The sequence below is a fragment of the Microbulbifer variabilis ATCC 700307 genome, from assembly GCF_000380565.1.
GTDB classification, from domain to species: Bacteria; Pseudomonadota; Gammaproteobacteria; order Pseudomonadales; family Cellvibrionaceae; genus Microbulbifer; species Microbulbifer variabilis.
The window spans coordinates 229,438-287,108 of sequence record NZ_AQYJ01000026.1 but is presented as its reverse complement, the minus strand read 5'-3'; the positions used below and the strand labels follow the sequence as shown (position 1 = coordinate 287,108).

51 protein-coding genes, 4 tRNA genes and 1 pseudogene (1 of these 56 running past the window's edge) are annotated in these 57,671 nt (G+C 51.6%); 40 read left to right on the top strand and 16 right to left on the bottom strand.

Annotation, left to right across the window (positions count from 1 at the left end; translation table 11 throughout):
* The 3 genes from G367_RS0112100 to G367_RS0112085 all read right to left on the bottom strand — a co-directional run.
* Window positions 1-140, bottom strand: the 5' end (the start) of a protein-coding gene (locus G367_RS0112100; protein ID WP_020413393.1) for an SIMPL domain-containing protein. It extends 571 nt beyond the left edge of the window; only the first 140 of its 711 coding nucleotides appear in the window; the start codon lies at window positions 138-140; its stop codon lies beyond the left edge, outside the window.
* Between the two features lie 403 nt (window positions 141-543).
* Window positions 544-1,290 (bottom strand): aspartate/glutamate racemase family protein, encoded by a 747-nt coding sequence (locus G367_RS0112090; RefSeq protein ID WP_020413391.1) that lies wholly within the window; start codon window positions 1,288-1,290, stop codon window positions 544-546.
* A gap of 135 nt (window positions 1,291-1,425) precedes the next feature.
* Complete coding sequence (locus G367_RS0112085; protein WP_020413390.1) at window positions 1,426-2,595, bottom strand: hypothetical protein; 1,170 nt, start codon at window positions 2,593-2,595, stop codon at window positions 1,426-1,428.
* 75 nt (window positions 2,596-2,670) lie between these two features.
* On the opposite strand from G367_RS0112085, the gene G367_RS0112080 reads away from it, so the two are divergent.
* The 8 genes from G367_RS0112080 to G367_RS0112045 all read left to right on the top strand — a co-directional run bounded on the left by G367_RS0112080 (window position 2,671) and on the right by G367_RS0112045 (window position 11,927).
* Complete coding sequence (locus G367_RS0112080; RefSeq protein WP_026305087.1) at window positions 2,671-3,111, top strand: VOC family protein; 441 nt, start codon at window positions 2,671-2,673, stop codon at window positions 3,109-3,111.
* A 60-nt stretch (window positions 3,112-3,171) separates the two neighbouring features.
* Complete coding sequence (locus G367_RS0112075; protein ID WP_020413388.1) at window positions 3,172-4,278, top strand: hypothetical protein; 1,107 nt, start codon at window positions 3,172-3,174, stop codon at window positions 4,276-4,278.
* Window positions 4,275-4,946 (top strand): GntR family transcriptional regulator, encoded by a 672-nt coding sequence (locus G367_RS0112070; protein WP_020413387.1) that lies wholly within the window; start codon window positions 4,275-4,277, stop codon window positions 4,944-4,946. The genes G367_RS0112075 and G367_RS0112070 overlap by 4 nt, the downstream gene beginning before the upstream one ends.
* Window positions 4,947-5,283: 337 nt before the next feature.
* On the top strand, window positions 5,284-6,633 hold the full coding sequence (locus G367_RS0112065; protein ID WP_026305086.1) for an aspartate aminotransferase family protein: 1,350 nt from the start codon (window positions 5,284-5,286) through the stop codon (window positions 6,631-6,633).
* A gap of 124 nt (window positions 6,634-6,757) precedes the next feature.
* Window positions 6,758-8,143, top strand: coding sequence for a glutamine synthetase family protein (locus G367_RS0112060; RefSeq protein ID WP_020413385.1), 1,386 nt, complete (start codon window positions 6,758-6,760; stop codon window positions 8,141-8,143).
* Between the two features lie 576 nt (window positions 8,144-8,719).
* Complete coding sequence (locus G367_RS23765; RefSeq protein ID WP_020413384.1) at window positions 8,720-10,063, top strand: glycosyltransferase family 4 protein; 1,344 nt, start codon at window positions 8,720-8,722, stop codon at window positions 10,061-10,063.
* The gene (locus G367_RS0112050; protein WP_020413383.1) at window positions 10,063-10,815 is read left to right on the top strand and encodes a class I SAM-dependent methyltransferase; all 753 of its coding nucleotides are present in this window, start codon (window positions 10,063-10,065) and stop codon (window positions 10,813-10,815) included. Before G367_RS23765 ends, G367_RS0112050 begins: the two co-directional genes overlap by 1 nt.
* Before the next feature lie 5 nt (window positions 10,816-10,820).
* Entirely contained in the window at window positions 10,821-11,927 is a 1,107-nt protein-coding gene (locus G367_RS0112045; RefSeq protein WP_040628851.1) for a prenyltransferase/squalene oxidase repeat-containing protein, read from the top strand.
* On the opposite strand, the gene G367_RS0112040 is transcribed toward G367_RS0112045, so the two are convergent.
* Entirely contained in the window at window positions 11,856-12,473 is a 618-nt protein-coding gene (locus G367_RS0112040; protein WP_020413381.1) for a class I SAM-dependent methyltransferase, read from the bottom strand. The two genes, G367_RS0112045 and G367_RS0112040, sit on opposite strands and share 72 nt — an antisense overlap.
* Window positions 12,474-12,580: 107 nt before the next feature.
* Between G367_RS0112040 and G367_RS0112035 the strand changes: the two genes are divergently transcribed.
* Window positions 12,581-13,303, top strand: a complete 723-nt coding sequence (locus tag G367_RS0112035) for an acyltransferase (protein WP_020413380.1) — start codon at window positions 12,581-12,583, stop codon at window positions 13,301-13,303.
* 37 nt (window positions 13,304-13,340) lie between these two features.
* Window positions 13,341-13,847, top strand: coding sequence for a shikimate kinase (locus G367_RS0112030; RefSeq protein ID WP_020413379.1), 507 nt, complete (start codon window positions 13,341-13,343; stop codon window positions 13,845-13,847).
* Window positions 13,848-13,902: 55 nt separating this feature from the next.
* On the opposite strand, the gene G367_RS0112025 is transcribed toward G367_RS0112030, so the two are convergent.
* Entirely contained in the window at window positions 13,903-14,373 is a 471-nt protein-coding gene (locus tag G367_RS0112025; protein ID WP_020413378.1) for an Lrp/AsnC family transcriptional regulator, read from the bottom strand.
* Window positions 14,374-14,650: 277 nt separating this feature from the next.
* Here G367_RS0112025 and G367_RS0112020 point away from each other — a divergent pair, with 277 nt between their 5' ends.
* Entirely contained in the window at window positions 14,651-18,208 is a 3,558-nt protein-coding gene (locus tag G367_RS0112020) for an indolepyruvate ferredoxin oxidoreductase family protein (RefSeq protein ID WP_020413377.1), read from the top strand.
* A 57-nt stretch (window positions 18,209-18,265) separates the two neighbouring features.
* Here G367_RS0112020 and G367_RS0112015 read toward each other — a convergent pair whose 3' ends face one another.
* Both G367_RS0112015 and G367_RS0112010 read right to left on the bottom strand, forming a co-directional pair.
* Window positions 18,266-19,576, bottom strand: coding sequence for an OprO/OprP family phosphate-selective porin (locus tag G367_RS0112015; RefSeq protein ID WP_020413376.1), 1,311 nt, complete (start codon window positions 19,574-19,576; stop codon window positions 18,266-18,268).
* Between the two features lie 266 nt (window positions 19,577-19,842).
* Window positions 19,843-20,733 carry a TraB/GumN family protein gene (locus G367_RS0112010; protein WP_020413375.1) on the bottom strand — a complete coding sequence of 297 codons (891 nt, stop codon included), beginning with the start codon at window positions 20,731-20,733 and terminating at the stop codon, window positions 19,843-19,845.
* Between the two features lie 189 nt (window positions 20,734-20,922).
* On the opposite strand from G367_RS0112010, the gene G367_RS0112005 reads away from it, so the two are divergent.
* Window positions 20,923-22,026 carry a glycosyltransferase gene (locus G367_RS0112005; RefSeq protein ID WP_020413374.1) on the top strand — a complete coding sequence of 368 codons (1,104 nt, stop codon included), beginning with the start codon at window positions 20,923-20,925 and terminating at the stop codon, window positions 22,024-22,026.
* Between the two features lie 19 nt (window positions 22,027-22,045).
* Here the strand turns inward: G367_RS0112005 and G367_RS25160 are convergent, their stop codons facing one another.
* From G367_RS25160 to G367_RS25155, 3 genes are all read right to left on the bottom strand, one after another.
* The gene (locus G367_RS25160; protein ID WP_157533489.1) at window positions 22,046-22,630 is read right to left on the bottom strand and encodes an acyloxyacyl hydrolase; all 585 of its coding nucleotides are present in this window, start codon (window positions 22,628-22,630) and stop codon (window positions 22,046-22,048) included.
* Window positions 22,631-22,730: 100 nt separating this feature from the next.
* On the bottom strand, window positions 22,731-23,879 hold the full coding sequence (locus G367_RS0111995; RefSeq protein ID WP_040628847.1) for a sigma-70 family RNA polymerase sigma factor: 1,149 nt from the start codon (window positions 23,877-23,879) through the stop codon (window positions 22,731-22,733).
* 208 nt (window positions 23,880-24,087) lie between these two features.
* Window positions 24,088-24,507: a hypothetical protein gene (locus G367_RS25155; protein WP_020413371.1), complete on the bottom strand. Its 420-nt coding sequence runs from the start codon at window positions 24,505-24,507 to the stop codon at window positions 24,088-24,090.
* A 249-nt stretch (window positions 24,508-24,756) separates the two neighbouring features.
* Between G367_RS25155 and G367_RS0111985 the strand changes: the two genes are divergently transcribed.
* Window positions 24,757-25,071, top strand: a complete 315-nt coding sequence (locus G367_RS0111985) for a hypothetical protein (protein ID WP_020413370.1) — start codon at window positions 24,757-24,759, stop codon at window positions 25,069-25,071.
* A gap of 62 nt (window positions 25,072-25,133) precedes the next feature.
* On the opposite strand, the gene G367_RS0111980 is transcribed toward G367_RS0111985, so the two are convergent.
* The 4 genes from G367_RS0111980 to G367_RS0111965 form a co-directional block, all read right to left on the bottom strand.
* Window positions 25,134-25,892 (bottom strand): YciK family oxidoreductase, encoded by a 759-nt coding sequence (locus tag G367_RS0111980; RefSeq protein ID WP_020413369.1) that lies wholly within the window; start codon window positions 25,890-25,892, stop codon window positions 25,134-25,136.
* Between the two features lie 60 nt (window positions 25,893-25,952).
* Window positions 25,953-26,612 (bottom strand): HAD family hydrolase, encoded by a 660-nt coding sequence (locus G367_RS0111975; protein WP_020413368.1) that lies wholly within the window; start codon window positions 26,610-26,612, stop codon window positions 25,953-25,955.
* 12 nt (window positions 26,613-26,624) lie between these two features.
* Complete coding sequence (gene ubiG / locus G367_RS0111970; protein ID WP_020413367.1) at window positions 26,625-27,326, bottom strand: bifunctional 2-polyprenyl-6-hydroxyphenol methylase/3-demethylubiquinol 3-O-methyltransferase UbiG; 702 nt, start codon at window positions 27,324-27,326, stop codon at window positions 26,625-26,627.
* Window positions 27,327-27,399: 73 nt separating this feature from the next.
* The gene (locus tag G367_RS0111965; RefSeq protein ID WP_020413366.1) at window positions 27,400-28,725 is read right to left on the bottom strand and encodes a TRZ/ATZ family hydrolase; all 1,326 of its coding nucleotides are present in this window, start codon (window positions 28,723-28,725) and stop codon (window positions 27,400-27,402) included.
* A 189-nt stretch (window positions 28,726-28,914) separates the two neighbouring features.
* On the opposite strand from G367_RS0111965, the gene gyrA reads away from it, so the two are divergent.
* The 11 genes from gyrA (at window position 28,915) to G367_RS0111910 (ending at window position 41,992) form a co-directional block, all read left to right on the top strand.
* Window positions 28,915-31,476, top strand: coding sequence for a DNA gyrase subunit A (gyrA, locus tag G367_RS0111960; protein ID WP_020413365.1), 2,562 nt, complete (start codon window positions 28,915-28,917; stop codon window positions 31,474-31,476).
* Between the two features lie 167 nt (window positions 31,477-31,643).
* Window positions 31,644-32,723: a 3-phosphoserine/phosphohydroxythreonine transaminase gene (gene serC, locus G367_RS0111955; RefSeq protein ID WP_020413364.1), complete on the top strand. Its 1,080-nt coding sequence runs from the start codon at window positions 31,644-31,646 to the stop codon at window positions 32,721-32,723.
* Between the two features lie 53 nt (window positions 32,724-32,776).
* Entirely contained in the window at window positions 32,777-33,880 is a 1,104-nt protein-coding gene (pheA, locus tag G367_RS0111950; protein ID WP_020413363.1) for a prephenate dehydratase, read from the top strand.
* Window positions 33,880-36,111, top strand: a complete 2,232-nt coding sequence (locus G367_RS0111945; RefSeq protein WP_020413362.1) for a bifunctional prephenate dehydrogenase/3-phosphoshikimate 1-carboxyvinyltransferase — start codon at window positions 33,880-33,882, stop codon at window positions 36,109-36,111. The genes pheA and G367_RS0111945 overlap by 1 nt, the downstream gene beginning before the upstream one ends.
* Before the next feature lie 62 nt (window positions 36,112-36,173).
* Window positions 36,174-36,863: a (d)CMP kinase gene (gene cmk, locus G367_RS0111940; RefSeq protein WP_020413361.1), complete on the top strand. Its 690-nt coding sequence runs from the start codon at window positions 36,174-36,176 to the stop codon at window positions 36,861-36,863.
* 168 nt (window positions 36,864-37,031) lie between these two features.
* Window positions 37,032-38,711 (top strand): 30S ribosomal protein S1, encoded by a 1,680-nt coding sequence (gene rpsA, locus G367_RS0111935; protein ID WP_020413360.1) that lies wholly within the window; start codon window positions 37,032-37,034, stop codon window positions 38,709-38,711.
* A gap of 141 nt (window positions 38,712-38,852) precedes the next feature.
* Window positions 38,853-39,161, top strand: a complete 309-nt coding sequence (gene ihfB / locus G367_RS0111930) for an integration host factor subunit beta (protein ID WP_020413359.1) — start codon at window positions 38,853-38,855, stop codon at window positions 39,159-39,161.
* 107 nt (window positions 39,162-39,268) lie between these two features.
* A complete protein-coding gene (locus G367_RS0111925) occupies window positions 39,269-39,577 on the top strand; it encodes a lipopolysaccharide assembly protein LapA domain-containing protein (RefSeq protein ID WP_245556689.1) in 309 nt (102 codons plus the stop codon).
* 1 nt (window position 39,578) lies between these two features.
* Entirely contained in the window at window positions 39,579-40,769 is a 1,191-nt protein-coding gene (gene lapB / locus G367_RS0111920; RefSeq protein WP_020413357.1) for a lipopolysaccharide assembly protein LapB, read from the top strand.
* Window positions 40,770-40,829: 60 nt separating this feature from the next.
* Window positions 40,830-41,540 carry an orotidine-5'-phosphate decarboxylase gene (gene pyrF / locus G367_RS0111915; RefSeq protein ID WP_020413356.1) on the top strand — a complete coding sequence of 237 codons (711 nt, stop codon included), beginning with the start codon at window positions 40,830-40,832 and terminating at the stop codon, window positions 41,538-41,540.
* Between the two features lie 143 nt (window positions 41,541-41,683).
* Window positions 41,684-41,992, top strand: a complete 309-nt coding sequence (locus G367_RS0111910; RefSeq protein ID WP_020413355.1) for a ComEA family DNA-binding protein — start codon at window positions 41,684-41,686, stop codon at window positions 41,990-41,992.
* A gap of 790 nt (window positions 41,993-42,782) precedes the next feature.
* Here the strand turns inward: G367_RS0111910 and G367_RS0111905 are convergent.
* Both G367_RS0111905 and G367_RS0111900 read right to left on the bottom strand, forming a co-directional pair.
* A tRNA-Asn gene (locus G367_RS0111905) sits at window positions 42,783-42,858 on the bottom strand.
* Between the two features lie 46 nt (window positions 42,859-42,904).
* Window positions 42,905-42,980: transfer RNA gene (locus G367_RS0111900), tRNA-Asn, on the bottom strand.
* Between the two features lie 241 nt (window positions 42,981-43,221).
* Between G367_RS0111900 and uvrB the strand changes: the two genes are divergently transcribed.
* The 16 genes and pseudogenes from uvrB to G367_RS26800 form a co-directional block, all read left to right on the top strand.
* Window positions 43,222-45,228: an excinuclease ABC subunit UvrB gene (gene uvrB / locus G367_RS0111895; RefSeq protein WP_040628769.1), complete on the top strand. Its 2,007-nt coding sequence runs from the start codon at window positions 43,222-43,224 to the stop codon at window positions 45,226-45,228.
* A gap of 161 nt (window positions 45,229-45,389) precedes the next feature.
* Window positions 45,390-45,466 (top strand) — tRNA-Val (locus G367_RS0111885).
* Window positions 45,467-45,573: 107 nt separating this feature from the next.
* The gene (gene thrS / locus G367_RS0111880; protein ID WP_020413353.1) at window positions 45,574-47,502 is read left to right on the top strand and encodes a threonine--tRNA ligase; all 1,929 of its coding nucleotides are present in this window, start codon (window positions 45,574-45,576) and stop codon (window positions 47,500-47,502) included.
* 21 nt (window positions 47,503-47,523) lie between these two features.
* On the top strand, window positions 47,524-48,069 hold the full coding sequence (gene infC / locus G367_RS0111875; RefSeq protein WP_083922723.1) for a translation initiation factor IF-3: 546 nt from the start codon (window positions 47,524-47,526) through the stop codon (window positions 48,067-48,069).
* A gap of 147 nt (window positions 48,070-48,216) precedes the next feature.
* Entirely contained in the window at window positions 48,217-48,411 is a 195-nt protein-coding gene (rpmI, locus tag G367_RS0111870) for a 50S ribosomal protein L35 (RefSeq protein WP_020413351.1), read from the top strand.
* A gap of 36 nt (window positions 48,412-48,447) precedes the next feature.
* The gene (gene rplT / locus G367_RS0111865) at window positions 48,448-48,807 is read left to right on the top strand and encodes a 50S ribosomal protein L20 (protein ID WP_020413350.1); all 360 of its coding nucleotides are present in this window, start codon (window positions 48,448-48,450) and stop codon (window positions 48,805-48,807) included.
* A 193-nt stretch (window positions 48,808-49,000) separates the two neighbouring features.
* Window positions 49,001-50,014, top strand: a complete 1,014-nt coding sequence (pheS, locus tag G367_RS0111860) for a phenylalanine--tRNA ligase subunit alpha (RefSeq protein ID WP_020413349.1) — start codon at window positions 49,001-49,003, stop codon at window positions 50,012-50,014.
* A gap of 129 nt (window positions 50,015-50,143) precedes the next feature.
* Window positions 50,144-52,519 (top strand): phenylalanine--tRNA ligase subunit beta, encoded by a 2,376-nt coding sequence (gene pheT / locus G367_RS0111855; RefSeq protein ID WP_020413348.1) that lies wholly within the window; start codon window positions 50,144-50,146, stop codon window positions 52,517-52,519.
* 128 nt (window positions 52,520-52,647) lie between these two features.
* Window positions 52,648-52,953 (top strand): integration host factor subunit alpha, encoded by a 306-nt coding sequence (ihfA, locus tag G367_RS0111850; protein WP_020413347.1) that lies wholly within the window; start codon window positions 52,648-52,650, stop codon window positions 52,951-52,953.
* Entirely contained in the window at window positions 52,934-53,302 is a 369-nt protein-coding gene (locus tag G367_RS0111845) for a MerR family transcriptional regulator (protein ID WP_020413346.1), read from the top strand. Before ihfA ends, G367_RS0111845 begins: the two co-directional genes overlap by 20 nt.
* 112 nt (window positions 53,303-53,414) lie before the next feature.
* Window positions 53,415-53,491, top strand: a tRNA-Pro gene (locus tag G367_RS0111840).
* Window positions 53,492-54,264: 773 nt separating this feature from the next.
* A complete protein-coding gene (locus G367_RS0111830; RefSeq protein ID WP_020413344.1) occupies window positions 54,265-54,600 on the top strand; it encodes a hypothetical protein in 336 nt (111 codons plus the stop codon).
* 779 nt (window positions 54,601-55,379) lie between these two features.
* Window positions 55,380-55,709: a hypothetical protein gene (locus tag G367_RS0111825; RefSeq protein ID WP_157533487.1), complete on the top strand. Its 330-nt coding sequence runs from the start codon at window positions 55,380-55,382 to the stop codon at window positions 55,707-55,709.
* A gap of 506 nt (window positions 55,710-56,215) precedes the next feature.
* Window positions 56,216-56,551, top strand: a complete 336-nt coding sequence (locus G367_RS0111815) for a hypothetical protein (protein WP_020413341.1) — start codon at window positions 56,216-56,218, stop codon at window positions 56,549-56,551.
* Between the two features lie 256 nt (window positions 56,552-56,807).
* Window positions 56,808-57,140: a hypothetical protein gene (locus G367_RS0111810; RefSeq protein ID WP_020413340.1), complete on the top strand. Its 333-nt coding sequence runs from the start codon at window positions 56,808-56,810 to the stop codon at window positions 57,138-57,140.
* Window positions 57,141-57,309: 169 nt separating this feature from the next.
* Window positions 57,310-57,549, top strand: a pseudogene (locus tag G367_RS26800) (hypothetical protein); the annotation flags it as partial.
* Window positions 57,550-57,671: the final 122 nt, after the last annotated feature.

Below are 57,671 nucleotides of genomic sequence, written 5' to 3'. Positions count from 1 at the left end.
GCTACATCTGGTATCTGGCTGGCTTCACCGTGAGCCGCAATAGAGACCAGGGTTCCCCGTTCGGAGGGAGCCTGCCCATTTCCGCAAGCGGCGATAAGCAGAGTAAGCACTGTGATTGTCGAGAATTTTACTAACTTCATGATTTTTCCTTATCAATCGCTATGGATTTGGCATCACTCCGATGCATTAGGCGCCAAATACTATCAGTGCCTTTCTGAACCGCAGCTGAGCAAGAAGGTCAGCATAACGGATCATCGGGGAGCTGTAGACAAGCTGCTTGGCAATATTGGCTTGCCACTTGGCCGGGAAAGTGCTGCCAACTTAATCAGAGCTAAATTGCTTCTGATAAGTTTCATCTTTCTTGGTAGATAACAAACCCCAGGAGAAGAAGGTATCGACATCTGTTGGAAACACGTGGCTGCATGTGTTTTTAGGATGCTCAATCGCAGGCTGTACCTGGCAGGCTAAATCCAGCCGCCGTAACTCTATGAGTCAGAGCTGTCGGGAGAGTAGAGATTATTATAAGGAGGGCTTGGAAGAAGCTCAGTCAGTGTGCTCTATTCGCCTGGCGAGGCTATCGGGGAGGCCCAATGTGTCTTTCGCGGGCGGACGGGCGAAACCACCTGCGCGGGCAATGCCTGGGTTGAGCCGTACAAGACCCTCTGCTAGCACGACAGCGGCAGGGACTGGATCGACTACAGGAATCGGCAGTCTGCCAGAAACCTTTGTGGCAAGACCGGCGAGCGGCCCTCCAGCGAGGATGGCGACATCTGCCCGGTCAGTATATGCGGCTTCTTCTACGAGCTGAACCAAGCTTTCGCTAAGCTCTTCCTGTACGGTTTCGATCGATTGGAAACGCTCGCTAGGTAGGCGAATGCCGGTGAAGCGATTTTCGAGACCGGCACGCAGCACACCATCGCGAAACCAGTCCGCCAAACTATCGCTAAATGTGATTATCGAGAAGCGCTGGCCAAGCGCACAAGCGGTCAGCATTGCCGCCTCGGCAACACCGATCACGGGAATGTCGAATAACTGACGCGCACCAATAAGACCTGGATCCCCGAATGCAGAGATAATGACTGCGTCTACCTGTGTGTGGTGTTCAGCAATTGTCTCGAGGATATCACTAGCAATAATTTCGGCTTCGACCCGGCTTGAAATATAAGGAAAGCCGATCTTGGCGGTGGTCGCTACGATTTTGGTGCGCGGAGATGCAACCCTTTGTGCGGCGCCCGCCATTAGTGACGTCATAGATTCTGTGGTATTTGGGTTGAGGAGAAGCAGCTTCATGATCAGGTCCAGACTCTCTTATTTCTAGATTATATCGCCCGCTAAAGTATGGATTAGAGTATGGATCAATAGAGGCTGAGCGGGCCGCTGGCTAGCTTGGTATGTTAATCAGCAGAACGGTGCCCGCGAATTTATTTAGGGAGAGTCAAAAACCTGCTGATAAGTTTCATTTTCGTCATGGTAGATAGCAAAGCCCAGGCGCAGCAGATGTTGGCGCCTGTCGCAAAGGACTGCTCGGGCTTTCAGCTCTTTTTGTAGCTTTTCTGAGTTTTCTGTTGTGCCGCAATCGAACGTGAAAAAGTGGCCATGGCCCTCCTTCAGGTCGTGGTGAATCAGGCGCTCCCGGTTGAGTAGCGGGTGGCTGTTTTTGTCCATTGTGTTCAGGAAGCGGCTTTGGGCATTGAGGACATAGCGGTGGATTTTATCTACGGTGATACCTTCGCGTCGGAATAGATCGAAAATGGCAAGACCCTTGTACAGGCAGGAATAGTCCATAGTGGCGCCGGCAAAACGCAGCCAGTTATCCCCGTAATTGACACTTCCAGGGCGATTTTCAAGTTCTGCCATTTCGGCAAACCAGCCAGTGTTGAGCGGGCGCAAGCGACACCGGGATGGAATACTCATAAAGCACAGACCTTCACCGGCACCTAGGTATTTATAGGAGCCTGCAGTAAAGAAGGCCTTATCTGCGACCTTGCTCAGGTCAATGGGGCGAGCAAAAAAACCATGGTAGCCATCAATAACAAACTCGGTTTCCTCGGGTTTTTGCTCAGTAATACGTAGCAGCTCGGGGAATACCACGCCAGAATCAAAAAATACCAGGCTGGCATAAGCCAGCTGGTAGTTCCGGGTATGCAGCTCTCTCTCAAAGCGCTCGGCTAGTGTCGCATAGGGGGTCTTTGGAATACGCGTTACTTCCACATGGGGCAATTCTTCGAGTCGCTGTAATTGGCGTGCAAAGCTGTAGAATTCGCTATCGGTGGTGAGTATGCGCAGTGGCTTGGCGGGATCCAGGGCGCTGATCAAGCGGTAAACCAATTCGTGGGTGTTTGGGGCAATAGCGATTTGCCCGGCATCTGGAATTTGTAGTGTGCGCGCGACAGCATTTTGCCAGGCGGGTATTTTCTCGTGAAAAATGGGTCCCCATTTATCGTCGGCAAGCAGTGCCGCATCGTGCCAATATTGTTGCACCGCCTCCAGAGTGATATCCGGCCAATAATGATGGGAGTGGCAGGCCATATGCAACATGGCAGAGGGGCTGCCGCTAGGGGCTTGTGAAAAGGCTCGATAGAATTTCTTATACATTTGCTTTTCGCCACGCGAGGCTGAATTATTTATTATTCCGCGATTTTAGATCCTGATAGCAGGAAGGAGTAGAGGGTGAGGTATCTGCATACAATGGTCCGCGTGGCCGACTTGGAAGAATCTTTAAAATTTTACTGTGAAAAGTTAGGGCTACAGCTTGTAACGCGTAACGATTACGACAAAGGTCGCTTTACTTTGGTGTATCTGGCTGCACCGGAAGATGTAGATGCCGCAAGGGAAAATAAGGCCCCTATGCTGGAGCTTACCTACAACTGGGATCCGGAATCCTATGGTGGCGGGCGCAATTTTGGCCATTTGGCTTACGGAGTTAATGATATCTATGCCGTTTGCCAGCGGATGATGGATGCGGGCGTGACTATCAACCGGCCTCCCCGTGATGGACATATGGCATTTTTTCGCTCTCCAGATGGTATCTCGATAGAGCTACTACAAAATGGAGAGCCGTTGGCGCCTCAGGAACCCTGGCAATCAATGGAGAATACCGGAGAGTGGTGATCCCCTCAGGATTCAAACCCGGTACACTTCCGCCTGAATGGATACCTTAAGAGACGCTTTGTGAAGAATACCAGTTGCATATTATTGGCCGGCGCAAATGCGGCGCACCAGATTCGTGAGGAGGGCTTACGCCAGGAACAGTTTTCCACCCTGGTGGGGGCCTCAGGAGGCCCCAAGTGGCTGGTCATCAGCCAGTTGGACCGGGTACTGATGGGGGAATTTTTTAAGGGGCGTCGTGATCCTATCGCGACACTGGGGTCTTCAATCGGTAGCTTTCGCAATATGTGTTACGCCATGGCGGAGCCATTGGAGGCCCTGGAGTGCTTGGAATATGGTTATATCCATCAGAGTTATGCCTCAGACAAACCGACACCGGCGGAGATCACTGCTGCCGGGGAGCAAATCCTGCTCAATGTTTTGGGTGAAAATGGTGCAGGCGAAGTAGCAGGCAACCCGCTGTGGCACAGCCATTTTGTCACTGTGCGTGGCCGCGGTCCCCTGGCTAGTGAAAAGCGCGCCTTCCTGGCCCCGGCGTTGTTTGCATCGGCCATGGCCAACGCGCTCTCCAGGCACAGCCTGAGCGCTTTTTGGGAACGGGTGGTTTTTCACTCTGGCAGTGATGCCGCAGTACGGTTTGGCAACCTGAGTACGGTGGATACGGCGCTATCCGCGGACAATGTTTGTGCAGCGGTCCTGGCGAGTGGTTCTATTCCATTGGTGATGGCGGGAGTTCGCAACCCCGCTGGTGCTCCACAGGGAAATTATCGTGATGGTGGTATCACCGACTACCATTTTGATTTACGTTTCAGTCACCCCCAGGGTTTGGTGCTCTACCCGCACTTTTTCCCGTTTATGGTGCCGGGCTGGTTTGATAAAGGGCTTTCCTGGCGTCGTGTGCGAGGTGATGCTATGTCATCGACACTGTTGGTGGCACCTTCTCCTGCATTCGTGGCGAAGCTGCCCTATGGCAAAATCCCTGATCGTAATGATTTTTATAAGATGGGCCGCGAGGAACGGATTCGCTATTGGAAGAAGGTTGTGGAACTGAGCAAATGGGTTGCCGATGATTTCCATGAAGTCTGGCAGAGTGGCCGTGCAGCGGACCACCTCATAGAGGTTGGCTTCGATGATATTCCGCACAAGTTACATCAGGTCAGGGCCGCATGAACATGGCGCTGGAGTTTAATCATCCGCAGGAAGAGTTTCGCACCACTCAGGAGAGAGTCTATTTCCAGGTGCGAGATGCTATTTTACGTGGCAAATTTTTGCCGGGGCATGCGATTACCATTCGCGGCTTGGCTGCGGAGCTGGATTGCAGCCCTATGCCGGTGCGTGAAGCCTTACGGCGCCTGACTTCTGAGCGGGCCTTGGAGTTATCCGATACCCGTCGTGTCACGGTACCGACAATGACTCCTGAGAAGCTCGATGAGATCTGTGCGGCGCGTGTTGCGCTTGAGTGCCAGGCTGCGGAGCAGGCCCTGCCGTTTGTACAGGAGGAAGAACTGCAGCAGCTACGAGCCCTGGACGCGCGGGTGACGGCTGCCCTCGAACAAAAGGATATTGAGCAGTATGTCACTGCTAATCTCGATTTTCACTTTACTCTCTATCGTATGGGGCGGCCGCATATCATTCTCTCGTTGATCGAGAGTTTGTGGCTGCAGACAGCGCCTCTTCAGCATCTTGTATTTCAGCGCTTTGGTGTTCAGGAGCTGCCGGATCGCCACGAGGATTTGTTGGATGCCATTGCAGACAGAAGTGTAGAGAGGGTTCGCCGCGCCATTCGCCAGGATATAGAAGAGGGGCTCGGCTCAATCTCCGCTGAGGAGCTGCTCTAGCAAGCAGTCGTAACTGTTAACCCGCTGTACATCAAACCGCGCGTGGCAGGAGACGTCGCCCAAACAAACTGACCGTCTGGTTTTGCCTTCCCACCAGTTTGCCCACTTGGCCTCATTCGACCTTAAGGTTGCTGTGAGGCATAGATAGATCTTGCGCTTCTGTGAGTCTCGCTACTAAAATGTGATCACAAATTTGGTAGTAATAATTCGCCTTGTGATACCCATTGAGCAGTAGAGCAGGGCGGATGACAGATTGCGGGAAAACCTCCGCCCGACAAGCAGAGGCTGATTGTCCGGAGCGGCGGGAAAGCCCCAGAGCAAAAGCCAGGAGCGAAATATGAACAAGAGTGAGCTGCAACAACACGACCGCGAGCACCTGCTGCACCCCTTTACGGACTTCAACGATCTGGGCCAGCAGGGTACCCGAGTGATTACCAGCGCTGAAGGTGCTTACATCACTGATATCGATGGCAATCGTATGTTGGACGGTATGTCTGGATTGTGGTGTTGTAACCTGGGTTACAGCCGTAAAGAAATTAGCGATGCCATCTATGAGCAGTTGAATACCCTGCCGTTCTATAACAGCTTCTTCCAGTGCACCACTGTGCCTTCTATTGAGCTGGCTGATGCTCTGTCAGAGGTGACCCCGGCCAATATGAGTAACGTTTTCTTTACCGGCTCCGGCTCCGAAGCAAACGATACGAACTTGCGTCTGATTCGCCGTTTCTGGGATCTTCAGGATAAACCTGAGAAGCGTATCGTGATCTCCCGTAAGAATGGTTATCACGGCTCTACCATTGCCGGTGCTAGCCTCGGTGGTATGAGTGGTATGCATAAGCAGTTTCAGCCGCTGGACTACATTGAGCATGTGCAACAGCCTTACTGGTTTGCCGAGGGTGGCGATATGTCCCCGGAAGAGTTCGGCATTCATGCTGCGCGCAGCCTTGATGAAAAGATCCAGGAACTCGGACCTGAGAAAGTTGCCGCTTTTATTGCAGAGCCTATACAGGGTGCTGGTGGTGTAGTAATCCCACCGGAAACCTACTGGCCTGAAGTGAAGAAGGTGCTGGATCAGTACGATATCTTGCTGGTGATGGACGAAGTGATTTTTGGCTTTGGTCGCACCGGTGAGTGGTTTGGCGCAGATTTTTACGGCCTCAAGCCCGATCTGATGACTTTTGCCAAAGCAGTAACCAATGGTTACTTCCCGCTGGGCGGCACCATGGTGGGTGATCGTGTTGCTGACGTGATTAAAAGTAAGGGTGGTGAATTTACTCACGGTTACACCTACTCAGCGCACCCGGCAGCTTGTATGGCAGGATTGGCGACAATTAACATCCTGCGCAATGAAAAAATTATTGAGAATGTGCGCGATGTGACAGGCCCTTACCTGGCCAAGCGCTGGGCTGAGCTGGCAGAGCATCCGATTGTCGGTGAAGCCCGAAGTCTGGGTATGGTTGGAGCACTGGAGCTTGTAAAAGATAAATCGAGCCGTGCCCGCTTCGATGACGACTGTACCGCAGGCGCAGTGTGTCGTGATCTCAGTATCAAGCACGGTTTGGTAATGCGTGCTGTGGGCGATGCAATGGTTATCGCGCCGCCGCTGATTATTACCACTGAGCAGGTCGATGAGTTGGTGGAGAAGGCGCATCGCGCCCTGGACGATACCGCTAAAGCACTGGCGTAAACTCGCGGTATCGCATCTATTTATGAGAGCGGCCCTAGGTCGCCCCTCATCGTCTGTCGGTGGCGGATGTGAGTGGTGGCTCAAGGCCGCTTTTGCGGTTTGACTGGATTACCTCAGGCAACTTATGTCTCAAGAAAAAGAATTCACTGCCCAGCCAGAGCTGCTGGAGCAGTCGCGTAAATTCCTGGCAGAGCACCCGGACCTAAAGTGGATTGAAGGCTTTATGTTCGATATTAACGGTGTGCCCCGTGGCAAATGGCTGCCTGCCGAGGCGGCAGAAAAACTGCTTAAAGGTAGTCTGCAGATGCCGCGCAGCGCTGTCAGCCTGGACATCTGGGGGCGGGATATCGAAGACAGTCCCCTGGTCTTCGCCAGTGGAGACAGCGACGGTGTCTGCTTGCCGGTTTCGCCGATCAGCCTGGCGCCATGGCACAGAGAAGAGACGGCCCAATTGCATATGCAACTGCATGAGGCGGATGGAAGCGCACTGTACGCAGATCCACGCGCCCAGTTGCAGCGAGTGATGGATCGATTAAAAAAACTTGGTTACACCGCAGTTTGTGCCACCGAGCTGGAGTTTTACCTGTTACGTGATGAGGTGGATCACCTGGCACGACCACGCCCGGTTAGTGATAACGATGCTGAGTTGGTGCCTTCCACAGACGTATACGATTTGTCTGAGCTGAATGCACAGCGCCACTTCTTTGCTGATGTTCGTGCTGCTTGTGAAGAGCAGGGGATCCCGGCTGATTCTGTACTGTCCGAGTGCGCGCCAGGTCAGTTTGAAATTAACTTGTTGCACAGTGCTGATCCGGTGAAGGTTGCCGATCAGACCCTACTGTTCAAGCGACTGTTGAAAGGTGTGGCCCGCAGCCATGGTTTCCGGGTGAGCACTATGGCCAAGCCGTTTGGGGATCAGGCCGGTAACGGTATGCATGTGCATATGAGCTTGATCGACAGTTCGGGAAAAAATGTTTTTGACGACGGCAGTGAGATGGGGTCAGATCTGCTGCGCCAAGCGGCGGCTGGTATGTTGGCAACCGCAAACGATGCGATGGCATTTTTCGCGCCGCATAGCAATTCTTATCGTCGCTTCCAGGAGGGCTCACATGCGCCGCTAAATCTTTGCTGGGGCTATGATAACCGAACGACGACCTTGCGGATTCCGGCAAGTAACCCCGAAGCTCGGCGTATTGAGCACCGCATTGCCGGAGCAGACGTAAACCCCTATCTGGTTCTGGCGGGAATTCTTGTTGGCGTCTGTCATGGCCTGGAAAACCAGCTGCAACCGCCAGCTCCAGTGGAAGGCGACGCCTATCAAGTTGAAAGTGAGCAATTGGTTAATACCTGGAGTGGCGCACTCAAGCGTTTTGAGCAGAGCCAGCTATGGCGTGAGTACCTTGATCCACGCTTTATTGAATTATTCCTGTTACTTAAGCGTCAGGAACAGGTGGAAATTGGTTCACGGGTTACAGATGTGGAGTACCAGAGCTATTTGCACCGCGTTTAGCGATGACTTAAGAGGTGATACAGCACCGATTGTATGAATACTGAACGGCTTTTACGACAGGGCAGATGGAGAGCTGTAATACTCTGCTATACCTAAATTTAAGTGCGTAACGCGCTTGAAACTCTCCTCCTGAAAGTGTGTTCGAGAAACCTGGCCCGCCTCTGGCGGGCATTTTTTTATCCCCGCAAAACGTTTCTTCAGTTATCCAGTACACCATCGCAGATGCTTAGGATTTCCTTCGGTTCTTTTTCCCAATGATCAGTGAGTGACTGTCAATACATAGATTGGGTCGATATGGAATAGGCTCTCCTGAATCCAGTCGTGTTTGTTTTCACTCTTTGGGGGGAAAGCATTGCTGTATGTGGCTTTCAGTTTGGCTCGTCAATCTACATGGCAGTCGGGTTAGCCAATAGTGTGGACAGCTTCTGCCTAGCAGTCATTTCCACGCCAGTGTATTCTTCCGCTTTACTAGCGTAAGGCCCCCGATTTATCAGTCGACGTAACATAGCTCCACGACGCGGTGTTACCGGATTGGTGAAAGATAGGTGGGCCTCAGAACAAGCAGATGGGGAATCTATGACCGCCTTGGGAAATTGTGCAGACGGTCCAATGGCTGGCAAGACGCGGCCGCTAAAAATATGTTTATTAGGTTATCGCAGCAATCCACATAGCGGTGGCCAGGGAATCTACCTTCGCTACCTGAGTAAGGCATTGGTTGATGCTGGCCACTCTGTGGATGTTATCTCAGGCCAACCCTATCCAGAGTTGGATGAGCGGGTAAATTTGATAAAGATGCCGGGACTGAACCTGTATGAGGTTGAGAACCCGGTGCGAGCTCTTAAGGCTAAACACCTGCTTTCCTGGGCGGACTTTTTTGAGTGGTGGAGCAAACTCACCGGCGGTTTTGCCGAGCCTTACACCTTTGGTCGCCGCGTGGCCAAATACTTGCGTAAACACGGCCGTGACTATGACATAGTGCACGATAATCAGTCTCTTTGTTATGGATTGTTGGATATTGAAAAAAGTGGGCTGCCTGTCGTAGCTACTATCCATCACCCCATTACCCGTGATCGCCAGTTGGCGTTGGATGCGGCGCCGGATTGGCGTTTTCGCCTGCTGGTGCGTCGCTGGCATAACTTCCTGAAAATGCAGATCAAGGTTTCACGTAAGCTGCGCCATATTGTGACGGTATCACGCCAGTCAGAGCGGGATATCATCGAGCAGTTTGGCGTGAAGCCAGAACAGATAAACCTGATCTATAACGGCATCGACACAGAAATATTCAGCCCCAGCGAAAGTGTTGAGCGCCTGCCACTTAGAATTATGACAACTGCCTCAGCAGATCAGCCACTCAAAGGACTGGGGGTGTTATTGCTGGCACTTGCCAGCTTGCGCCAGAGGTTTAACGGTCTCGAGTTGTTGGTGGTGGGGAAGCTACGGGAGGGGGGGGCAACGGAGGAGCTGCTTCATCGGCTCGATTTGCAGAATGCAGTGCAGTTTGTCTCTGGCATTTCCAATGCTGAATTAGTGGGGTATTACCGCAGTGCCACAGTGGTAGCCTGCCCATCTTTATATGAAGGATTTGGACTGCCTGCTGGTGAAGCCATGGCCTGTGGGGCACCGGTAGTTTCCAGCGACGGTGGCGCGCTACCAGAGGTGGTAGGGGATGCTGGCATAGTGGTGCCGGCTGGTAACAGCCAGGCATTGGGTGAAGCCCTTGGTCGGGTTTTGTCGGACATATCTCTTCAAGCTGAGCTGAGCGCTAAGGGTAGGGCACGAATAGAGGATAAGTTCTCATGGGGGCTGGCAGCTGCGAGCCTCGTGGCTTATTACCGTGAAATACTGGGTGAATCCGCAGTGCAGCGTCGACATGAAGATGAGATAGTTGGCGCAGATGTCAGCGGTGCGGAGGCGGCTTGATGATTACTGTAGATCCGAAGCACCTGAGTCTTCGCCCAGGACAAAAAGTTCTGGATCTCGGGTGTGGCGAAGGTCGCCACTCCATTCACCTGATGATTACTGATGAAGTGGATATCTTCGGCATAGATTTATGCCTTGATGATGTGCGTACAGCCAGTAAGCGGGCTGAACCTTTTAAAAGCCCGGAGCATGCCAAAGGGCGCCTGTTACTTGGGGTTGCCAATGGCCTGCGGCTACCTTTTGCCGATGCCACTTTCGATGTGGTGATTTGTTCAGAGGTATTGGAGCATATTGAGGATTACAAAGCAGTCCTAGCAGAAATCGATCGGGTTTTGAAACCCTCCGGTATTTTTGCTGCCACGGTACCATCTTACTTCCCCGAGTGGGTCTGCTGGAAACTGAGCGATGAATACCATGAGGTGGAGGGTGGCCATATTCGTATATTCCGTGAGAAAGAGCTGAGGGGAAGTATTGAGTCCTTGGGGCATCGCTATTTTGCACGCCATAAGGCTCATGCTTTGCACTCCCCGTATTGGTGGCTGAAGTGTCTGTTCTGGAATCAGCCGGACTCCCGCTTAGTTGCAGCCTATCATCGCTTGTTGGTTTGGGACTTGATGAAGCAGCCAATGCTTACTCGTGCCGCGGAAAAGATACTGAATCCGCTGTTAGGTAAAAGTATCGCGCTGTATTTTGTCAAAGCTGAGCAGGAAGCGCCGGAGACTTTGCGCTTGGTGGGGGAGGCGAGTTCGTGAGTGAGATGGTTATTCCTCCGGTAAAAAACACAAACCTCTTTCCCGATGGGTTTGTCCGTGACAGTGCTGCCTATATTCTCTCCCAGCAACTGCCCGATGGCTCTATTCCCTGGTTTAAGGGACATTATGCCGATCCCTGGGATCACGTTGAGGCGGCCATGGGCTTGGCAATCGCAGGTGAATTTGCCGCCGCAGAAAAAGCTTATCGCTGGTTGGCAGATATTCAGTTGGCCGATGGCAGCTGGTGGGCGGCATACAAAAACGGTGCTGTTGATAATCGTGAGCGCCGCGAGACAAATTTTGTTGCCTATGTGGCCACCGGCATTTGGCACTTTTATCTGATTAGCGGAGACAAAGGCTTTTTGCGTCGCTACTGGCAGATGGTTGAGCGTGCAATTGATTTTGTTTTGGCACTGCAGACGGAGCACGGGGAAATTCACTGGGCGGTGGATGCAGAGGGAGAGCCAAAGAAAGATGCCCTGATAACTGGCTGTTCTTCGGTTTTTAAGAGCCTCGAATGTGCCATCAACATTGCCAGAGAGCTGCGTGTTGACCGCCCCAATTGGGAGCAGGGGCGCCAGGCTTTGGGGTACGCTTTGCGGCACAAGCCGGAACGTTTCGATCGAACCTGGGAAAGTAAGGCACGCTTTTCCATGGATTGGTTTTATCCTGTGTTAACAGGGGCCTTTTCTGGAGAAGCTGCTCGCACTCGCCTGCATCAGCGTTGGGATGAGTTTGTCGTGGCGGGACTGGGTTGTCGCTGTGTTAATGATGAGCCCTGGGTAACTGTGGCGGAATCTTGCGAGCTGACAATGGCACTATTGGCTGCAGGGCAGCGTTCCCGTGCTGAGATTATATTTCGGGGGCTTCACCGCTGGCAGGACAGTGATGGCGGTTACTGGACTGGTTATGTCTATCGGGATGAGGCAGTTTGGCCGGAAGAGAAAACTACTTGGACTGTGGGTGCTATGTTGTTGGCGGCGGATGCACTCGCCGACCTGACGCCGGCGAGTAGTTTGTTTACATCGGTACAACTGTCTTCAAATACGTCTCAGGATACCCAGGGTGTCTACAGTTTCGACGAGCTCGAACTGAGCGGAAGCCAGGGCTAGCTTGTAAATATCGTAAGGGGCCTGGCCGCCGTCGGCCGGGTCCGGGAATATATCGTGGATGGCGAGGTAGCCACCGGGAACAATATGGCGGGACCAGCTGCGGTAGTCGGTCATCGCAGCTTCCAAAGAGTGGCCTCCGTCAATAAACACCAAGCCGAGAGGTGTATTCCAGTGGCGTGCAGCGATAGCAGAGGGGGCCACGACAGGAACTACCCAGTCCTCGAGCTCAGCTGCACGGATATTTGCGCGAAAATTGCGAAAGCTGTCCATTAATTGGGCTCTTTCATCAAAAAGGTCCGGGTCGTGGTACTCCTCGCCGGGTTGATGCTCCTCCGAGCCGCGGTGGTGGTCCACAGCGAAGACCACATTGTCTGTGAGTTTGCAGGCGGTAGCTAGGTACACTGTCGATTTTCCGCAGTAGCTGCCGACCTCCAGGCAGGGGCCCAGGCCGCTGGCCTCCGCGGCCAGATGGTAAAGTGCTTCACCTTCATGGGCAGCAAGAAATCCTTTGATAGCTCGAATATCGATAGATAATTTAATGGACATGGGTAACCGCTTGCTATTTTTTGTGGACCAAACACTAAACCGCTGCTTATACAAAAGCAATTGCGATTTGTTTTATATGTAGTGCTAAATCAAACAGAATTTAATGTATGCGCAAGGACCATAGGCCCTATTGGATGAAGCGTTTACAGTTGCGTTGGCGCAACTGGCGCACTGAGTACTTTCTGCTGCCACAATTTGATGCCATGGGGGTCGAGCCTGAAGTGATGGATCCCTCTTCGGTCTATGTTTTTGGCAGTAATGTCCGTATTGGTAATTATCCCCATTTAATTTCCAATGCAGAAAAATGTATTCGCTTTACGACATTTGGCCATAAGGGTGGCGAGGCATTTATCACCATCGGTGATTATGTGCTGATTTCCCCGGGTGTGCGTATTTCCGCTGCACAGTCCATAGAAATTGGCAACGCCTGTATGATTGCCGCGAATGTATATATTTCGGATTCGGATTGGCATGGACTCTATAATCGCACCAGGCCTTTTCGCTGCACTGCACCAGTCCGCTTGGGAAATAATGTCTGGATTGGTGATAGTGCGACGATTTGTAAGGGGGTGAGTATTGGGGATAATTCGGTGGTTGGAGCAGGCAGTGTGGTTACCAAGGATGTTCCGGCAAATACTGTAGTTGCTGGTAATCCTGCAAAGCCTGTAAAAAGTATTAATCCCAAACGCCGAATGATTACTCGTGAGGCATTATTTGCCGATGCTTTTCGCCAGGCCCATAATCTGGATGAGCTTGACAAGATGATGCTCAAGGGCAACGGCGTCTTAGGTTGGTTGCGTTCGGTAGTTTTCCCTCGCCGTGGGGATTAAAAAGGTATGCACGATTTATTCTCGAACATTTGAACTGATGAAAAAAAGAAAAAGTATTGTTCTGATTGGTATGCCTGGTGCAGGCAAGAGCACCCTGGGTGTGTTGCTGGCAAAGGAGTTGGCTCTGGACTTTGTCGATACCGATGTACTGATCCAAGCCAGGGAGGGGAAAACCCTGCAGGAGATCATGGCAGAAAGCGACTATTTGAATTTGAGGGCTATTGAGGGAGAAGTGATCGCGGCTTCCCATCTGCCCAGCCATGTCATTGCTACGGGTGGCAGCGCTGTCTATAGCGACGAAGGTATGGCCAATTTAAAAGAGCTCGGCACAATCGTGTTCTTGGAGTGCTCTGCTGAAGAGTTGCGCCGCCGTATTCACAATTATGAAAGTCGCGGGATTGCCAAGGCTCCGGGGCAGACTTTTGAAGCCCTGTTTACTGAACGCCAAGCTCTGTACCGGGAATATGCGGACATTACGGTAGACTGCGACGGTCTGACCATGCAGCAGGCTTTGGATCGGTTGTTAAGTCAACTGCCACGATAACCCTAGAGCGGCAGTAGAGCCCCTTGATTGTTGGGGCTCTGACTTATATCTTTCCTCAGAGGGGAAGCTGGGTAGTGTACTTCACTTGCTTTAAGGCAAAAGTAGAGTTCACCGAGGCCACGTTGGGCAGGTGCACCAGAGAGCGCTTTAGAAGTTGCTCATAATGCTCCACGCTGTCCACGACAACACGTAGAACATAGTCTTTGTCACCACTGGTTGAATAACACTCTACAACTTCCTGGACATCCTGGACCGCAGACTCAAAATTGTTCAGGGATTCTTCGTCATGGTTGTGGATAGTGACATAGCAGTATACTGTCACTCCCAGGTCTAACTTGCGGGGGTCCAGCAGGGTTACCCGGCCACGGATAATCCCTTCCGCCTCCAGCCTTTTGATCCGGCGCCAGCAGGGAGTGTGGGAGAGGCCGACTTTGTCTCCTAGCTCCGCCATGGAATAATCGGCGTTCTCCTGCAGCGCTCGCAGAATCTTACGGTCAAAATCATCCAGGTCTGTCGAACGCTTCATAAAGACTCCTATCCTATAAAAATTTGATCGATCGAGATTTTCATCACAAATTTACGCACATTTACGTAAATAAAGCAATGCTCTGTTGCGCTTAACGAACTAGTATGACCTGACCAATCCGTCTCAGGGCGGGTGCTTTTTGTGATTGCCCGCCAAAGGATTCTGTGGGCCCATCACGAACCCGGCATCCGACTGCTGATACGAGGCGATTCGGAAGAATAATGACTTAAAACTCGAACCGAGTTTCGAGAAGAATAAACGACCGGAAGTTAGGTGTATGACTGATAACGTAACCAGTCCCCAGCGCGCGGCGGACAACCAGGTAAAGAAGCAAGTATCCCTGGACGATCGCTATACCACCCTTAAAGGCCGTGTGCTTCTCTCTGGCATCCAGGCGTTGGTGCGCCTGCCGATCGACCAGATGCGTATGGATCAATCCCGCGGTCTCAATACCGCGACTTTTATCTCTGGTTACCGCGGATCACCGCTGGGTGGCTATGATTTGCAGCTTTCTCGCGCCAAAAAACTACTGGGGCAGCACAATATTCGTTTCCAGCCGGGCGTCAATGAAGAGCTGGCTGCGACTGCGGTATGGGGTTCCCAGCAAGTGGGTCTGTTTGAAGGCGCTGAGGTAGATGGCGTCTGTGGCATTTGGTATGGAAAGACACCGGGTGTGGACCGCTCCTGTGATGCTTTCCGCCATGCGAATGCTGCAGGGTCCTCTCCAAAGGGTGGAGCCCTGATTGTGGCCGGCGACGACCACGGCTGTAAGTCATCTTCATACCCGGGCCAATCTGAATTTGCTTTCGTAGATATGCATATTCCAGTGCTCAACCCCGCCACTGTGCAGGAGGTACTGGATTATGGTCATTATGGCTTGGAGTTGTCCCGCTTCAGTGGCTGCTGGGTAGCGATGATCACTCTGGCGGAAAATATGGACAGTTCTGCCACGGTAGAAGTGGGCTCGCAGCGTGTGCAGTTCACCTATCCGGAAATCGAGCGCCCCGAGGGGGGGTTAAACATTCGCAAACAGGATAACCCCCTGGAGCAGGAGGAGCGCCTGTGGCGTTATAAGCGTCCGGCAGCGTTGGCTTTTGCCCGTGCCAATAATCTGAACAAAGTTGTGCTGGAAAATCCCGAGGCCAGTCTCGGCATCGTCACTACCGGCAAGGCCCATCTTGACCTGATGCAGGCTTTTGAGGATATGGGGATTGATGAAGGCCAGGCTAAGCAGCTTGGAATTCGGATTCTCAAGGTGGGTATGACTTACCCGCTGGATGTACCTGGCATTCAGGAATTTGCTCGAGGCCTGGATACCCTGCTAGTGCTGGAGGAGAAGCGCAGCTTGATGGAAGTGCAGCTTAAAGAGGAGCTGTATAACGTCCACGTTAAAGACCCTAATTTCCCGCGTATTCTCGGTAAGGTGGATGAGCATGACCAGCCACTGATGCCCGCTTACGGTGAGCTTTCACCGGCGATTGTTGCCCAGGTTTTGGGCTTTGTGTTGGGTGACGACAAGTTGGGTGAGCGTGGTCGCCATCGCCTGATGCGCCTCAATGCCCTTTCCCAGCGGATTTCCCAGCAGGCGGGCTCCAGTGTTTCACGCTTGCCCATGTTCTGCGCCGGTTGCCCCCATAACCGCTCAACTAAAGTGCCTGAGGGTAGCCGTGCTCTCGCGGGAATTGGCTGTCACTATATGGCCCAGTGGCTCGATAGGGAGACTTTTACCTTTACTCAGATGGGCGCCGAGGGCGTCAACTGGGTAGGCCAGGCGCCTTTTACCAGTGAAAAGCACGTATTCGTGAACTTGGGTGATGGCACTTATTTTCACTCAGGAATCTTGGCCATTCGGGCGTCTGTCGCAGCCAAGGTGAATATCACCTACAAAATTCTGTTTAACGACGCTGTCGCTATGACAGGTGGCCAGCCCCATGACGGAGAGCTGGCACCGGATATGATCTGTCGCCAGGTATTGGCTGAGGGGGTGCAGAAAGTTGTACTGGTGATGGATAACCCGGATAAATATAAGGGTGCTCTATCTTTCCCTGCCGAGGTGGAGATCCGCCATCGCGATTATATGCCGGCGGTTATGGAAGAGCTTCGCGAAGTCGAAGGTTGTACAGTAATTATCTACGACCAAACCTGCGCTACTGAGCTGCGCCGCAAGCGCAAACGCGGCCTGTTACCCCAGGCAGAGGGGCGCCCGTTTATCAATGAGCTGGTGTGTGAAGGCTGTGGTGACTGCGTGCAGCAATCCAGCTGTATCGCGGTAGAAAAAGTTGCTACTGCCCTGGGGGATAAACGCCGGGTAAACCAGACTGGTTGCAATCAGGACCTCTCCTGCATCAATGGTTTTTGCCCATCGTTTGTTACTGTGAAAGGTGGGCGCCTGGCCAAAGGTGCCGGGGTTGGCGATGTGTTACGCACTGAGGCGGATAAATTATCTGCACCGCAACTACCCGCCCTGGATGAGCCGTTTAACTTCCTGGTAACCGGTGTAGGTGGAACCGGAGTGGTTACTATCGGTGCTTTGCTGGCAATGGCAGCCCACATTGAAGGTAAGGCCTGCAGTACCCTGGATCAGACTGGCCTTGCGCAAAAGGGCGGGGCGGTTTATTCCCATATCCGCTTTGCTGCAAAGCCTGACGCGTTGCAGGCTGTTCGTATTTCTGATGGTCGAGCAGACGCGCTGATGGCTTGTGACCTGATTGCCGCGGGCAACCTCGCAGCCTGTCTGGCTAAGCTGGATGAAACCCATAGTCGGGCAGTGGTAAATACCCATCTGAGTCCAACCGCTGCTACTGTTTTGGGTCGTGAAGATGCACACTCGCCTCAGGCTGTATTAGACACCTTGAGTAATGCTGTTTGTGAGTTGGAGTCTGTAGAGGCGCATAGGCTCACCAAGTTGGCACTGGGGGATACCCTGGCCGCAAATATCTTTATGTTGGGTTTTGCCTGGCAAAAAGGGTTATTGCCGCTTTCTCAGGAGTCGTTGTTACAGGCTATTGAGCTGAATGGTGTTGCAGTTGAGGGCAACCTGCAGGGCTTTGCCGCTGGTCGCCTTGCCGCTGCTGATTCCAAAACCTTAAACAAGCTACTGGCTCACGACCAAGTCCCTGTAGCTTTACCGCAGGGGTTGGAAGAAGTGGTTGCTCACCGGGTAAAGCATCTCACTGGTTACCAGAATACTGAACTGGCGCAGCGCTACCAAAACCTGGTGGATAAGGTGAAGGCAGCGGAAGTTCTTAAAGTGCCGGGCAATCTCAAGCTTGCAGAGACTGTCGCGCGTAATTACGCCAAACTCTTGGCCTATAAAGATGAATACGAGGTGGCGCGCTTATATACCGATGGCCGTTTTACTCAATCCCTGCAGGAGAATTTCAGCGGCGAAATTGAGTTGGAGTTCAACTTGGCCCCGCCCCTGCTGGCGCGTTTTGACAAGGTATTGGGGCGCCCACGCAAAATGAAGTTTGGCGGATGGATGTTTAAAGCCTTCGGTGTCCTGGCCAGATTAAAATTCCTGCGTGGTACCGTATTGGATGTGTTTGGTTACACTGCCGAGCGCAGAATGGAGCGTGCCTTAATTAGCGAATATGAGGAGTTGGTCGATAAGGTAATGGGTGAGCTGAATGCACAGAACCACGCCGCAGCTATTGATTTACTCAACTATCCAGAGGAAATTCGAGGTTATGGCCACGTGAAAGAGGCCAATCTGGAGAAAGCCAGGCAACAGCGTGATGTGGCTCTCACTCGCTTCGAAAACCCGGTGCGCGATATCAAACGGGCCTCTGAAGTGGAGGTATTTGATCCTGCAAATGCCCAGCAGGTTGGTTAATTATTAATTCTCATTGGGCGGTTTGACGGCTTGCCGTTGAGCCTCCCTCGTTGATAATTACCAAAATCCCTGCATACGAACAGCAAACTGTCGGGTTTGATCTCCAGTAAAGCGGTTATTTCCTAGAGTCACATTTAACATGAATCGTACTTTGGGATTGAAATAGTAATTAAACCCAAAGACAAAATTTCGAACCGTCATATCGGGAATGTCGCGATTTTCAATTGTGTCGTAACGGGCCGTCACTTCGAAAGCCCCAGCTGGAGGCTGGGGCTTAATTGACTCAAAAAGCCCCTTTTTATAGTTATAGGGTTTGTGCTGCCCGGTTACTGCCCAGCTTCCAGTGATATACCAAGTATGGACACTTTGGTCACCGATAAAACAACCAGTAAGTGGGTCGCAAAAGAAGTTGGGTGGGGCACCAAAAAACTTTTCGAAAGTGAACTCGGAGAGGAAAAAGTCACCGGAGAATCTGCCAATAGCATACTCCGATTGAGCAAAAAAAGGGCCATAAGTACCAGCCAGTTCCAGGCCCAGTATCAGTACATCACCTTCTGGCTTCCCAAGATAAAACTCCTCATCGCCAAATTCCCCAAAGAATAAAGCGTTTCCGCCTGGGCTCAATGCGACTAATTGCTCTGGGCCGCGGCGGCCGGCATATTCGACTAGGGCCTTCCGAGGAGGAGTGTCTTGATTGGCATCTTCATAACTAAGCGAGGCACCCAGATGCAATGTACTTTTATAGTCATCAATCGGAGCCCAGGTAAACCTGGTTGTGGCGCCAACACCTGAATTGCGGGGGTCGCCAGGATTGCGCAAATTTATCAAATCAAAGCCAAAAGTATGGCAGCACCAATAGGTATTCCAGCCGATGCCCTGCTGCCTGCCTCGGTTGTCATAGATGCCGGCAGCGGTAGCAAAGGCGCGTTCCATCATGGTGATTTCGTTGGAGGACGTAAGCTCATTAATGGAACGGTTCGGTTTGTAGTTTCCTATTCGGAGCCTTCCATCGAAGACTTCGGTCGCCAAATAAACATCTCTAAGCCCAGCGGTACCGCTAGTGGCAAAGTCCCGTTCGAGCTTATATTCCCATTCCCATAGCTTTCCTTTCATTGCCAGGCGTACCCGACGGAAATCTGTGGTATTTACCGGTTCTTCAAAGTCGTCAATGAGAATGAGATCTTCATAGTAGCTATCATCTTTATCAAAGAGGTAGGTGTCAAAATGGATGCGACCTCCAAGTTCCGCAGAAAAGTTCCCGTCGTCGGAGACAATTTTGAGCCCCCCTTTCGATTCGGCTTTGTCTGCCAAAGCAGGGGGCGATAGAAAAGCAAAGGCTAAGGCGCAATATAGGCCATAGCATTTCATATGACGCTCCGTATCAAAGCGGTACTTAGCGACCGCGGCGTGTTGTTGCAGTTTAGCAAGTGTGCATGGACCAGTTGTAAGGGAGTCTTAGGTTTTCTCTGTATGTACCCCGCGCGCGATGGAGCAACGATGATTGCTGTTAATAGTTGTTGGACTGTCGGGAAATGGGGGAAGAAGATTGCCGCCCAAAAGAAACCGGCGGCAAGGTCATTAGGAGGGAGTATCGTCTCGTACTACCAAATAGCTCGAATATTATCCGGTGGGGGCTATATCCGGTCCAGCTTGTATCCGTCCTCTTTGAGCAGCTCCACGATGCTGCCCCCCCCAACTAGGTGTCCTGCTCCAACAATAACAAACAGGGATGAATGGTTTGGCGCTTTTAAGCTGATTCGCTTCGCCATATTTTCATTGCGCTTGAAAAACAGCGTATCGTAAAGCGGTTTGTATTCCGGGTTTTCATTGAGTCCGTCAAGAATAATTAGGTGGTGGAGAGTTTTCTCATCGCCGTCCTTCCAAGCCTTGGTGAGCTTGGGGAGGAAGCTGGATATATCTTCCAGCTGCTCAAGGGTTTGTTGTAACAGAAGAGCTGGGTTGTCCAGGCCATTTAACAGTTGGAACTGCTGTAAAACCCCTTCGAGTTCAACGACCGGTTTGTCATCTTTCTTGGCTTTTTGCAGAAAATGGCGATCTATACCCAGTTCAGGATTGAGGCCATGGGCCTGCATTTCGACCATACTCATGGAAATCATGGCAATTGCAGGGCGCTGGCGAATAAACATAGCCTCCGGCATATTGTGCTTTTGTATCCACTTCTGTAGCTGTTTGTACGTTTCCGGGGGGAGGTCGTCACGTAGATTACGTTCACCCTGGTAGACTGATTCCATCATGATTTTCTGCTGTAGCAGCATGTCGCCTTCCGCAGCGAGAATATCGGCTTCTACTGCAATGGCATCGCTCTCGGCATAGGCGCGCTCAATTTGGGGGCGCATGGGGTAGAAGTCTTCTGTAGCTAAGTGGATTGAGCCCAGCAGATAGATAGTCTGGTTCTCTTTGGTGGCCTTCCAGAAGATACCTTGGTCAGTTTCTGCGGCATTTACTAAACCGACAAATAATATGAGAGCGAGAGCTATCGACTGTGATAAGTAACGATGAATCATTGCTGGTCCCTGATCTTGTTTAAGCGAAAGAATAGTAACACCCTGGAGTAGGCGCTGATACTGGAGGTGACGGCAAAGATAAACTGGCCATATGTGTAGGTTTTCCCGTAGGCATGTGCGGAATTTACTGGGAAACTAAATCAGTGAGAGTCAAAATAGTGACTTTGTTCCATTTTCGCGGTAAACATTTTGAGAATTGTACAAGTTTGGCCTGAGTTAGAGCCTGGAGATGCAGGGAAGGCCGCATTGGACTTTATACAAGTGCTGAGCCAACAGGGGCATGAGCCTGTTGTGATCTCGGCAGGTGGGGCGCTGGTTGCTCGTCTCAAGCTACATGGTATCCAGCATATTCAACTACCGTTGAATAAAAAGCCCCTCTGGTCACAACCCCTTGTACGGCGTCTTACTAATATTTTGGCCGGGCTACAAGCAGATATCATACATGTGCATGGACGGTTAGCCGCTTTATTGACTTCGCGGGCTTGGCGGCGTATGGATGATGTAAATCGTCCAGGTTTGGTAACCCATGTCGATAGCAATCGTGCACCCAGTCGCCGAGATGCTGGTGTGATTGCCGGGGAGCGGGTTATCGCCACATCCCTTGGAGTGGCTAATCAATTACAGGCGCACTACGGAAAGAAGATGGTCTCGCCGGCCAGTGTTATTCCTTGGGGAGTTAGCGCTAAGGAATTTGATCGTAGCAAACCCATTTCAGGGCAATGGCATTTGCGTCTTCTGAATAATTATCCTCAGCTGGAGGGAAAAAACTGGTGGCTGTATTCGGGGGATTTATCCCTGGAAGGAGAGTTAGGCTTTTTTCTACAGGGACTCGCTTATTCAGTGCGAGGTCGTGAGGATATAATGGGCTTGGTTATTGGCAAGCAACAAAAGGATGATTTGCGTTATATCCGCAAGCTGGAGTTATATGCCCAAGAACTGGGTTTAGAAGGGCGCGTGCTGTTCCTTGGGGCTCGCCAGGACATGCGCGAGCTGTATGCCTCTTCCCAGGTGTTAGTTAGTCTTGCTCGCCCGTATGAGCCATGCGGCAGGAATGCTATGGCAGCGCTTGCAATGGGATGTCCAGTGATTGCTTATAAGGATACGTGTGCGGGGGAAGTGTTGGCCCATTGTTTTCCGGAGGGAATCGTAGAGCGCAAAAATGTAGAAGCTTTATCTGAAGCTGCTTTAGCCTTAACCGATCGTTTAGTAAAAATTGAATTTCACAGTTTTTATAATGAGGATTTAGTTAAACAAACTGTAAACCTTTACCATGAATTACTGGATAGGCCTTGATAATCTATTTTTGGCCTGACTAAAAATTGAAGTGCCCATTTAGAGATGCGAAGTCGAAGCCGGGGTTGGGTGTATTGGTCCTGGCATTGGAGAAGTGGCTATAGCGTAAAGATAGTGTATGGCCACCTGAGAAGCGATAGCCCAAAGCAAAATGCAGTGCGAAGTTTAATTTTGTGCTCATTCTGATACTGCCAAAATGATCGTTACTTAAATAGGATGCGCCTACACCAGCTTCTCCAAATCCGCCGCGAGGTTCATTGCGTGGGTACCAGCGCAGTAGAGGCTTTAATTCAAATATATTTTGTTGCTGGCTTTCGTCGCGATATTTTATTCGCATGTGGGAATAACTACCTTGCCCCCACCATTCCCAAAAATTGTTGTCGAGATTGGATGATGCGAGCAGGTAGGAATAGCTGAAGCCTGCCATTTCTGCGGCTGAGATGGAGTGCACTTGCATCAGCTCACTGCCCAGCCCCTTTCCTGCGCTAGCAATAAATTCTGACTCAGCAAAAGTGAAAGGGGAAATTAAGAGTCCATAAATAAAAAAAGGTGCGTAATTTTTAAGGGTATTACCGCACATACATGAAACCACTGGCTTACGCATAACTTCCGATGTTAACTAATTGAGCTTTATTAAGACTAGAGGGAAAGATGGCGATGGCAAGTTTCAATGATGAGGCTTGCCACCGGCTTCTTCCTTTTTTTCAGCGCCATTGCCGCTTCAGTTGTCGAAGTGCGTCGGAATGCAGTTGTCTGGCCCTTTCCTGACTTAATCCCAGTTGTTCGCCGATGACTCGAAATGAGCAGTCTCTATCGGATACCAGCCCATAGCGAAGATTTAAAACAGTTCTCTGTCTGGCAGGTAGTCGCGCGACAGCTTCACGCAATCGCTCGGCCAACTCCTGGTTGGTTACCAGCTCGTCGGTATTGTAGAGTTCGTCGGCTGGCGCGTAGTCGAGTCGCGTGCTGCTTTGGTCATCGGCAACAGGGTCATCTAACGAGCCGGTGGGCCCAGGCAGCTTTAGTAGGCTTTGGATACGCTCCAGGTCCAAGCCGGTTTGCGTAGCGAGATTTTCATCGGATGCGGGAAGCCCTTGGGCACGGACTTCACCTATCGCCCTGTAGATCGCTCTCAGATCATCCTGGACATTTGCAGGTTGGCGAACCAGGTCCTCATTTCGGCGCAGGGCCAGCTGGATTTCCTGTTGAATCCACCAATAGGCATAGGTGGAAAAGCGATAACCCATTTGTGGCTTAAAGCGCTCTATGGCTTTCATCAGTCCGACATTGCCTTCCTGGATAAGGTCGATAAAAGGAACCGATGGGTTGCGAAAACGCTTGGCAATGGCGATTACCAGGCGCAGATTGCACTGGATCAGCTTTTTGCGCTGTTTTTGGAAGCGCTTTAGCACGCCGTTGAGTCTACTGCGCTCTCTGCGTGGTAGGTGATCGAGGACTAATAGGGCTTCTGTGCGCTCTATGATCAGCCCATGATCATAGGCCCCTGTACTGCCCCGTTGCTCTACACCTTCACTGCGCAATTGCACTAGCTCGGTGCCGTATTGCTGTAGGATGACAATGAGTTTGTCTTCCAGATCTCTGAGCATGCATGTGGTACTGTGTTCCTCCTCAGGAGTTAGCAGCTCGAGTCGATAAAGGTGCTTTAAGTAGCTTTGCATGGGGGTTGTGCCACTCTCAGAGAGTGGCTCCCCAACAGAATGAATCTCTTCGATATCGGGCCCGGCATCAGTGGCCTGGTCGCGATCATCTGCATTGGAGCAGGAATCGGAGAGGGCGTTGTCTGTATCCTTCAGCCAGTCTTCATCCCTTGAGTAGAAATTTTCTCGGGACAAGTGCTCAAACCTTCTGTTGACTGCGTGAACGATATGTACTGGTTGGTCTCTCCAGGCAGCCTGTGGCGCCCATTTCACCTTAACCATAGATGAAAGTTGATTATTGCGCCTTCCTTTCGATGACTAGAAGGTTCTAATTGTCAGGCTTCTATGAGGTTGGAAGGGCAGCTGATAGGGTCTGTTACTGCCCTTTAGACAAGAAAGGTTGTTATTTAACCCGCTTTACTCGCATTTTGCGACCGCCGTCTGCTTGTTTCATAAAGAAAGAGCCGAGCATGGCACGCTCTACAGTGACTATATCGCCAGCCCCCCAAAATATGCGTGCACTTCCGCTTTGCTTCCAGATCTGGCCATTGTCTAGCGTAATAATTTTTTTACCATAAGAGTCATCTTGAATTTTGGCGATTTTGGCTTCGATGTACTCTGGAACTTGAAGGGTCGCTTTATGTTCTTGGCCAAAGTTTTGTTTTGCTTGCTGTTCCAAGGATCCACTGAGGCTATCGAAGCAAGCCAATCGATCTTCATCTACTGCTATTGCAGAACAGGTTTCCAGCTGTTTTGTCAAGGAGTTAGCATAAGCTATTGGGGTCAATAAAATTAAAGCGAGAGAACAAAGAACCGCTTTCATAATCTTTATTTCATATTATTGCCTAGTGTTAGCGTTATTCTGCCCGACCCAGCAGGGCTGGACAATGAAATTTGTGCGATATTTCACGCTTTTGCCTGAATCTGCGTGGAAAAATAGCCTCACTCTTAAGTCTGATTGATCTATTGGCTAAATCTGACTTGGTATCCAGGGGGGCATATCAACTAAATCCTGGGTATTAATTTATCAATTGGAAAAATTTTATAAATTAAAGCTATCCAGGATTGGAAAATGAAAAGTCTAGTAACTCCAGCAGTCTTGTTTGCCCTTGTGGCCACCTATTTTTGTTATGAGGGCATGCGACTTTCAGTTTCGGGGGCGGCATTAGCGGTAGCGACGGAGTTGGTAGCAGGTCAGTCACTCGAGGGTGGAGCTCAGCAAAATCTCTTCGACAGCAGTGGTAAGGTAGATAAAAAAGCAGAGATTTTCGAGGGTAATGAAATGATGGAGTTTGAAGGGGATATTTTTGCAGATGCCCCTGAGCATGGTGGTACAGAGCGGGATAGCGATCTGGACAAGAAGTCTCCAGGGCAGCGGAAGGGCTAATTAATTTCTTGATTTATGACATAAAAAAACCGAGCTATGCCCGGTTTTTCCAGTTAGCAATATTATCGTTTTTGTGCACTGAAGTGCTTACCACTCTGGCCTAGGCTGTCATCCCCCATCAAGTAGAGATAAGTGGGCATTATTTCTTCGGGAGCTACCACAGACTGGGGGTTTTCGGCTGGATATGCAGTGGCGCGCATAGATGTACGTGTGGCGCCGGGATTTAGGCTATTTACCCGTATATTTGATACGCCATCCAATTCATCGGCGAGAACCTGCATTAGCCCTTCGGTAGCAAATTTTGATACTGAGTAGGCGCCCCAGTAGGCTCTCCCTTTTAAACCAACACTTGAGCTGGTGAATACAATCGACCCAGCTTTAGATTTTTCCAGTAGTGGTAGCAGGGTTTTAGTGAGACCAAATGTTGCATTGATATTTACTTGCATGACCTGCTGCCAGGTGGCGAAGTTGTAGTTGGCTAGTGGTGTTCGTTGGCCGAGGAGACTCGCATTGTGTAGCAGCCCGTCCAGTCGACCAAACTCTTGATCAATTGCTTCGGCAAGGTTTTCGAAATTCTCGATCCGGGCCTCATTCAAGTCGAGCGGAAATATTGCTGGTTGAGGACCGCCAGCCGCTTCAATCTCGTCATATACCATTTCCAGTTTTGCTGTGGTTCGCCCCAGCAAAACTACAGTGGCTCCGTGTGAGGCGAAAGTTTTTGCGGCAGTTTTTCCGATGCCGTCACCAGCACCAGTAATGAGTATTATTTTATCTTTGAGCAGGTTGGTGGGCGCAACATAGTCGCCGGCAAATTCTGACATGAAAAATCCTGATGCTATCGCCAAGCACAAGAGCTGGGCGTTACTGCGCGGGTTAGAAAGTTAAATATAATGTTGTTTAAGCAGGGGCCAGATTTCCTCTACAGAGCTGACCAAGTGATCTGCGCCCCAGTTGGCTGGGTTGTCTGATGCATCAATGTAACCATAACTACAGGCGATTGTTGGCATGCCAGCACGCTGCCCCGCAACAATATCCCGCTCGTGATCACCAATATAAACGGCTTCCGAGGGGGCACAGCCAATTTGATTGCATGCCAGGAAAATGGGCTCCGGGTCTGGTTTTGTCTTGCTGACGTGGTCTGGGCAAATCACAGCTGCTGCTGGTGGCAAGTGCTCAAATGCCTGCATTAATGGTAACGTAAATGCCTCGGGCTTATTGGTCACAATGCCCCAGGGAATACTGTTGTCCACGAGGGTGTCCAACAAGTTTTCAATACCCGGGAAAGGCGCTGTTTGCTCAGCCAAGTGAGCAAGGTATAGATCCAAAAGGCGCTGTAGCAGACTGCTGAACTCTGGGTCTCCCTCTTCCTTGCCAAACCCCAGTGTTACCAATGCGCGAGAACCATTGGAAACCGTGCCGCGGATTATTTCATCTGGCAGTGGAGGCAGTTGTTCCTGATGCCGTAGTTGATTAAGTACAACAATAAAATCTGGCGCGGTATCGAGAAGAGTGCCATCCAGGTCAAATAAAGCTGCTTTCATTTTATCGTCCGCTTACTCGGGTTTAATGGCATGCACAAGGTAGTTTACGTCGACATCGCGAGAGTTGAGTTTATAAGTGCGAGTTACCGGGTTGTATGTCATACCGGTAATATCCTTTAACTCCAAATCGCTTTCCCTCAGCCAGGCGCCCATTTCTGAGGGACGGATAAACTTGCCGTATTCATGGGTGCCTTTGGGTAGTAAGCGTAGGATATATTCTGCCCCTACTACTGCGAAAAGCCAGCCCTTAGGAGTGCGATTGATTGTCGAAAAAAATAGGTGGCCACCGGGTTTGACAAGCTTCGCGCAGGCGCGGATCACCGATGACGGATCGGGCACATGTTCCAGCATTTCCAGGCAGGTAACGACATCAAAACTAGCCGGTATTTCTTCAGCCAAGTCTTCGACAGCTACCCGCCGGTAATTTACATTTACGCCGCTTTCCAGTGCATGCAGTTTGGCCACATTCAGTGGTGCCTCTCCCATGTCGATGCCGGTAACGTCAGCGCCTCTCTGGGCCATGGCTTCCGTCAAAATGCCCCCGCCACATCCGACATCCAATAGCTTCTTATCCGCGACTGATGCAAGTCCATCGATATAGTTGGCGCGCAGCGGATTGATTTCATGGAGTGGCTTAAATTCGCCCTCTTTATCCCACCAGCGGCTGGCGAGCTGTTCGAATTTGGCAATTTCTGCAGGATCTACATTACTCATGAACTTCTATGCAAACTCCGTCGCTAGTGGCCGACCCTCGCCGGTAATAGGATCACTGGGGGTTAATTCGCGCTCAGCGTGAATGGCCGGCAATTCTATCACGCCACAGTTGTGCTCGCTGAACTACCTCTATTTCGTTCAAGGTTTGCAATTGGCGTTGCTTTAAAAGTTGTCTGCCGGCTACCCAGACATCACTTACATTATGGCCGCCCCCGGTATAAATCAGCTGGGAGATCGGGTCGTGCACTGGCTGTTGCTCAATTCCCCCCAAATTGATAGCAGTAATGTCTGCACTTTTACCAATTTCAAGGCTTCCGGTAATTTCATCAATTCCCAGTGCACGTGCGCCGTTGATAGTGGCCATTGCCAAGGCTTGGTGTGCGGGTAGAGCGGTAGCTCGGCCGCTGACTGCTTTTGCCAGAAGGGCGGCGGTATTAGCTTCGGCAAAAAGGTCCTGGCTGTTATTGCTGGCTGCGCCATCAGTGCCAAGCGATACATTGATACCGGCGTCTAGAATCTCTGTCGCAGGGCAGAAGCCGGAAGCTAGTTTGAGATTTGAAGAGGGGCAATGCGCTACATGGGCGCCGCTTTTACTTAGTAGCTCGATATCCCTTTCGTTGGTTGCGACCATGTGCACACATAGAGTTTGCGGCCCCATCAGGCCCAGGCGCAAGAGGCGCTCAGTTGGGCGTTCTCCACTTTTCTCTAAAGCGGTTTCTACCTCGTGAAAAGTCTCATGCAGGTGTATTTGTATGGGAACCTGGGCCTCCGCAGAGCATACAGCGATTTTTTCCAGGGTCTGATCCCCCACTGTATAGGGGGCGTGCGGTGCAAAGACCACTTCGATACGCTCATGGGCGCGATAATCATCTCGAAGAGCTAGACCCTTATGTAGTGCTTCCTCACTATGCCGGCTCCAAGGAGTGGGTGCGTCCAGCACAGGAAAGGCGATATGGGCCCGGATGCCACTTTCCCGTGCTGCACAAGCTACGGCCTCAGGAAAGAAATACTGGTCAGAAAATGTAGTGGTGCCAGATCTCAGCATTTCGGCAATGGCATGACGACTGCCATCTGCGACAAATTCTGGGCCCACCCAGCGTTGTTCTGTCGGCCAGATATGTTGCTCCAACCACTCTTTTAACGGGCGGTCATCGGCATAGCCTCGCAGCAATGTCATAGGGGCGTGATTGTGAGTATTAATTAAGCCGGGAATCAAGGCGTGCTGGTTGAGATCTACTTCCTGGCTTGCCTTAAAACGGATCTTGGCTTCTGAGGAGGGCAAGAGTGCCGTAATTCGGCCCTGCTCAATAGCGAGAGAGCAATCTTCGTACACTTTTTGTTCGGGAATCACTGGAATAATCCAGCGTGCGTGGATCAATGTATCGACGGGCTGTGACATAAGTGCTAAGAGGCGGCGGTTAAAGTGGATTCAACTTTAGCGGCGGGGGACTGTTACGGCAACCAGGGATCTAAATGGCGTGAGTGGCTATTCAGATGCCCCCCTCCAACGGCGTCAAACTATGCTAGAATCGCCCGCTTATCCGGGCTCGGTACACATGCCCGCGCTATAAAAGGAACGCCGTAAGCCATGGGCGAATTAGCCAAAGAAATCTCTCCGATTAATATCGAAGAAGAACTCAAGCAGTCTTATCTCGACTATGCCATGAGCGTGATTGTCGGGCGCGCACTGCCGGATGTACGCGATGGCCTCAAGCCGGTACACCGCCGCGTGCTCTACGCGATGAGCGAGCTTAAAAACGACTGGAATAAACCATACAAAAAATCAGCGCGTGTCGTTGGTGATGTAATCGGTAAATATCACCCGCACGGAGACACTGCGGTCTACGACACTATTGTGCGTATGGCGCAGCCGTTTTCTATGCGTTACACCCTGGTAGATGGCCAGGGTAACTTCGGTTCTATCGATGGTGACAGCCCAGCTGCCATGCGATACACCGAGATCCGTATGGACAAGTTGGCCCATGAGCTGCTGTCCGACCTCGATAAAGAAACGGTTAACTTTGTCGATAATTACGATGGTTCCGAGCAAATGCCGGAGGTGTTGCCTTCCCGTGTGCCGAACCTTTTGGTCAATGGCTCCTCCGGTATTGCGGTGGGAATGGCTACCAATATTCCTCCCCACAACCTGGGTGAGGTGATCAAGGCATGCCTGGCTCTGATCGACAATTCCGAGTTGACCGTCGACGACCTGATGGAGTACATCCCCGGGCCGGACTTCCCCACGGGCGCCATCATCAATGGCCGCGCCGGTATTCTCCTTGCCTACCGCACTGGCCGTGGTCGCATTTATGTGCGTGCCAAAGCAGATGTGATCCGCGATGACAAGACCAATCGCGAAACCATCATCATTACTGAGATCCCCTTCCAGCTGAATAAGGCGCGCTTGATCGAGCGTATTGCTGAGCTGGTGAAAGAGAAAAAGATCGAGGGTATCTCTGAGCTGCGCGACGAGTCCGACAAAGACGGCTTGCGCGTAGTGATTGAGCTTAAGCGGGGAGAGCTGGGTGATGTGGTTCTGAATAACCTCTATTCCCAGACCCAGCTGGAAAGCGTCTTCGGTATCAATATGGTGGCCCTGGTCGATGGCCAGCCCAAGGTATTGAACCTCAAAGAGCTGCTCGAGCACTTTATTCGCCACCGCCAGGAAGTCGTTACCCGCCGTACGGTCTACCTGTTGCGCAAAGCCCGCGAGCGCGGCCATATTCTGGAAGGTCTGGCGATTGCCATCGCCAATATCGATCCGGTAATCGAGCTGATCAAATCTTCCGCCACGCCGGCAGATGCCCGCGAGGCGTTGCTGGCCAAAGGCTGGCCTGTGGGCAATGTTCAGCAGTTCCTGGAGCGGGCTGGTGCTGATGCCTGCCGTCCAGATGATCTGCCGCAAGAATTTGGTCTGCGCGACGACGCTTACTACTTGTCCCCGGCCCAGGCTCAGGCAATTCTCGAATTGCGCCTGCACCGCCTGACGGGCATGGAGCACGACAAGCTGCTGGCCGAATACCAGGATCGACTGGAGCAGATTGCAGAATATCTGCATATCCTCGGTAGCTTCGAGCGCCTGATGGAAGTGATCCGCGAAGAGTTAGAGCAGCTGTCAAAGGACTTTAACGATGAGCGTCGAACCGATATCGTTGCGTCTCGCCAGGATCTGACCGTTGAAGACCTGATTACCCCGGAAGACAAGGTAGTAACTATCTCCCACGGTGGTTATGCCAAGAGCCAGCCGCTGACCGATTACCAGGCCCAGCGCCGTGGTGGTATGGGTAAATCTGCGACCCAGGTAAAAGACGAGGACTTCGTCGAGCATCTATTGATCGCCAACTCCCATGACACCCTTCTGTGCTTCTCCAATAAGGGCAAGGTGTACTGGCTGAAAGTCTACGAAGTGCCCACCGCTGGCCGAGCCTCCCGTGGTCGCCCAATGGTTAATATGCTGCCCCTGGAAGAGGGTGAACGTATCAGCAGCATGATGCCGGTGTCCGAGTACGACGAAAATCACTTTATCTTCTTCACCACCGCCAATGGCACCGTAAAGAAAACCCCCCTCACCGCGTTTGCCCGCCCCCGTAGTGTTGGTTTGCGTGCAATTGAATTGGAAGAGGGCGATCGCCTGGTAGCCACTGCGATTACCGATGGTGAGCGCGATGTAGCGCTGTTCACCAGCGCTGGTAAAGCAGCGCGCTTCTCCGAGTCCAATGTGCGCTCTATGGGTCGTGTTTCCCGTGGTGTTCGCGGTATTCGTATGCAGGAAGGTCAGCAGGTTATCGCTATGGTTATCCCTGAAGAGGGTGGCTCTGTGATGATGGCTACTGAGAATGGTTACGGTAAGCGCACAGCTATCAGCGAATTCCCCACCAAGGGGCGCGGTACCCAGGGTGTTATTGCGATCGCGGAAAGTGAACGCAACGGTGCCTTGGTTGGTGCCTGTCAGGTGCATCCGGGTGAAGAGATGATGTTGATCTCCGACCAGGGCACTCTGGTGCGTACCCGTGTTGATGAAGTGTCTGTACTTGGGCGCAACACGCAGGGGGTGCGAGTGATTCGCCTGAAGACTGGCGAGAAGCTGGTTGGTCTCGGTCGCATTGAAGAGACCGAAGATGACGGTGAAGAAAACGGTGGGGAAGAGTGACCCACCGCTCCAGACCACTAAGAAAGGCTGCGTTTATCGCGGCCTTTCTTGCCTTTGGCTCCCACGAAAAACGCTAAAGGCGCGATATCTATCCCCCTGAATGGCAATTTGTGCGTAGACACATCTAGTTGTATTTGAAACCTTTTTTGTATTGTGGAAATCAGCTCATGAGGAAGTTTAATTTCTGTGCAGGCCCTGCCGCTTTGCCGCAGCCCGTACTGGAGCAGGCGCAAAGGGAGTTGCTCGATTGGCAAGGGCTCGGTTGCTCTGTAATGGAGGTCAGCCACCGCTCTCCAGAGTTTGTTGAGGTGGCTGAGCGGGCCGAACAGGACCTCCGCGATCTGCTCAGTGTGCCGAGCAACTACAAAGTATTGTTTCTTCAGGGTGGTGCAACTGGGCAGTTCAGTGCCGTGCCCTGGAATCTTCTCGGCGCTGGGTCTACCAAGGCCGATTTTATTCATTCAGGTCACTGGGCGGCCAAGGCGATTAAAGAGGCTCGTCGCTACGGTGAGGTCAATGTAGTGGCTTCCAGTGAGGATCGAAATTTCAGCTATGTGCCAGCTGCAGACAGTTGGCAGCAAACGGAAGGGGCCGCATATCTACACTACACGCCGAATGAAACGATTGGCGGTGTGGAGTTTGATTATGTGCCGGAGGTGGATTGCCCGCTGGTGGCTGATATGTCCTCGACTATTTTGTCGCAACCTATTGAGGTGGAGAACTTCGGTGTAATTTATGCCGGCGCACAGAAAAATATTGGTCCTTCAGGTATTGCCGTAGCCGTGATTCGTGATGATTTGCTCGATCGTTCAATGGAAAATATCCCCCGCAGTTTGAGCTGGAAGGTGGCTGCTGATGCGGGCTCTATGGATAACACGCCGCCTACTTTTGCCTGGTATCTGTCAGGCCTGGTTTTCCAATGGCTGAAGGCTCAGGGTGGTGTTGAGGAGATGGCAAAGCAGGCTGATGCAAAATCCAAAATGCTCTACAACTTCTTGGATAGCAGCGACTTTTTCTCCAGTCCGGTAGAGGTGGGTAGTCGTTCGCGTATGAATGTGCCTTTCGTATTGGCAGACGCCAGTCTTGATAAATTATTCCTGGAGGAATCCCAAGCTGCTGGACTGTTAAGTTTGAAGGGGCATCGCTCGGTCGGCGGCATGCGCGCTTCTCTATATAACGCTGTTCCTCTGGAAGCGGTGGAGGCTTTGGTGGCATTTATGGCGGACTTTGAGGCTCGCCGGGGTTAAGTGTCGGAAAGGATAAATAATACTGATGAATTCACGGAAAAGTAGATAGGCGAATGACAGAGGAAACTACTAGTGGCGACCAGCGCTTATTAGAGCTGCGCAACCGTATAGATGGCATTGATGCCGAGATCGCCCAGCTTATTAGTGAGCGGGCGCGCTGTGCGCTGGAGGTTGCAGAGGTGAAAAAGGCAACTGGTGAAGACGCGCTGTATTATCGGCCCGAGAGGGAGGCGCAGGTGTTGCGCAAGGCTATGGAGCGCAATCCAGGGCCCTTGACCAATGAGGAAATGGCGCGATTGTTCCGTGAAATTATGTCAGCCTGCCTCGCGTTAGAAGAGCCGGTCAAGGTGGCTTATCTGGGGCCAGAGGGTACTTTTACCCAGCAGGCCGCATTGAAGCATTTTGGCAACTCGGCCAAAAGCCGCCCGCTCGCCGCTATCGATGAAGTGTTTCGAGAGGTGGAAGCGGGGGCGGTGAGCTATGGCGTGGTGCCCGTTGAGAATTCTACCGAGGGTGTGATCAACCACACTCTGGACAACTTCATGAATTCCAATCTGAGTATTTGCGGAGAGGTGGAATTGCGGATTCACCATCACTTGATGATCTCGGATGTAACACGGCCTGAGTCAATCACCCGTATTTATTCCCATGCGCAAAGTCTGGCGCAGTGCCGCAAATGGCTTGATGCCCATTACCCCAATGTGGAGCGGGTGGCTGTGTCCAGCAATGCTGATGCGGCCAAACGAGTTAAGGGGGAGTGGAATACTGCGGCGATTGCCGGTGACATGGCGGCTGATTTGTACGGCCTGAAGGTTCTTTCGGAAAAGATTGAGGACCGCCCGGACAACTCCACCCGCTTTCTGATTATTGGTACGCAGCAGGTTCCAGTCAGCGGGGATGATAAGACCTCCCTGATGGTATCCATGCGCAACGAGCCAGGTGCATTGCATGATCTTCTGGAACCGTTCCGTCGCTACAGTATCGACTTGACCCGTGTGGAAACCCGCCCGTCTCAATCAGGTAACTGGACTTATGTGTTCTTTATTGATTTTAAAGGCCACCGGGATGCAGATGGAATCTCTGCAGCCTTGAGAGAGGTTGGGGCTTGTGCCTCCGACTTGAAGGTGCTGGGCTCCTATCCGCGCGGTGTACTCTGATGGAGCAAGAGCAAATTGGCCGGCTGCTGGTTATTGGGGTTGGCCTTATTGGTGGAAGTTTTGCTCTGGCGCTAAAGGCAGCAGGTGCCTGCCGGGAGGTTATTGGTGTTGCTCCTAACGCTGAAACCTGTGAGCAGGCTAGAAGGCTGGGCATTGTCGACCGAGCCAGTACCCGTCTCGAGGAAGTACTACCCGAGCTTGAGCCTGGCGACCTGGTTTTTGTCGCGGTACCCACGCTTGCGGTGGAGTCGGTGTTTGCTCAACTTAAAGGGGCCTTGCCAAATGGGGTAACCGCTACAGATGCTGCCAGCGTTAAGGGTAGTGTGGTAGTTGCGGCAAAAAAGGTATGGGGGCGAATGCCCGATTTCCTGGTTCCGGGCCACCCTATTGCCGGGTCAGAGAAAAGTGGCGTGACAGCGGCCAGGGATGATCTTTATCGCGATCATCGGGTTATTCTTACTCCGCTGCCGGAAACCGATACGAGTCATTTGCAGCTGGTGGAGCTGGCTTGGCAGGCGGCTGGTGCTGAAGTGCTTAAAATGCCAGTGGAGGAGCATGATGAGGTATTGGCGGCGACCAGCCACCTTCCTCATGTCATCGCTTTTAGTCTCGTGGACACTCTTGCGCACGATGCAGAAAATGAAAATATTTTTCGCTATGCAGCCGGTGGTTTTCGCGACTTCACTCGAATTGCCTCCAGTGACCCGGTCATGTGGCGAGATATTATGCTGGCTAACCGGGATGCCATTTTAAAGGCAATCGATCTCTACAGTCTCAATCTCTCATCTTTACGTAGTGCCATTGCCTCCGGCGATAGTGCGGCGCTGATGGGTGTCTTCACCCGAGCCAAAGCGGCCCGGGATCACTTTACAAAAATGTTGGCGAAACAAGCGTATTCAGATTCTATGCAAGCACAGGAAATTACTTTTATTGCACAGCCTGCTGCCAAGGTCACAGGCAAGTTCCGGGTACCTGGAGATAAGTCGATGTCACACCGTTCCATTATGCTGGGCTCCCTGGCAGAAGGGGTGACGCAGGTGGAGGGTTTCCTTGAAGGGGAGGACGCGCTGGCGACTTTACAGGCTTTTCGTGATATGGGAGTGGTGATAGAGGGGCCGCACGATGGTCGGGTAATTATCCACGGCGTGGGTATGCGCGGATTGAAGGCACCTCCGGGGCCCTTGTACTTGGGTAATTCAGGTACCTCCATGCGGCTGCTGGCGGGACTGCTTGCCGGGCAGGACTTTGATGTGACCCTTACAGGCGATGAGTCTCTCTCCAAGCGCCCCATGAATAGGGTGGCCAATCCGTTGCGGGAGATGGGTGCAAATATTGAAACCGGGCCGGAAGGGCGCCCACCGCTTTTGATCAAAGGCGGTAGCCAGCTGGCAGGGGTCAACTACCCGTTGCCGATGGCTAGTGCCCAGGTGAAATCCGCTGTGCTCCTCGCTGGGCTCTACGCTGATGGCGAAACCTCTACTGTGGAACCGGCGCCTACCCGAGATCATACCGAGCGTATGTTGCAAGGTTTTGGGTATGTAGTAGAGCGAAACGGCGCTAAGGCAAGTGTTTGTGGCGGAGGGGCTTTGGCGGCCTGCCGTATTGATGTGCCAGCAGATATCTCTTCCGCTGCTTTCTTTATGGTGGCAGCGGCTATCTCTCCTGGTTCAGATATTGTGCTGGAGCATGTGGGGATCAACCCGACGCGAGACGGCGTAATAAGTATTTTGCGGGCTATGGGGGCTGATATTGAGCTCGAAAATGCACGAGAGGTGGGTGGAGAGCCAGTAGCGGACATACGGATTCGCTATGCCCCACTGCAAGGCATTCGCATTCCAGAAGACCTGGTGCCACTGGCTATTGATGAGTTTCCGGCTCTGTTTATTGCCGCTGCGTGTGCAGAGGGAGAGACTGTGCTGACCGGGGCAGAGGAATTGCGTGTTAAAGAGAGCGACCGCATTCAGGCAATGGCGAATGGGTTGGCGGCGCTGGGGGTGTCGGCCAGGGCAACCCCAGATGGTATTGTGATTCAGGGTACTGGCGAGAAAAACGTATTCTCTGGTGGGACAGTTGATAGCCTGGGGGACCACCGTATTGCCATGGCCTTTGCAGTGGCATCATTGCGCGCAAAAGATACAATCCGCATCCTTCATTGCGCCAACGTGGCTACCTCATTTCCAAATTTTGCCGAACTGGCGACGGAGGCTGGCTTAAAGCTTCAGTTGGCTTAGGGGGAATTTGGAAACCTCGCAGTTCGCGCAGTTATTTCAGAAGTAGAGTTTTATTAGAAGATATGAGTGATTCGAACAGGCTGCCGCCGGTAGTCACAATTGATGGCCCTAGTGGCTCGGGGAAGGGCACTATAGCCAAGCTGCTGGCGGACCGCCTGGGCTTTACCTTGCTTGATTCTGGCGCCCTGTATAGGGCTGCGGCTCTGGCTGCTCTTGATAAGGGGGTAGACCTGGCTGATGAGGGGGCGCTCACTCAGGTGGCAAAGGCCTTGGATGTTCACTTTGCTGTGAGTGAGGGTAAGCTGCGGGTGGTTCTTGATGGGCGCGAGGTCACTGATGATATTCGGATGGAGCGGGTTAGTATGGCTGCATCATCTGTGGCTGCAATTCCTGGAGTGAGGGCCGCTTTATTGCAGCGGCAGCGAGATTTTCGTCTGTCTCCCGGCCTGGTTGCAGATGGCAGGGATATGGGGACTACGGTGTTTCCTGACGCGCCAGTCAAAGTATTCCTGACAGCCAGTGCCGAGGAGCGCGCCAGGCGTCGCGAGGCGCAGTTGCGGGAGAGGGGTGTTTCTGTTAGCCTCCGCGACCTGCTGGAGGACATCCGTGCCCGCGATGCACAGGATATGAATAGAAAAGCCTCTCCCCTGGCTCCCGCTGAGGATGCGGTAGAGCTCGATAGCACAGGGGTGGGTATCGATGAAGTTCTCCAAAAGGTGCTCGATTTGATACAGGATCGAATTTCGTCCTGAAGTTTGAGCAGCACATAGTTTACTAACGATAACGGCCGGGATCAGCCAGAATTGCCCGGCCGTTGTTGTAATCCGACCCGCGTGCTGGCAACGCGGTTGGGGTCACGGCTGGCGGTTGACTAAACTCAACAGTTACCAACGGCTGGGCCCAGCACTATAGGTAATGTAATGAGCGAGAGCTTTGCTGAACTATTTGAAGAGAGCCTGAAAAGCGTTGAAATGGCACCGGGCGCTATTGTAACCGGTGTTGTAATTGACGTAGACAAAGACTGGGTAACCGTTCACGCGGGCCTGAAGTCTGAAGGTGTTATCCCTGCCGCACAGTTCGCCAATGACAAGGGCGAAGTTGAGCTGCAGGTGGGCGACGAAGTACAGGTTGCCCTGGAAGCTGTGGAAGACGGTTTCGGTGAAACCCGTCTGTCCCGTGAAAAAGCCAAGCGCGCTGAAGCCTGGAAAATCCTCGACGCAGCCCACGCAGCTGACGAAGTGGTTAAAGGTGTTATCAGTGGCAAGGTTAAGGGTGGCTTTACTGTTGACGTTGCCAATATCCGCGCATTCCTGCCCGGCTCTCTGGTTGATGTTCGTCCGGTTCGCGACACCGCGCACCTGGAAGGTAAAGAGCTCGAGTTCAAAGTTATCAAGCTGGACTCCAAGCGTAACAACGTTGTTGTTTCCCGTCGCGCGGTAATGGAAGCTGCGACTTCCGAAGAGCGTGAAGCACTGCTGGAAAGCCTGCAGGAAGGCATGAGCATCAAGGGTATCGTGAAGAACCTGACCGATTATGGTGCTTTCGTGGACCTGGGCGGTATCGATGGCCTGCTGCACATCACCGATATGGCTTGGAAGCGCATCAAGCATCCGAGCGAGATCGTGAACGTTGGCGACGAGATCGAAGTAAAAGTATTGAAGTTCGATCGTGAGCGCAGCCGTGTATCCCTGGGCCTGAAGCAGTTGGGCGAAGATCCTTGGGTATCCATCAAGCAGCGTTACCCAGAAAACAGCCGCGTGAAGGCGGTTGTAACCAACCTGACCGACTACGGCTGCTTCGCCGAGCTGGAAGAAGGTGTGGAAGGTCTGGTACACGTTTCCGAAATGGATTGGACCAACAAGAACATCCACCCGTCCAAAGTTGTCCAGGTGGGCGACGAGGTAGAGGTGATGATCCTGGATATCGACGAAGAGCGTCGTCGTATCTCCCTGGGTATCAAGCAGTGCCAGGAAAACCCGTGGGATGCCTTTGCGCGTAAATTCGCTAAGGGTGACAAGATCTCCGGTAAGATCAAGTCCATCACTGATTTCGGTATCTTTATCGGTCTCGACGGCAGCATCGACGGTCTGGTGCACCTGTCCGACATCTCCTGGAACGAAGCTGGCGAAGAAGCCGTACGCAAGTTCAAGAAAGGCGACGAAATCGAGACTGTTATCCTGGGTATCGACTCCGAGCGCGAGCGCATCTCCCTGGGTATCAAGCAGCTGGAGTCCGATCCGTTCTCCGACTACGTTTCTACCAGCGACCGCGGCAGCATCGTTGTAGGTACTGTTAAGGAAGTTGATGCTAAGCAGGCAGTAATCACCCTGGCGAACGAAGTAGAAGGCGTTCTGCGCGCTTCTGAAATCAGCCGCGATAAGGTTGAAGATGCTCGCAATGTCCTGAAAGAAGGTGAAGAGGTAGAAGCTAAGATCACCAGTGTGGATCGCAAGAACCGTGTGATCAGCCTGTCTATCAAAGCCAAAGACCAGGATGACGAGAAGCAAGCTATCAAGGATCACAGTAAGAAGCAGTCTGAGCAGGTTCAGCCCGCTACTATCGGTGACCTGATCAAGGCGCAGATGAACAACAAAGACTAATTATCTTTGATTGTTTAGAGCTCCAGATGAAGCATTTGGAGTGACCCGAAAGCCGGACTGGGGTTGCCCAGTCCGGCTTTCTATTAGATGATTGCTGCTCTACTCCAAAATAATCAATGACTTAGAAAGGTTGCGGGGCACATGACCAAATCCGAACTGATCGAAAGGATTGCGTTGAGGTTGGATCAGCTGCCGGTAAAGGATGTAGAGCTGGCAGTCAAAGTTATGTTGGACTCCATGTCTGACGCGCTCTCCCAGGGTGAGCGGATAGAAATACGAGGTTTTGGTAGTTTTTCATTACATTACCGGGCACCACGTACAGGGCGGAACCCTAAAACCGGGGATGCCGTGGACTTGGCGGGCAAATATGTTCCTCACTTCAAGCCTGGTAAGGAACTGCGCGACAGAGTCAATCGGAGTATGCACGATGAGGCAGGGATCGGGGTATGATTACACCTCGGCAGCGGCTGATTGTGATTCGCTCTGCATCATGTGATTTTCCTGAATAGTCTCTGTGGCTTCTTAATAAAGCTATCTAGTGGAACGTGGAGGTTCCCTTGTCATTCTTGCGTTGGTTGATGCACGTTTTTCTTGGCTTTGTGGCCCTTCTGTGTGTCGCCCTCGGCATCTATATATCAGTGGAAAATCCCCAAATTATTTCACCGGTTATCGCAGGGTACTCCCCATTTTCTGGCAGTGTGGGAGTTTGGCTTATCGCAATGCTGCTTTTGGGGATTTTGCTGGGAGTTTTGGCTAGCCTGCTACCTCTCTTTACGCAGCGTCGCCGGGTAAGGGGGTTGAGTAGACAGTTAAAGAAAATGGAGCGAGAGCTTCAGGCTGCTCACCGCAAGGTATCCGGAGACTGATTTGCTCGATTTCGCCTATTTCTTTTTCCTGCTGGCAGCCATCGCCATAGGCTGGATGCTGGGGCGAGGCAGCTCCAAAAAGAAGCCGGACTTCAGCGAGCAGGAAGAATCCCTGGCTCGCTCCTATGCGCAGGGGCTGAATTACCTGCTCAGCGAACACCACGACGATAGTATTGATAAATTTATTGACTCGCTTGAGGTCAGCCCGGCCACTTTTGATACCCATTTGGCATTGGGGAATCTTTTGAGAAGGCGGGGTGAGTACGATCAGGCAATAAGAGTGCACCAAAATTTGTTGGCGCGTCCCAGTCTATCCAGGCAGAGTCAGCATAAGGCTCAATTTGAACTGGCTTGTGATTATATTGCTGCGGGGTGGCTCGACCGTGCTGAACGCCTGCTGCAGGAACTGGTAGAAACTTCCCAGGAGCTGCGTACAACCAGTCTTGAGCACTTAGTAGAAGTCTATCGGGATGAGCGCGAGTGGGCCAAAGCAATTCATGCCGTCAACTTGTTGCATGGCCGCCGATTTAAGCGCTTATCTGCTGATTGGGCGCCAGTGCAGGCACATTTTTGCTGTGAGTTGGCAGAGGAGGCGATTGCTGCTAAGGACTACCTCAGTGCGCGTAAACATTTAGATGCAGCCCTGGGGTATGATCGCAGTTCAGTGCGGGCCTGTTTGCTTTGGGCGCGCCTGGAGTATCTACTCGGCAAGCAGCGTGATGCCATCAAGGTCTTGCAGAGGATCCCCAAGCAGAGTCCTGACTATATTCCGGAGATTCTGGAGCTTCTCCTGACGTGTTATGGAGAGCTTGGTGATGGCCGAGGCCTGGATCGGTATCTGGAGTCCCTCCTAAAGGAGCACCCCTCGAATAGCGTATTAATAGCGCTGGCTGAGCGAATCCAGGAGCAGGATAGCGAAGCCGCTGCGGCAGCGTTTATGGGTAAGCAATTGGCTTTGCGCCCTTCTTTGCGAGGGCTGGGGCGTTTTCTTGATTTGTATATTGGCACGGCACAAGGTAGAGCGAGAGAGAATCTCTCCCTGTTAAAAACGCTGGTTGATCAATTGATCGCAAACCGCCCCCATTATCGATGTAGTAATTGTGGTTTTTCCGGCAATCAATTGCATTGGCTGTGCCCCAGTTGCAAGCACTGGGACTCTGTCCGTTCGGTCAAGGGTATCGAAGGTGAGTAGTTCCGGCTGCTTGTCTTTTGCTCAATCAATGTACCAATGAAATTTATATGAGGTATTTCTTTGCGCTCTCAAGTTTCCTCTCCAATCGTTGTCGCTCTCGACTATGACAATAAAGAAGCGGCCCTGGCTATGGCGGGCCAGCTTGATCCGGCCCTTTGCCGGGTAAAAGTAGGTAAAGAGCTTTTTACCATTGCTGGACCCGATGTGGTTCGGGCTCTTGTAGAGCGAGGTTTTGAGGTTTTTCTCGATTTAAAGTTTCACGATATTCCAAATACTGTGGCCTCTGCGGTGAAGGCCGCAGCGCGCCTGGGTGTCTGGATGGTCAATGTACATGCCAGTGGTGGCGAGCGCATGATGAGAGCGGCCTCTGAAGCTCTTGAAGAGTTTGGCGATAGTAAGCCACTACTAATCGGGGTAACTGTATTAACAAGTACCACTCCAGAGGAGCTGAAAGCCGCGGGAGTTGAAAAATCACTAAAAGATCATGTAGTGGGTTTGGCAGAGAAGGCCAAAGCCTGCGGTCTTGATGGGGTTGTGTGTTCTGCACGTGAAGCGAGCGCTCTTAAGCTGGCCTGTGGGCCGGAGTTTGCCTTGGTGACTCCCGGTATTCGCCCGGCTGGGAGTGATGCTGGGGATCAGCGCCGCACATTGACACCTTCTGAAGCTATTGCGGAAGGTTCTGACTATCTCGTTATTGGGCGCCCGATAACCGCATCTGCAAATCCGCTAGAGGCACTACAGGGTATTTTGACCGAAGTTTCAGGTAAGTAAGCTTTGATTACTTTGGTCGTATGTGATGTGGTGTAATTAGTACTAAGTAAGTTTGAGCTCGGCGCGTAGTTATCATGGTGCGGCTTGGGGAAGTATTGGCAGTCCCAATGTGAAACAAAAAACACTTTCACTTGGAGTCAATCATGACAAACTTTCGTGTATTACTTTCTGCTGTATTTGTACTAACTTTTGCACTTTGTCAGCCGGTGATGGTTTTTGCAGATGATGGAGAGGTTGAAGCTGCAAAACAATTGATATCAGAGGTTAATATAAACAGTGCATCAGTCGTTGAGCTGGCTGAAAAGCTGGATGGCATAGGGGAAGCTCGGGCGCAGTTAATCATAGAGTATCGTGAGAAACATGGCCCCTTTACTTCTATTGATCAGTTGTTGAATGTAAAGGGTATCGGCGCGACGACACTTAAGAAAAACAAGGAGAGGATTCGCCTTTAGTATTTGGAAAGCTGTCCATTATTAGCTATTGCCGGGCATTCAACTGGTGCCCAGTTGGGCCCGGTTTTAATTTGGGTGCGCTAGCAGGTCAGGCCTTTTACTTCGGGTTTAAGGGTTGTGTCCTGATGCTTTCCTTGGGCTTCGCTACCATGTAGTTTGCTTAGTCCTTTCTACGGCGTATCGATAGAATATTGTAAATTGTATTGGTGGTAGGCGTTAGCAGCGCCTATTGATGGGTTGGCTGCTTCCTGTTGTGTGTGTAATTGTTATCCGCTATTGCTTGTGGTTGTATCAATGCCTCTAACATAGCGGGTCGTCCGTAGGGGTTGTGGGGCAATTCATCGTGTTCATAACCCTCGCCAGAGTAAAGTATCCTTCTCGGTGTGAGTCTTTGATATCTTTTTCTGGGTTTTTATCACCCGGTGATCATGTGCGTTGCCGAGCCGAAGATTGCCTTGTACCAAAAGCCCTTCAGGTTTTACTTGGCGAGTTGCGTCAGGCCTGTTTGCGGCATGATTGCGAAGAGATCCACCGAATCTTGCGTGAGGCAGTCGGGGATTATTCGCCAAGGCAGAGTTTGGTGGATATGGCCTGGGCGCAGCGGCGTCAGGATTCTCCGCCTGAGAGCAAGGCGCCGGTTAAGCGACTTCATGAGGTGGCTAGGGCTTGCTGATGGTCAGGTCTGCGAATCGCCCTGGCGGTAGCTGGAGCTTTAATTGAGGGATAAGATTTTCAGTTTACAGTAAAGAAAAAACCCCACACAGTTTTTGTACCGTGTGGGGTTTTTGTTTGGCTCCGCCTGCTGGGCTCGAACCAGCGACCCAATGATTAACAGTCATTTGCTCTACCAACTGAGCTAAGGCGGAATTTAATCTAATTTGTATAGCGCAAATTAAGCTGCGCTTAGAAATTTGGCTCCGCCTGCTGGGCTCGAACCAGCGACCCAATGATTAACAGTCATTTGCTCTACCAACTGAGCTAAGGCGGAATTTCTTAACGGCTGTGCCGTTGAGATGGCGCGTATATTATAGAGCACTTTTGGGCAGGTCAACTCTTTTTTTCGATTTAACTAATTGATTTGTCAGGAAATTATTTGTTCGATTTGTACGCAAAAAGATATCGAATAATAGTGGGAGAGGTGAGGTGTGACAGGTCTTTCGGGTTTGTGGGGTCTTTGAGGAGGGCCTACAATCGCATTCTGTTTTTTGGATTGATGGTTGGGTGAGTGTATGGAGTCGCGTCCGTTCAAGGTAGAGAGTAACTACAGCCCGGCCGGCGATCAGCCGGTGGCAATTGAGCAGTTGGCAGAAGGGATTAATGATGGCCTTAGCCATCAGACATTGCTGGGGGTCACCGGGTCGGGCAAGACTTTCACTATGGCCAACATTATTGAGCGCCTGCAGCGTCCGGCGATAGTGATGGCTCACAACAAGACACTGGCTGCCCAGCTTTACGGTGAGTTCAAAGAGTTCTTCCCCAAGAATGCTGTAGAGTACTTCGTCTCCTACTACGACTACTATCAGCCCGAAGCTTACGTGCCATCCTCGGATACCTTTATAGAGAAGGATGCGTCGGTAAACGAGCATATTGAGCAGATGCGCCTTTCCGCCACCAAAGCCCTGATTGAGCGGCGAGACGTGGTAGTGGTTGCTACAGTGTCAGCTATTTATGGTTTGGGAGACCCGGATAAGTACCTCAAGATGGTACTGCACCTGGATCGTGGTGACCTGGTCGATCAACGTACAATTCTGCGCCGACTGGCGGAGCTGCAATACACTCGTAACGATGCCGACTTCCGCCGTGCGACCTACCGTGTACGCGGCGATATCATCGATATCTACCCGGCAGATTCCGATATGGAAGCGGTGCGCCTCTCCTTGTTTGATGAGGAGATTGAAGATATTACCCTGTTTGACCCCCTTACTGGTGAACAGCTCAAGAAGGTTCCCCGGGTCACTATCTTCCCGAAGTCTCACTATGTAACCCCTCGGGAAACCATCGTCAGTGCTATTGATCACATCAAGGAAGAGCTGCGGGTGCGCCTTGATCAGTTGCGCGGTAACAATAAATTATTGGAAGCCCAGCGGCTGGATCAGCGCACCCGGTATGACCTGGAGATGATGCAGGAGCTGGGTTACTGCAATGGCGTAGAGAACTATTCCCGCTACCTGTCCGGGCGTGATGCCGGCCAGCCGCCACCCACATTGTTTGATTATTTGCCCCATGACTCCCTGCTGTTTATTGATGAAAGCCATGTAACCGTCCCGCAGATTGGCGGCATGTACCGGGGGGATCGCTCGCGTAAAGAGACCCTGGTGGAATACGGTTTCCGCCTCCCCTCCGCCCTGGATAACCGCCCCCTGAAGTTTGAAGAGTGGGAGCACCTGGCTCCGCAGACGGTATTTGTCTCGGCGACACCGGGGCCCTACGAGGGTGATCACGCAGGGCAGGTGGTCGAGCAGGTAGTGCGGCCAACCGGGCTTGTTGACCCAGAGGTGGAGATTCGCCCGGCCCAAACCCAGGTGGATGATGCCCTGTCAGAGATTCACCGCTGCGCAGATGCAGACCAGCGAGTCCTTATTACCGTGCTGACCAAGCGAATGGCCGAGGATTTGACTGAGTATCTGGCTGAGAATGGGGTGCGTGTACGCTACCTGCATTCTGATATTGATACCGTAGAGCGGGTAGAGATTATTCGGGATCTTCGTATTGGTGAATTTGATGTATTGGTGGGTATTAACCTTCTGCGAGAAGGTCTGGATATGCCTGAAGTAGCGCTGGTAGCCATCTTTGATGCAGATAAGGAAGGCTTTCTGCGTTCAGATCGCTCGTTGATCCAGACTATTGGCCGCGCGGCGCGTAACCTTGAGGGGCGGGCTATTCTATATGCGGATAAGGTGACAGGCTCTATGGAACGGGCTCTTGAGGAGACCCGCCGCCGCCGTGAGAAGCAGCTCGCCTTTAACCAAGAGCATGGCATTACCCCCAAAGGGATTCGCAAAAGTGTGGCGGACATTCTTGAAGGAGCTGTGGCGCCCGGCGTACCGAAAAGCAAGCGTAAGGTGGCCGAAGGGAAGGGTGCTTATAAAGTTGATGCCAAGCCGTTGTCTGACAAGCAGCGCTGGGCGCGAATCAGTGAGCTTGAAGAGCAGATGTACGAGCACGCCAAGAACCTGGAGTTTGAATCCGCAGCCAAATTGCGCGATGAGATTTCCCGTCTGAAGGAGGCGGAATAGGTGAATGCCGGGCTGTATTCTGCAATCGGCTCAGCCCGATTTGCAGGGTTCACGGCCTTAATTTTAATCACACAAAAGTTCAGTAAGTTGTTGAAAACACTGAAAAGCGGTGCTAAAGTTCGCGCTCTTCGCAGCACTGGGTTCCCCCGCTGCAGAGTTTTAGACCCGTAGCTCAGTTGGTTAGAGCGCTGCCTTGACATGGCAGAGGTCAGCGGTTCAAATCCGCTCGGGTCTACCATCTATAAAGGATGGCTGGCCCATCCGGATCAATAGTTCCATGAACGATTTCATGGATAGTTTCATGCGGTCTTTGGTAGGGATCGCCACTGAGAGAAAGGACATACAATGCTCGTTGTTACTCTCCCCGACGGTTCCCGTCGAGAATTTTCCGCCCCGGTTTCCGTACACGATGTTGCTGCAGATATCGGTCCAGGTTTGGCCAAAGCTGCACTTGCCGGTGTAGTTGACGGTAAAGAAGTTGATACCAGCTACATCATCGATCGCGATGTAAATCTGGCTATCATCACAGATCGTCAGCCGGAAGGCCTGGAAGTGATCCGTCACTCCGCCGCACACTTGCTGGCACAGGCGGTAAAGCAGTTGTACCCCACCGCCCAGGTCACTATTGGCCCGGTTATTGAAGATGGGTTCTACTACGACTTCGCCTACGAGCGTCAGTTTACGCCAGAGGATCTTGAGAAGATCGAAGAGCGAATGGAAGTGCTGGTCAAGGAAAATATTCCGGTTACCCGCCGCTTGATGCCCCGCAAAGAAGCGGTGAAATACTTCCGCGATATGGGCGAAGAGTACAAGGCTGAGATTATCGACAGCATTCCCAGCGATGAAGATATCTCTTTATATCGCCAGGGTGATTTCGAAGATCTGTGTCGCGGACCACACGTGCCCTCCACTGGAAGGCTGAAAGCCTTCAAGTTAACCAAAGTGGCCGGTGCCTACTGGCGCGGTGACTCCAACAATGAAATGTTGACCCGTGTTTACGGCACCGCCTGGGCCAACAAAAAAGAATTGAAGGCTTACCTGCGTCGTATTGAAGAGGCAGAGAAGCGCGACCACCGCAAGCTGGCAAAGAAATATGACCTCTTCCATATCCAGGAAGAGGCGCCCGGCATGGTGTTCTGGCATCCGAACGGCTGGACTATTTACAGCACTATCGAGCAATACATGCGTCGTCGCCAGCGCGAATTCGGCTACAAAGAAATCAAAACCCCGCAGCTGGTGGATTTCAGCCTGTGGCGCAAGTCCGGTCATGCGGACAAATTTGCCGATGACATGTTCACCCTCACCAGTGAGGAGCGTCAGTTCGCCATCAAACCGATGAACTGCCCCTGTCACGTACAGGTGTTCAATCAGGGCCTGCGCAGCTATCGAGACCTGCCGCTGCGCCTGGCGGAGTTTGGTTCCTGTCATCGCAGCGAGCCTTCCGGTTCCCTGCATGGTCTGATGCGCGTGCGCGGTTTTGTACAGGATGATGGCCATATCTTCTGTAGCGAAGATCAGATCCAGTCAGAGGTTTCTGACTTTATGGATCTGCTGCACTCCGTGTACAAAGACTTTGGCTTTAATGATGTTATTTACCGTCTCTCCACTCGCCCGGAGAAGCGTGTAGGTTCCGATGAAAGCTGGGATAAGGCGGAGAAAGCCCTGGCCGATGCGCTGGATGCCGCGGGCCTGCCCTGGGAAGAGCTGCCGGGTGAAGGCGCCTTCTACGGACCCAAGATTGAATTCTCCCTGAAAGACTGTCTCGGCCGTGTATGGCAGTGCGGCACCATTCAGGTGGACTTCTCTATGCCGGGCCGTCTGGATGCACAATATGTTGCTGAAGATGGTTCGCGCCAGTCGCCGGTAATGTTGCACCGCGCAGCCCTGGGTTCCTTCGAGCGCTTTATCGGAATTCTGATTGAACACTACGAAGGTGCATTCCCCACCTGGCTGGCACCGCAGCAGGTGGCGATCATGAATATCACCGATCGCCAGGCTGATTATTGTCGCGATTTGCAAGCCCGCCTGAGTGAGCAGCAATACCGCGCCACAGCTGACTTGAGAAACGAGAAGATCGGCTTTAAAATCCGCGAGCACACGCTTCAGCGTGTTCCTTATCTGCTGGTGATCGGCGATAAGGAAGTGGAAAGTCAGACTGTGGCTGTTCGCACCCGTAGCGGTGAAGATCTGGGAACCATGACGTATGAGTCATTCCTTGAGATCCTTGAGCAGGACGTTAGTCGTCGCGGTCGTTTGACAGAAGATAATGCATAACAACTTGGCAACTGGGAGACCATAGCTATTAAACGAGACACTAAGGGACGGTCCAAAAAGGCCCGCATAAATGATCAGATTGAAGCGTCAGAACTCCGCCTGATAGGTGCTGATGGCGAGCAGGTGGGCATTGTCTCCCTGGAGGAGGCGCTCGAGGCTGCGCAACAGGCCAGCCTGGATCTCGTTGAAATTGCCCCGGACTCCACGCCGATAGTCTGTAAGATCATGGACTATGGCAAGCACGTATTCGAGGCCAAGAAAGCCAAGAATGCCGCCAAGAAGAAACAGAAGCAGCAACAGATCAAGGAAATGAAATTCCGCCCGGGCACCGATATCGGTGACTACCAGATCAAGCTGCGCAATCTCGTCCGCTTCCTGGAAGCGGGTGACAAAGCCAAAGTATCCCTGCGCTTCCGTGGCCGTGAAATGGCCCACCAGGAGCTGGGTATGGAAATGATGCAGCGCATCGAGAAGGACCTGGAAGAGCTGGCCATTGTAGAGCAGCGACCCAAAATGGAAGGTCGCCAGATGCTGATGGTTCTTGCTCCTAGCAAAAAGAAAAAGTGAGGTTTGGGGAAGTCATTCCCGAGGTCTCCTTTTGAGAAGTGGTTGGGCGACGGCTGCCTCCCCACTCTCGCAGTGCCGATAACCCCGGTTATCGGCAGTTACTAAAGGTGCCTGTTTTACAGGCGAATATTCACTTTGGAGTACAAAATGCCGAAAGCAAAGACTCATAGTGGCGCTGCCAAGCGCTTCAAGAAGACGGCTGCGGGCTACAAGCACAAGCACGCTAACAAGAGCCACATCCTCACCAAGATGACCACCAAGCGTAAGCGTCAGCTGCGTGGCACCCAGACTATGAACAAGTCTGATGCCGGTCTGGTCGATCGTATGTTGCGCGCCAAGTAATTGGTCCAAATCGCAAAGGTTTAAGAGGATAGAAGTATGGCCCGTGTTAAACGTGGTGTAGAGGCGCGTCGTCGTCACAAGAAGATTCTGAAGCAGGCTAAAGGTTACTACGGTGCGCGTTCTCGCGTATTCCGCGTTGCCAAGCAGGCAGTTATTAAAGCTGGTCAGTATGCATACCGTGACCGTCGCGTTAAGAAGCGTAACTTCCGCGCTCTGTGGATTACCCGTATTAACGCCCAGTCCCGTGCAGAAGGCCTGAGCTACAGCCGCCTGATCGCAGGTCTGAAGAAAGCGGACATCGCACTGGATCGCCGTGTACTGGCTGATCTGGCTGTTTACGATAAAGCCGCTTTTGCTGCCGTAGTTGAAAAAGCTAAGGCAGCCCTGGCAGCGTAAGCTGTCACTTCAGTTGTAAAACTGAATACTTAAAATAGGGAAGGGCTGTAGCGGCCCTTCCCTATTTTTTTATGGGGTTTCCGCTATTTTTTACCGGTGGCGGTACCTGGGGTAGACCCCTCCGGTGCAGAGAGCACCGGCCGAACAAAGCAGAAAAAATTAATCGAAGTTGGATTCAAACGGGAACAGTTCGATGCAAGATTTGCAGTCCCTCACCGAGCAGGCAATGGAGCTGGTGGAGAAGGCCGACGGCCTCGCCGCACTGGATCAGGTGCGTGTTGATTACCTGGGCAAAAAGGGCCAGCTGACGGCACTGCTGAAAGGCCTGGGTAAGCTGTCTGCTGAGGAGCGCCCGGCGGCGGGTGCCAAGATCAACGAAGCCAAGCAGCAGGTTCAGGAAAAAATTAACGCGCGGCGCAATAGGCTGGAACAAGAGGCCATCAATGCCAAGCTGGCGGAAGAGACCATAGATGTCACCCTGCCGGGGCGCGGTGAAGAGCAGGGCAATGCTCACCCGATTACCCGCACCTTAAAGCGCGTAGAAGAATTCTTTGCCGGTATCGGATTTTCTGTTGAGAATGGCCCGGAAGTCGAACAGGACTACTACAACTTCGAAGCCCTGAATATTCCCGCGCACCACCCAGCGCGCGCGATGCACGACACTTTTTATGTGGACCCCACCACCGTACTGAGAACCCACACCTCCTCAGTGCAGATCCGCACCATGGAGAAAAAGTCTCCACCGCTGCGTATTATCTGCCCGGGCCGCGTATACCGCTGTGATTCCGATGTCACCCACTCGCCCATGTTCCACCAGGTGGAAGGCCTGGTAATCGGTGAGAATATCAGCTTCGCCCACCTGAAAGGCACCATCGACCAGTTCCTGCGCGCCTTCTTCGAAGCGGAAGTACCGGTGCGTTTCCGCCCGTCTTACTTCCCGTTCACCGAGCCTTCTGCAGAAGCGGATATCCAATGTACCGCCTGTGGTGGTGAAGGTTGCCGCGTGTGTTCCGGCACTGGCTGGCTGGAAATTCTCGGCTGCGGCATGGTGCACCCGAACGTCTTTGCCGCCTGCGATATCGACAGTGAAAAATACTCCGGCTTTGCCTTCGGTATTGGTATCGAGCGCCTCGCCATGCTGCGCTACGGCGTTAACGACCTGCGCTTGTTCTTCGATAACGATCTGCGCTTCTTGAAACAGTTCTAAGCCAAGTGAGAGCGCGAATGGCTCAGGCTGTTCGCAGTAGCAATCGAATTGTGGAGGCCTGAGCGGCGAAAAGGCCCCAGGCAAAATGCGCACAGAGCTGCGCTGACGGAATACAGAAAGAGATCAACTATGAAAATCAGCAACTCCTGGTTGCGGGAATGGGTAAACCCGGAACTCACCACGCAGGAACTGGCCGATCAAATCACCATGGCCGGCCTGGAAGTGGATGGCATAGAAAAAGTAGCGGGTGATTTTTCCGGAGTGGTTGTGGGTGAGATTGTCGCCTGTGAACAACACCCCGATGCAGACAAACTGCGCGTGTGTAAAGTAGCCGGTCACCCTGAAGGTGAAATGCAAGTGGTGTGCGGTGCTCCCAACGCGCGTGTGGGTATCAAAATTCCTTTTGCCCTGGTAGGCGCCAAGCTGCCGGGCGATTTTAAAATCAAGAAAGCCAAGCTGCGCGGTGTAGAGAGCTTTGGCATGCTCTGTGCGCAAACCGAACTGGAGCTGGGAGAAGACAACGACGGTATCTGGGAACTGCCAGAAGATGCTCCCACCGGTACCGACCTGCGTGAATACCTGCAGCTGGACGACGAGACCATCGAAGTGGATCTCACCCCGAACCGTTCCGACTGTCTCGGTGTTGCCGGTATTGCCCGCGAAGTGGGTGTGCTGAACCGCTGCGCCGTTCAGGGCCCTGAAATTGCCCCGGTACCCCAGCAGATTGAAGAAAGCCTGCCAGTGTCCCTGCTGGCGGAACCTGCCTGCCCACGCTACGTAGGCCGGATAATTCGCAATATCGATATCAAAGCCCAGACGCCCCTGTGGATGCAGGAGCGCTTGCGCCGCAGCGGCCTGCGCAGCATCGACCCGGTAGTGGATGTCACCAACTACGTCCTGCTGGAACTCGGCCAACCCATGCACGCCTTTGACCTGGAGAAACTCTCCGGCGGTATCAAAGTGCGTATGGCTGAGCACGGTGAAGAACTGACTCTGCTGGACGGCCAGGAAGTAAAACTGCAGGAAGGCACCCTGGTTATTGCCGACGAGGAAAAGCCTTTGGCCATGGCCGGTATTATGGGTGGCTTGGATTCCTCTGTTACCGAAGGTACCCAGCATATCTTCCTGGAGAGCGCCTTCTTCAATCCGCTGGCGATTGCCGGCAAGGCCCGCTCCTACGGCCTGCACACTGATTCCTCCCATCGCTTCGAGCGCGGCGTGGACTACCACCTGCAAGAGAAAGCGGTTGAGCGCGCCACCCAGCTGCTGCTGGATATCGTCGGCGGTGAGCCCGGCCCAGTACATCTGCGCGAGCTGACTGAAACCATGCCCGCCGAGCGCCATATCACCCTGCGCCGCGCGCGGGTAGAGCAGGGCCTGGGTATTCAGCTGGCCGATGACGAAATCGTTGATATCCTCACCCGTCTGGGACTGGAAAAGATCGATCAGAATGATGAAGGCTGGACCTTCCTCGCACCCAGCTTCCGTTTCGATATCGCCATCGAAGCAGATCTGCTGGAAGAGCTGGCCCGTGTGTACGGCTACAACCGTATCCCCAGCGAAAGCTTTACCGCTGAACTGGAAATTGCCCCGCGCCCAGAGAGCATGGTTGCCCAGGACAACCTCGAGCAAACCCTGCTGAGCCGCGGCTACTACGAAGCGATCACCTTCAGCTTTATCGATAGCGACAACGCCGCCCTGTTTGATCCGGAAGCCGACCCGGTGGCCCTGCAAAATCCGATCAGCGCCGAACTGGCAGTTATGCGTACCACCTTGCTGCCAGGCCTCTGTAAAGCGCTGCAATATAACCTCAACCGCCAACAGAATCGTGTGCGCCTGTTTGAAACCGGCCTGCGTTTTGTACCTGGCGCCGAGCTGCACCAGGAGCAGATGATTGCAGGCCTGGCTTATGGCAACCGTTACGCAGAGAACTGGACGGGCAGTAAAGACAGTGTGGATTTCTACGATGTGAAAGCTGATGTGGAAGCCCTGCTGGCACGTACTGGCGCCGCCAATGAGTTCCGCTTTGTTGCCGGCCAGCACCCCGCGCTGCACCCAGGCCAAACCGCCAAGATCATGCGTGGCGACCGCGAAGTAGGGGTTATTGGCGCTCTGCACCCTCAGCTGCAGAAGAAGCTGGATCTGTCCAAGCCCGCCTTCGTATTTGAGTTGAGCCTGGAAGCGATCGGAGAGGGTAAAGTGCCTGCATTCCGCCCGCTATCCAAGTTCCCGGAAGTGCGCCGCGACCTCGCTTTATTGATCGATGCCGATGTTCCTGCCGCCAGTTTGGTGGAGACCGCCGTCGAAGTAGCCGGCGAAACCTTGACCGACCTCAAAATATTTGATGTCTACCAGGGCAAAGGCATTGATTTAAATAGAAAAAGTGTCGCTTTGGGGTTGACCTTTCAGCATTCGTCGCGCACCCTTAATGACGACGAAATCAATGCCGCTATAGATGCGGTGGTCGGAAAACTAGAAGAAAAATATAACGCTAGTCTGCGCTAGCAGGGCATGATGCTCTCGGGTGCAGGCTGAATTGCACCCCGAGAGCGTCTGCTACCGGGTTGAAGCCGCCGCGGTTTGGGCCGCTTCCGATCTGGAGTCGACGCCTCTGAATCAATTGGTAGGATCCAATGACAGAGGCACTGACCAAGGCCGGGCTCGCCGAGAAACTGTACGAAGAGCTGGGCTTTAACAAGCGCGAAGCGAAAGAGATCGTCGAGTACTTCTTCGAGGAAATCCGCAATGCGCTGGAAAATAACGAGCAGGTCAAGCTCTCGGGCTTTGGCAATTTCGACCTGCGTGACAAAAGCCAGCGGCCAGGCCGTAACCCGAAAACCGGCGAAGAAATTCCCATCTCAGCCCGCAGGGTAGTTACCTTCAAACCAGGGCAAAAACTCAAGGCACGAGTAGAAGAATATGCTGGAACCGAGCAATAACGCTCAGCTGCCTGCAATTCCTGGAAAGCGCTATTTCACCATTGGAGAGGTGAGTGAATTATGCGCCGTTAAACCCCATGTCCTGCGTTACTGGGAACAGGAATTCCCGCAGCTGAAGCCTGTAAAGCGCCGTGGTAATCGCCGTTATTACCAACATCAGGATGTCATCATGATCCGCCAGATTCGTGCGCTCCTGTACGAAGAGGGCTATACCATTGGAGGGGCCCGCCTGCAGATAGAGACCGGCAGCGAGCGGGCGGAGGTGGTACAACTACAGCAGGTACTGCCAGAAGTGATTGCAGAACTCAAAGATGTGGTGGCCCTGCTGGAAGGGGAAAATAATTTCTAAAATCACTAATCCGGGCTTGCAATCCACTGCTAGTCCGGTATGATTCACGCCACATCGGAACACGATGTCTTTAAAAATCAATCACTTAGCGAAGTGAGTGATTTTTAAAAATCGGAGCGTAGCGCAGCCTGGTAGCGCACCACACTGGGGGTGTGGTGGTCGTCGGTTCAAATCCGGCCGCTCCGACCATATGTATCGTTGCATAGCAACGGCCAAGAAACCCGCTTTTTAGCGGGTTTTCTTTAATTCCTCATGTGGCTTTCTGCCTATTTCGCGATTGAGCGTACAAAAACCCTCAATTACTTCTGCAATGGTAGTTTCGGGTCGATGTTGATGCGCACTTCGATGTATTCCTGCTCATGCCCACCGATATAAAATTTTCAGATATTTCTGCATCTGTAGGTGCATATTACTGAAATTGTTTTTGGGCTGAGGATGGGTTATTTAAGCGGCTATAAAACCAGGGGTGTGTTTCCATTGCCTCGGCACATCGCTCTGAGCAACGAAAGGTCCATTGTGAGTTGCAGTCCATGCCCCCGTTACTATCCATATTGTATGAGCCAGAAATATTGTAGGGCCACTTATTGGGGGTATTAATTTAGAGGTTGTGTCGTTGGTATTCAGTGGGTTAAGAGTCAGTCTTGGTGCTACATCTTGCATTTGGAAGATGGTGAGGTTGTCTGTGCGGCTATCTATGTGGCTATCTATGTGGCTATCTATGTGGCTATGGCGATCCTGAGTGGCTGAATACGGCTGTCGAGAATCATGGTTTGCATGGTTAGTAAAAAGGTGACAATAGCATACTGGTCCTATGGGGAGATATATAGGCTTGCCCGTATTAAGCGATAAAGTAACTGGAAATTTTCCTGCAAAAAAGTATTAATTTCTGATTTTGAAAGGATTTTTTTAATCATGGTGGGCTATTATAGCTGGAGTATTAATTAGGAGAGATACACTCAGTTATGAAAGCTAAATACCAGGCGGTTTTATTTGTTTTACTTACTTTGCAGGCTTCAATTGCAGGGGCTACCGTTCTTGCAGATGTAAAAATTAATAAGCTGTATGCATATGATGACTATTCAAATGCCTCGGCATTTCTAGCCCTAAGTAATAATCTTCCGGAGTGTACTAAAGGGGCTTATATCCCCCCGAAAAGTGAAAAAATTCCCCACTTTGATTCCTTATACTCTACCATGTTGAGTGCCTTCATGGCGGGAAAGACAGTTACATTCCAGCTGTATATTGATAGGATAATTTCAGGTCGCTGTGAAATTGATGCGATTATCGTAGAGGCATAACTGCCAACCGAAGGGAGTGTGTCCCCCAGCCTCTTGCGCTATCCCCGGAATAGTGGCGGGGCGCCCTGTACTTGTTTGAGGCAGCTCAATTATTAAAACACCAAAATTCCACCCTAAGAACTCTGTGGCTAAATGGGAAGCGTGCTGCCCCATTGCTTTTGGTGACAGGTTACATGGGTAACCTCTTCAGCTCGCCATAAAAATACTAGCTCATTAGTTTATGGGGCTTCCCAAAAAGGTCGATAGCAGCGAGAATGCTGGCCCATAAAAAGTACTGCTCGTTTTACCTTACATCAAAAGGGTTTGGCTTTTGGTGAAAGCTAAAGAGAGGACAAAGTAATATATAGGCTTCTTTTGGGGCATGGCTCTAAATTTAACTGCTTCTTAGTGGGGGAGAAATGACGAGATATTTTTTGAGTGTTATTGCGTTATTCTGTATGTCAAGTGGAGTATTTAGTGCAGAGGTAGCAAAGTCCGATATCACATATATCGCTCCGTGGACTCCATTTGTTGATGTCCAGATGGGCGCGACAGCTATAGATCCTGAGAGTTGTGGTAATAGTAATTCATACCGTATAGATCTCGTAGATGATTCAGGCAGTCAAAATTGTCAACCCTATTGGCAGCATTTATGGCCGGTAAGCAGGTAAGTCTTAGTATTAATGGTTGCGTAGGAGATCCCCCAAAAATCAGTGCAGTGCGACTGTATGAATAAGAATAATCGAGCGCTAATACCTAGTTTTCGGTTAGCAAGATTTAATAACACCAATGGAATAATTATGAATAAGTTCTTTTCTATATTACTTTTATTAATTTTTAGTTCTAGCGCATTTGCAGATCGCGCATGGTACCGTGGTACGATTAATAGAATATGGACACTTGGTTCAGACGGTAGTTTTATTATTACCGTTAAAGAAGACTCCGTCCTTAGTGATTGTAAGTGGAAATATGCCTATTTTACTCTAACCGAGCAAACTCCCGAGAAGCTGAGAAATTCCCTGTCGTTAGCGTTATCTGCGTTCCATGCAGGTACAACCGTTGGTCTTGAAATAGATAAGGATTTACATGGTGATCTGTGTCAAGCCTACAGTATTGACCTTATTAAATAGTTTGAAGCGGGTGTTCAATGATATCTCGTTTGGGGCGGCACTTAGACACCGTTTTGGGTGTTGCAAAACTGCTGATTAATTCTATGTCTCTGTTTCGGGAGCGGCGCGGAAGTTGATCTGCTGATAATTTTAAGATTTATCAATTAGAAAGTTAATGAGAAGTAGTGTCGTGAAATATGTTCTGTTTATTGTAGTAGTTCTTTTAGCTACGCCGTCGTATGCAGTTGAGGATTTGGGAATAGCCTGTGGGGAAATAAAGAGTCTACGAACATGGGTAGAGGGTAGTGATACTTATGGGGTTTGGGTTGACTATAAGTCAAACCCTGTTAATTGCGAAGCTGGGTTCTATATTCCTAACAGTTCCAATAATAAGAGCTTAGTATTTTCAATGGCGCTAGCTGCTAAAGCTTCAAACCAAAAAATGTGTATTCAAGTCGGAAATCTTTCAAATAACATAGGTAATAGGTGCATTATTAACTATATGATGCTCGAATAAGGGGGGTGAAATGAAAAAAATATTTTATATGCTTGTAATGACTTCCATCGCCAATTTGGCGAATGCAGATTGCTCTGGCACCTCATGTGTTGGTGTGTATGTTGATAGGCTCTATGTGACTAGTCATGGGATTGTACATGTGGGAACCAATGGTGACGAAAAATTATTAGATTGTGATGCGGAATCAGGAGTTTACGCCACATTGGACTTGAATAATTATACAGGTGCTGATGCCATATTCTCCACTTTACTGTCTGCGCAAATGGCGGATAAAAAGGTGCAAATCAGAATAACTGAAGGTTCAGCAGGGTGTTCTGTTCAATATGTAACTTTGGATAGACAGTAATTAAATTCGATGCGGCTATGGCGATTCCTCGTGGGTAATTCTGGCTGTGGTTTGGGCGTATTGCCGGAGTGAAGGCCCGAATTATAGAGCCAAGGTTGACATCCACGGAAAGATTCCCTCTAACTTATTGATTTAAATATGGGTAAAATGTGTTCAAGAGCGGGGGAAGCTGCCATTGGGGCCTGCAAAGCAGGTTGGGCCACGGTGCCGACTCAGCTCGGCCTTTTTAGCACGACTTACTAAGCTAAGAGATTACATGAAACTATTTGCTTTTATTCTTGGCCTATTAATTACGCAGGCAGTCACGGCAGAATTCCATACCGGTGAAATAACCGGGCTTATACCCTATCAAAATGGAACTAAAGAAGTACTCATAATACAGATGGAGGGTAATCCGTCGGGTGGTTGCAATACCACAGCTCGTTTCGCAATGGATAGCGATAAAGTTTGGTTTAAAACCGCACAGTCGGTGCTGCTGGCAGCACTCCATGCCCAGTCTCAGATTAAAGTTAATTACACCGCGTCATGTAATAGCCAGTCAAATGCATGGGATATTCAATATCTCTGCGCAGGAAAAATAAGCTGCTAACCAGGCTAAGTAGGTTCACCCAGCTGATGGCTGGGCTGGACGGCGTACGCTATTGGCAACGTTATCGCCTACTCTTCCATAACTGATATATGCTCTCAATAGTCTTCTGCACATGCAGTTCTCCCTAGGCAGCAGTCATCAGGTATATAGATAAAACGGGATGCGTGATTATTCCTGGATGCGCGGGTTGAGCGAAAATACCAGCGGGCTGCTGAGGCGTTTCTTCCCGAAAGGGATGGGAATTGGCGGGCTACCGAAAAACTGAATTGGCGATGCGGTGTTTCGTATTAATGCCCGCCCAAGAAAAATGTTAAATTATTGGAACTCACTGGAATTTCTGATGGGTAAGCGTGTGTCGCTTATGTTTGCAATCTGCAGAAACTGGTGTTGGCTGAAGCTAAATTTTTAGGTTTGGTGCCTATTTCAATATAAAAATTTTATAAGCTCCAATTTTGGGGCATTCTTAGGCGTGACGAGCAATTTTATCGGCTATATTTTTATCTGTTCACGACAGCTTGCAGTAAAAATGTG

What these genes read in the sequence shown, in the direction of transcription:
- ihfA (WP_020413347.1), top strand. Translation starts at nt 52,648, where the DNA reads ATGACAGAGGCACTGACCAAGGCCGGGCTCGCCGAGAAACTGTACGAA.
- rpsA (WP_020413360.1), top strand. Translation starts at nt 37,032, where the DNA reads ATGAGCGAGAGCTTTGCTGAACTATTTGAAGAGAGCCTGAAAAGCGTT.
- G367_RS0111845 (WP_020413346.1), top strand. Translation starts at nt 52,934, where the DNA reads ATGCTGGAACCGAGCAATAACGCTCAGCTGCCTGCAATTCCTGGAAAG.
- G367_RS0111965 (WP_020413366.1), bottom strand. Translation starts at nt 28,725, where the DNA reads ATGTCACAGCCCGTCGATACATTGATCCACGCACGCTGGATTATTCCA.
- G367_RS0112030 (WP_020413379.1), top strand. Translation starts at nt 13,341, where the DNA reads ATGAAAAAAAGAAAAAGTATTGTTCTGATTGGTATGCCTGGTGCAGGC.
- cmk (WP_020413361.1), top strand. Translation starts at nt 36,174, where the DNA reads ATGAGTGATTCGAACAGGCTGCCGCCGGTAGTCACAATTGATGGCCCT.
- gyrA (WP_020413365.1), top strand. Translation starts at nt 28,915, where the DNA reads ATGGGCGAATTAGCCAAAGAAATCTCTCCGATTAATATCGAAGAAGAA.
- G367_RS0112040 (WP_020413381.1), bottom strand. Translation starts at nt 12,473, where the DNA reads ATGTCCATTAAATTATCTATCGATATTCGAGCTATCAAAGGATTTCTT.
- G367_RS0111830 (WP_020413344.1), top strand. Translation starts at nt 54,265, where the DNA reads ATGAAAGCTAAATACCAGGCGGTTTTATTTGTTTTACTTACTTTGCAG.
- G367_RS0112020 (WP_020413377.1), top strand. Translation starts at nt 14,651, where the DNA reads ATGACTGATAACGTAACCAGTCCCCAGCGCGCGGCGGACAACCAGGTA.
- G367_RS0112050 (WP_020413383.1), top strand. Translation starts at nt 10,063, where the DNA reads ATGATTACTGTAGATCCGAAGCACCTGAGTCTTCGCCCAGGACAAAAA.
- G367_RS0111975 (WP_020413368.1), bottom strand. Translation starts at nt 26,612, where the DNA reads ATGAAAGCAGCTTTATTTGACCTGGATGGCACTCTTCTCGATACCGCG.
- G367_RS0112025 (WP_020413378.1), bottom strand. Translation starts at nt 14,373, where the DNA reads ATGAAGCGTTCGACAGACCTGGATGATTTTGACCGTAAGATTCTGCGA.
- rpmI (WP_020413351.1), top strand. Translation starts at nt 48,217, where the DNA reads ATGCCGAAAGCAAAGACTCATAGTGGCGCTGCCAAGCGCTTCAAGAAG.
- G367_RS23765 (WP_020413384.1), top strand. Translation starts at nt 8,720, where the DNA reads ATGACCGCCTTGGGAAATTGTGCAGACGGTCCAATGGCTGGCAAGACG.
- G367_RS0112035 (WP_020413380.1), top strand. Translation starts at nt 12,581, where the DNA reads ATGCGCAAGGACCATAGGCCCTATTGGATGAAGCGTTTACAGTTGCGT.
- uvrB (WP_040628769.1), top strand. Translation starts at nt 43,222, where the DNA reads ATGGAGTCGCGTCCGTTCAAGGTAGAGAGTAACTACAGCCCGGCCGGC.
- G367_RS0111910 (WP_020413355.1), top strand. Translation starts at nt 41,684, where the DNA reads ATGACAAACTTTCGTGTATTACTTTCTGCTGTATTTGTACTAACTTTT.
- G367_RS0112070 (WP_020413387.1), top strand. Translation starts at nt 4,275, where the DNA reads ATGAACATGGCGCTGGAGTTTAATCATCCGCAGGAAGAGTTTCGCACC.
- G367_RS0111980 (WP_020413369.1), bottom strand. Translation starts at nt 25,892, where the DNA reads ATGTCAGAATTTGCCGGCGACTATGTTGCGCCCACCAACCTGCTCAAA.
- ubiG (WP_020413367.1), bottom strand. Translation starts at nt 27,326, where the DNA reads ATGAGTAATGTAGATCCTGCAGAAATTGCCAAATTCGAACAGCTCGCC.
- serC (WP_020413364.1), top strand. Translation starts at nt 31,644, where the DNA reads ATGAGGAAGTTTAATTTCTGTGCAGGCCCTGCCGCTTTGCCGCAGCCC.
- pheS (WP_020413349.1), top strand. Translation starts at nt 49,001, where the DNA reads ATGCAAGATTTGCAGTCCCTCACCGAGCAGGCAATGGAGCTGGTGGAG.
- rplT (WP_020413350.1), top strand. Translation starts at nt 48,448, where the DNA reads ATGGCCCGTGTTAAACGTGGTGTAGAGGCGCGTCGTCGTCACAAGAAG.
- G367_RS25160 (WP_157533489.1), bottom strand. Translation starts at nt 22,630, where the DNA reads ATGCGTAAGCCAGTGGTTTCATGTATGTGCGGTAATACCCTTAAAAAT.
- G367_RS0111825 (WP_157533487.1), top strand. Translation starts at nt 55,380, where the DNA reads ATGAATAAGTTCTTTTCTATATTACTTTTATTAATTTTTAGTTCTAGC.
- G367_RS0112015 (WP_020413376.1), bottom strand. Translation starts at nt 19,576, where the DNA reads ATGAAATGCTATGGCCTATATTGCGCCTTAGCCTTTGCTTTTCTATCG.
- pheT (WP_020413348.1), top strand. Translation starts at nt 50,144, where the DNA reads ATGAAAATCAGCAACTCCTGGTTGCGGGAATGGGTAAACCCGGAACTC.
- ihfB (WP_020413359.1), top strand. Translation starts at nt 38,853, where the DNA reads ATGACCAAATCCGAACTGATCGAAAGGATTGCGTTGAGGTTGGATCAG.
- thrS (WP_020413353.1), top strand. Translation starts at nt 45,574, where the DNA reads ATGCTCGTTGTTACTCTCCCCGACGGTTCCCGTCGAGAATTTTCCGCC.
- G367_RS0112010 (WP_020413375.1), bottom strand. Translation starts at nt 20,733, where the DNA reads ATGATTCATCGTTACTTATCACAGTCGATAGCTCTCGCTCTCATATTA.
- G367_RS0111810 (WP_020413340.1), top strand. Translation starts at nt 56,808, where the DNA reads ATGAAACTATTTGCTTTTATTCTTGGCCTATTAATTACGCAGGCAGTC.
- G367_RS0112060 (WP_020413385.1), top strand. Translation starts at nt 6,758, where the DNA reads ATGTCTCAAGAAAAAGAATTCACTGCCCAGCCAGAGCTGCTGGAGCAG.
- G367_RS0111815 (WP_020413341.1), top strand. Translation starts at nt 56,216, where the DNA reads ATGAAAAAAATATTTTATATGCTTGTAATGACTTCCATCGCCAATTTG.
- G367_RS25155 (WP_020413371.1), bottom strand. Translation starts at nt 24,507, where the DNA reads ATGAAAGCGGTTCTTTGTTCTCTCGCTTTAATTTTATTGACCCCAATA.
- G367_RS0111945 (WP_020413362.1), top strand. Translation starts at nt 33,880, where the DNA reads ATGGAGCAAGAGCAAATTGGCCGGCTGCTGGTTATTGGGGTTGGCCTT.
- G367_RS0111985 (WP_020413370.1), top strand. Translation starts at nt 24,757, where the DNA reads ATGAAAAGTCTAGTAACTCCAGCAGTCTTGTTTGCCCTTGTGGCCACC.
- G367_RS0112090 (WP_020413391.1), bottom strand. Translation starts at nt 1,290, where the DNA reads ATGAAGCTGCTTCTCCTCAACCCAAATACCACAGAATCTATGACGTCA.
- G367_RS0112045 (WP_040628851.1), top strand. Translation starts at nt 10,821, where the DNA reads ATGGTTATTCCTCCGGTAAAAAACACAAACCTCTTTCCCGATGGGTTT.
- G367_RS0112065 (WP_026305086.1), top strand. Translation starts at nt 5,284, where the DNA reads ATGAACAAGAGTGAGCTGCAACAACACGACCGCGAGCACCTGCTGCAC.
- pheA (WP_020413363.1), top strand. Translation starts at nt 32,777, where the DNA reads ATGACAGAGGAAACTACTAGTGGCGACCAGCGCTTATTAGAGCTGCGC.
- G367_RS0112085 (WP_020413390.1), bottom strand. Translation starts at nt 2,595, where the DNA reads ATGTATAAGAAATTCTATCGAGCCTTTTCACAAGCCCCTAGCGGCAGC.